The organism is Kitasatospora sp. NPDC048298, assembly GCF_043201465.1.
Classification (GTDB): domain Bacteria; phylum Actinomycetota; class Actinomycetes; order Streptomycetales; family Streptomycetaceae; genus Kitasatospora.
Genome location: NZ_JBICYZ010000028.1, coordinates 1 through 55238 on the forward strand (window position 1 = coordinate 1; position 55238 = coordinate 55238).

Below are 55238 nucleotides of genomic sequence, written 5' to 3' on the forward strand. Positions count from 1 at the left end.
ATCGGGAGGGTGATGTTCTCCAGGGCGGTCAGCGTGGGGAGCAGGTTGAAGGCCTGGAAGATGAAGCCGATGTGGTCCCGGCGCAGCTGGGTGAGCTGCTTGTCCTTGAGGCCGACGAGCTCGGTGTCGCCGATGGTGGAGGAGCCGGAGGTGACGGTGTCCAGGCCGGCCATGCAGTGCATGAGGGTGGACTTGCCGGAGCCGGACGGGCCCATGATCGCGGTGAACTCCCCCTGGGGGAAGACGACGCTGACGTTGTCGAGGGCGACGACGCGGGTCTCCCCCTCCCCGTAGACCTTGTTCAGGTTGGTGGCTCGGGCGGCCGCCAGGCCGGTGTGGACGGCGGTTGCGGGGAACGTCACGGGGGCTCCTGGAACGGGTTAACGGAACTTTTGACTCCGTAACATCATCCCAAGCTGTTCGAATGCGATGCGTAATGCCGCGCGGTGGTCGGCCCCCGCCTACCCGGCGGGGTGGCGGGGGCCCGTCTCCTCCTCAGGTATGACCCGGACCCTGAGGGCCGAGGGCGCTCGGGGTCCGGACCGGCGCGGCCCGCCTACTCGACCGCCACGCCGAAGGCCGCCGCCAGGCCGGCCAGGCCGTTCGTCACCGCCCGCCCCGACGGGCTGAACTCCCAGCCGCCGGCGCCCCGGCGGAACGCCCCGAGCAGCATCGCGCTGTCCGGCACCCCGCCGGTCGGGCCCGCCCAGGCGTCCGGACCGCCCGCGCCCGGCCCGTACGCGGCGGCGAGGGCCAGCCCGTGCACGTAGCCGAGCGGCAGCGCGGGATGCTCCTCCTCCTCGGTGGACACGGCGACCACCACCTCCTCGACGACCGCCGGCAGCCGGTGCAGGTCCAGCGCCAGCCGGGCCGCCCGGGTCGGCTCGCCCGGCACCGAGCGGGTCGGATGCAGCCGGACGGCGCCGTCCGGATCCTGCGGGCTGTTGAAGAACACGAAGTGCTCGTCGCTCAGCACCCGGCCCCCGGCGCACAGGAAGGCGGTGACGTCCAGCTCCACCGCGTCCCCGCCGGCCGTCCGGCTCTGCCAGCTCACCGTGAGCGCGGTCTCGACGGCCCCCTCGGGCTCGCGGCCGGCGTCGACGGTCGTGGCGGCGATGGCGGCGCCACCGAGCCGGCCGCGCAGGCCCTGCTCGGCGAGCAGCGCCACCAGCTCCGGGCCGCTCACCAGGGTCAGCGGCTTGCCCTCGATGTAGCTGTACGAGCCGCGGCCGAAGCCCGCGGTGGTGACCAGGATGCCCTTGTTCGCGCCGTGGTGGCGGACGGTGGACTCCAGGTCGCGCACCGCCGTCGGCGGGACGGTCTTCTTGTAGCGCTTGGCCTGGATCACGATCTTGCCGCCGGTCACCGGGGTCAGGTCCTCGGCCACCACGTCCACCCCGACGTCGCCGCTGCGGGCCGTGGTCATCACCTTGAAGCCGCGCAGCCGGAACAGCTCGGCGATCAGGTCCTCGAACTCCAGCGGGTCCATCTCGAACAGGTCCGGCTCGTCCTCGCCGCCGTGCCCCGCCAGGCTCCCGCCGACCGACTCCGGCCGGCGGTCCGGCCGAACCTCGTCCAGCCGCTCCGGGCGCGCCGACAGCCGGCCGCCCAGGCCCTGGAAGCACTCCACCGGGGCCACCCGGTCCAGCGCCAGGCCCGCGAAGCCGGCCCGGGTGGCGGTCAGGGTGGAGAGGAAACGCTCCGCCTCCCGGCCGGTCGCCGGGTCGATGCCCAGGACGAAACCGTTCACCACCACCGAGTCCAGCAGGCCGTCCCGGTCCGCCCGGAACAGCTCCGCCGCCACCCGCAGCGCCGACTGCGCCAGCACCTCCCGGTACAGCGCCTTGCGCTCCGTCGCCGGGCGGGCCACCTCGGCCTCGCGGTCGTCCGACTTCACGTACCGCACCCGGCCGGCGGCCGGCACCACGTCCGGCCCGGGCAGCTCCCAGTCCACCACCAGCTGGCGGCCCCCGGCGTCGAACGCCGCCACCAGCCGGTGCGGGAAGCCCTCCGGCCAGGCCGCCGAGGCGTACAGGCCGGCCGTGAAGTACTCCTGCACCGCCTCCGGCTCACCCGCCCGCAGCCGGCGCAGCAACTCCTCGGTCCGGGCGGCCAGTTCCTCCTGCTGCCGGCGGGACTGCTCGACCCAGGCCAGGTACTCCCGGTGGTACGCGGCCAGCCGGTGCTGCCGGTCGGTCTCCCGGGCCTGCGCGGCGTACCAGTCCTGCTCGAACCTGGTCCTGGCCTGGGCCACGTACTGCTCGTACTGCTGCCGCACACCGCGGTTGCGGGCCTGGACCGGGTCCGGCGGCGGCACGAAGTAGTGGGGCGAGGACTGGTCCGGCATCGGCACCGGCTCGCCCAGCGGCCCCGGGTCGAAGGCCGGCACCGCCCGCGGCGCCAGCACGGCCTGCGGGCCGAACGCCGGCGCGGCCAGGCCGGCGGCCAGCAGCCCCCTCAACTCCTCGACCCGGGCGTCCAGTTCCGCCGTCCGCCGGGCCACCTCCGCCTCCCGCGACTGCTGGTAGGCGCGTTGCGCCTCGCGCTCGTCGCGGGCCGCCGCCCGCTGCGTCTCGCGCTGCTCCCGCTCCCGGCGGCGCTGCTCCGCCGCCTCGGCGCGCCACCGGGCCTCCTCCCGGCGCTGCTGCTGTCGCTGCGCCTCCGCCCAGATCGCCAGCACCCCGCTGCTCCGCCGCCCCGACACCGTCCGTCCACCCCATTCGCCTCGCGCCCGGTCCGGCCGCTGCGGCGCCGCCTCCCGGCCACGCCGCCGACCGCGCCCGCAACAATAGAGCGTGAACGCCCCGCCGGGCCAAGCGCCCTTGACCAGCGGGCCTTTCCGGCGGGCGGGAGTGCGCGCGGGCCGTGGACCGGACGCTCCCGGCGGAGTCCCGCCGTGTCGGTGGCACCGGGTAGTCTCGACGGTCACCGACGGCAAGGAGCAACGTGACGATTCCCCCGCAGCACCCGGAGCACCGGGCCCGCCCCGAAGGCTGGGTCTCCACCGGCCTGAGCTGGCGGGACGGCCGTGCCGTGCTCGGGGCCGCGCGCGGCGGCCAGGTGCACGAGCGCGCCGTGGCGCCCGGGGCGGAGGTGGGCTGGCTGCTGGGCGGCCCGCGCCGCTGTGTCGGGGCCTGGCTGGCCGGGGCGACGGAGCGCACGCCCTGCCCGCACCACGCGCTGATCGATCCGGACGGCGGCGCCACGCAGTGCCCGGCCTGCCAGAGCGTGGACCGCGGCCTCGCCCTCGCCCGGGACCAGATCCTCGACGACGGCCGCACCTACCTGCTCTACCTCGCCTGGTTCGGCGAGGGCCTGCTCAAGGTCGGCCTGACCGCCGAGCAGCGAGGCGACAGCCGACTGCTCGAACAGGGCGCCCTGGCCTACGCGTTCACCGCCCGCGGCGCCCTGCCGTCGATCCGGCGCGCCGAACTCACCGTCGCCGCCTCGGGCCTGGCCCGCGAACGGTTCAAGTCCCGGCTCAAGACCGAGCACTGGTGGTCGCACGGCGACGCCCCGCACCGCCGCACGGTGCTCACCGAGGCCCGCGCCCAGGCGCACCGGCTGCTGGACGGCCACGCCCTGGAGCTGCTCGCCGACCGCCCGGTGGTCGACCACGTCGAGCGCTACGGCCTGGTCGGCGGCGCCCCGGAGGCGTACCGGGAGATCGCCGCTCTGGCCGACGGCGCGGTCGTCGCGGGCCGGCTGCGGCCGCCGGTGGGCCGGCACCTCTTCCTCGACCAGGCGGACGGCTCCGGCCCGCTGCTGCTGGACACCCGGCTGCTCACCGGCTGGACGCTCGGCCCCGTCACCGGCCGCGGCTCCGCCGGCCTGACCCTCCACGAGCGCCTGCGCCCGCCGGAGCCGGACACCCAGGAGGCGCTCTTCTGAGCGTGCTCGCGTCTGAGAGCGCTCGCGGAACCGCCCCGACCAGCGCGGTTGCGTAATAAAACCGCAAGGACCTAATCTCGGCCTTGCGGTTTTAATTTGCTACCACTTTGGAGCGGATCCAAGCCATGATCGCTGCCGATGAGACCTTCGACGGCACCTTCCCGTACCGGCCGCACTTCAGTACGGCGCCCGGCTTCCCCATGCACTACGTGGACGAGGGCGTGGGCCCCGTGGTGCTCTGCCTGCACGGTGAACCCACCTGGGGCTACCTCTTCCGGGACCTGATCCGCCGGCTGGCCCCGACCCACCGGGTGGTCGTCCCCGACCACATGGGCTTCGGCAAGAGCGCCACCCCGGCCGACCGCAGCTACTGGCTGCAGGACCACGTCGACAACCTGGAGGCGCTGGTCCTGGACCTCGGCCTGCGCGAGATCACCCTGGTCGGGCACGACTTCGGCGGGCCGGTCGGCATGGGCCTGGCCGCCCGCCACCCCGGGCTGATCTCCCGGGTGGTGAGCGTCAACGGCCCCACGCCGCTCGGCCAGCCCGGCCTCGGTGCGGCGCTCGCCGCCAACGCGGCCGAGTCCCCGTGGTTCGGCTGGATCGCCCGGGCGCACGCCGACGGCAGCCTGGGCACCGTCCTCGGCGAACTCGGCCACACCATCCTCGGCATCCTGCTGCTCAACGGCTTCCGGGAGAACGCCCCGACCGGCGACCCCCGGCCGGCCGTCTACGGCGCGGCCTTCCCCTCCCGGGCGGAGGCCGCGGGGGCGATCGGCTGGGCGGAGGGCTTCGCGACCGGGGCCCACACCTTCGAGGCCCCGAGCGCGGCGGTCCGCGCGGAGCTCGCCGCCCTGCCCGCGCTCGCCCTGTGGGGCGCGGACGACCGGACGCTCGCCGCCCGGCACTTCCTGCCGCTGTTCGCGGAGGCGTTCCCCCTCGGGCGGGCCGTCGAACTGCCCGGCGTCGGCCACTACAGCCCCGAGGACGCCCCGGAGGTCGTCGGCGAGCTGGTGCGGCGCTTCCTCGCCGAAACCGCCGCCGCCTGAGGCCGCCTGACGTCGCCTGACGTCGCCTGACGCCGGCGCCCGGTGCTGCCGGACGCCGGACGGACGGTCAGCCGTTGATCAGGGCGAGGAGCTGGTTCGCCAGGCCCAGCGCCGGCGCCGCGGCCTCGCCGAGGCTCTGGGCCAGGCCGGCCAGCAGCAGGAGGGTGTTGCGCCGGCGGCCCGGCTCCTCGGCGGCGGGGCTGTTCAGCACCGGCAGGGCCTCGGCGAGGCTCTGCCGGTCCGCCTCGCGGAGCCGGCCGTCGCGGGCCAGCTCGGTGACGGCGTCGGCGAGCCGGGAGAACAGCGCCATGACGTTCGGCGGCAGCGCCTGGTCGCCGACCGGCCCGTTGTTGTGCTGGATGCCGACGACGTTGGTTCCACCGTGGATGTTGACCTGGTCCCCGACGTGGACGTGCGAGCCGTTGCCGTTGTCGCTCACTTGCTGACTCCCGTGATGCCGTGGCCGCCGTAGATGTTGACGCTGTCGCCGGACTGGTAGTGCCGCCGGTCGATGTTGATGGTGTTGACGAACTGCTGGAACTCGATCTGCGGGTTCTCGATCGCTTGCGTGATGGTGGCCTGCAGCTGCTGCGCGGGCCCGGGTGACTCCCAGGCCAGCAGCGCGGTCGGCGTCCCTGCCGTGTCGACGGACAGCGCGTACAGGCGCGGCTGGACCAGCCGGGGCAGGGTGACGGTGAAGAAGTACACCACCACGATGATCACCGCCACCACCACGAACGGGCCCGCGTCGAAGCCGCTGGACCCGCCGTACGAGCGGTTGTTGTTGTCCAGGGAGGCGAGCAGGCTGACGATCAGCGTGGCCACGGTCATGACCCCGATCACCCGGAGGAGCCGCATGACCGCGCCCGTCTTCTCCGGCACCAGGACGGTGGTGCTGACCCGGGCGATCATCGCGAGCGGGTACGCCGCGGCGCCGACCCAGAGGATGCGCCTGGTCACGGCCACCCGGGTGACGGACTTCGAGGTGGAGACCGGCGGCGGTACCGTGGGCGCGGCCGGCGGCGGAGGTGCCGACGGCGGAAGTGGGCCGAGTGGGGTGAAGCCGGTCTGGCCGACTTGGCTCGGTTCGGGTGGATCGGTCGGCTGCATGGACGATTCCCCCAAGGCTCGTCATGTGCGGGACGACCATTAACCTGCACGCTCCGTGGCGGCACAAGTCATTTGTCACAAGCGGCACATGACGGACCGTCGACGAATGCGCCCGGCCTGCTGGAAGCCGCCCGTCAGCCCAGCTTGCCGCGCACCACGCCGGGGCCGGACCGGGCCCGGCGGGACAGCGGCGGCCGGGACGGGCGGACGTCGAAGCGGGCCGGCTGCTCGGCCGGCTCGGCGGCCCGCCCGGCCAGGACGGCCCGCGCGGCCGCCAGTGCGACCCGGGCGAGCAGCGGGTCCTCCCGGACGCCGGCCGCGCGCTTGGCGCTCTGGCAGTCGGCGCACCAGACCGGCGAGGCCGGCCCGTCCGGGTACACCATCTCCTCGGGCGGCAGGTAGTGCCCACCGCACTCGACGCACTCGAAGATGAACCTCATCCGACGATCACCGTCCCGGATCCGTGGCACCGACCGCAGGGCGACCAGAAGGTGTGGACGCTGGGCACCATGCTTCCTTCCTCGTCCAGTTCGACCGTTGCCTCGGTCTTCTGGGTCCCCCCGGACCCGCCGCAACCGGAACAGGACTGAACCTCGGGCATATGCCGTCCTTCCTTGGCGGAGGACTACCGTAGCGCGATTCCCCGCCGGGAAGCACAGTGCCGACGGTCCGCCACCCGTACGGGTAACGCCCGGCCCGGCGGGACGGGCCCCGGGAACAGGCGTCGGCCCCCCGCGACGAGCACCGAACGCGAGGGGCCGACCGTATCGGGGGAGCCGTCAGCCGCGGGCGGCCCGCAGGAACTCCCGGTTCATCGCCGCGATGCTGGGCAGCGGGATGCCCTTGGGGCAGGCGGTGGCGCACTCACCGGTGTTGGTGCAGCCGCCGAAGCCCTCGGCGTCCATGGCCGAGACCATGTTCCGCGCCCGGGCGGCCCGCTCCGGGGCGCCCTGCGGCAGCACGTTGAGGTGCACCACCTTGGCGGAGGTGAAGAGCATCGCCGAGCCGTTCGGGCAGGCCGCCACGCAGGCGCCGCAGCCGATGCACTCGGCGTGCTCGAAGGCCGTGTCGGCGACCTCCTTGGGGACGGGCGTGGCGTGCGCCTCGGGCGCGCTGCCGGTGGGGGCGGTGATGTACCCGCCGGAGCCGATGATCCGGTCGAAGGCCGAGCGGTCCACGACCAGGTCCTTGACCACCGGGAAGGCCGCCGCCCGCCACGGTTCGACGTCGATGGTGTCGCCGTCCTGGAAGTGCCGCATGTGCAGCTGGCAGGTGGTGGTGCGCTCGGGGCCGTGCGCCTGGCCGTTGATGACCATGCCGCAGGCGCCGCAGATGCCCTCGCGGCAGTCGTGGTCGAAGGCGACGGGCTGGTCGCCGCGGGTGATCAGCTCCTCGTTGAGGGTGTCCAGCATCTCCAGGAAGGACATGTCCGGGCTGATCCCGCTGACCTGGTAGGTGGTCATCGAGCCGGGTGCGTCCGGGCCCGCCTGGCGCCAGATGCGCAGGGTGAGGTTCATGCGTAGCTCCGCTGGGTGGGGTGGACGTGCTCGAAGTCGAGGTCCTCGCGGTGGAGGACGGGTGCCTCGCCGGTGCCGGTGAACTCCCAGGCGGCGGCGTAGGAGAACTCCTCGTCGCGGCGGGCGGCCTCGCCGTCGGGGGTCTGGCTCTCGGTGCGGAAGTGGCCGCCGCAGGACTCGGCTCGGTGCAGCGCGTCCAGGCACATCAGCTCGGCCAGCTCGAAGTAGTCGACCAGCCGGTTGGCCTTCTCCAGCGACTGGTTGAGCTCCTGCCCGGTGCCGGGCACCTTGATCCGGCGCCAGAACTCCTCGCGCAGCCGCGGGATCCGCTCCAGCGCCCGCCGCAGCCCGGCCTCGTCGCGGGCCATCCCGCACTCGTCCCAGAGCAGTTCGCCGAGTTCGCGGTGGAAGGAGTCCGGGGTACGGTCGCCGTCCACCGCGAGGATCAGGTTGAGCCGGTCCTCGACCTCGGCCTCCACCTCGGCGAGCACCGGGTGGTCGGCGGGCACGGCCGGCAGCGGGTGGCGGGCCAGGTAGTCGTTGATGGTGGGCGGCAGCACGAAGTAGCCGTCGGCCAGGCCCTGCATCAGGGCGCTGGCCCCGAGCCGGTTGGCGCCGTGGTCGGAGAAGTTGGCCTCCCCGATGGCGAACAGGCCCGGCACGGTGGTCTGCAGGTCGTAGTCGACCCAGAGGCCGCCCATCGTGTAGTGGATCGCCGGGTAGATCCGCATCGGCACCCGGTACGGGTCCTCGGCGGTGATCCGCTCGTACATCTCGAAGAGGTTGCCGTACCTGGCCTCGACGGCCTCCCGGCCCATCCGGCGGATCGCGTCGGCGAAGTCCAGGTAGACGCCCTGGCCGCCGGGGCCCACGCCGCGGCCCTCGTCGCAGACGTTCTTGGCGGCCCGGGAGGCGATGTCGCGCGGCACCAGGTTGCCGAAGGAGGGGTAGATCCGCTCCAGGTAGTAGTCCCGCTCCTCCTCCGGGATCTGCCCGGGCGGCCGGTCGTCGCCCTTCGCCTTGGGCACCCAGATCCGGCCGTCGTTGCGCAGCGACTCGCTCATCAGGGTGAGCTTGGACTGGTGGTCGCCCGAGCGCGGGATGCAGGTCGGGTGGATCTGGGTGAAGCACGGGTTGGCGAAGTACGCGCCGCGCCGGTGTGCCCGCCAGATCGCGGTGGCGTTGGAGTTCTTGGCGTTGGTGGAGAGGTAGAAGACGTTGCCGTAGCCGCCGCTGGCGAGCACCACGGCGTCCGCGGTGTGGGAGCGGATCTCGCCGGTGACGAGGTCGCGGGCGACGATGCCGCGGGCCCGGCCGTCGACCACCAGGAGGTCGAGCATCTCGGTGCGCGGGTGCAGCTCCACGTTCCCGGCGGCGATCTGCCGGGAGAGCGCCTGGTAGGCGCCGAGCAGCAGCTGCTGGCCGGTCTGGCCGCGGGCGTAGAAGGTGCGGGAGACCTGGACGCCGCCGAAGGAGCGGGTGTCCAGCAGGCCGCCGTACTCGCGGGCGAAGGGCACGCCCTGGGCCACGCACTGGTCGATGATCTCCACCGACACCTGGGCCAGCCGGTGCACGTTGGACTCGCGGGCGCGGAAGTCGCCGCCCTTGACGGTGTCGTAGAACAGCCGGCGGATCGAGTCGCCGTCGTTGCGGTAGTTCTTGGCCGCGTTGATGCCGCCCTGGGCGGCGATCGAGTGGGCCCGCCTGGGGGAGTCCTGGAAGCAGAACTGGACGACGTGGTAGCCCTGTTCGGCCAGGGTGGCTCCGGCCGCGCCGCCGGCCAGGCCGGTGCCGACCACGATCACGGTGTGCTTGCGCCGGTTGGCCGGGTTGACCAGCTTGGCGTCGAACCGCCGCTGGTCCCAGCGCTGTTCGATCGGCCCGGCGGGGGCCTTCGTGTCGGCGAGCGGCTCGCCGAGGGTGTACTCCGGGTAACTCATTTCACGACTCCGGTCATCACGGCCACGGGAACGGACAGGAAACCGGCCGTCAGCACCAGCGCCAGGCCGTTCGCGATCAGCTTGAGCGCCCGGTCGCGGCGGGCGTTGTTGGCACCGAGGGTCTGCACGGCGCTCCAGAACCCGTGCCGGATGTGCAGGCCGACGGCCAGCATCGCGACGACGTAGAACACGTCCACGTACCAGCGGCCGAAGGAGGCCACGATGTTCTGGTACGTCTGGCCGTGATCGGTACCCGGGTTCACGGTCAGGGTGGTGAGGTCGAGGATGTGCCAGACGATGAACAGCGCCAGGATCACCCCGCCCCAGCGCATGGTCCTCGTGGCGTAGCTCGCCCGGCGGCGCTGGTGCACGTACTTGCTCGGGCGGGCCGCGAGGTCGCGGCGGCTGAGCTGGTACGCGCAGACGCCGTGCAGCACCACGGCGGCGAGCAGGCCCGCCCGGGCCAGCCACAGGAACCACTCGTGGCCGAGGAAGGGCTGCCCGATGGTGCGCAGCCAGGCCGCGTAGCCGTTGATGTCGTCCGGGCCGAAGAACACCTTGAGGTTCCCCAGCATGTGCGCGACCAGGTACAGCAGCATCGCCAGTCCGGTGACGGCCATGACCGCCTTCTTGCCGACGGTCGACCGCCACAGGGTCGCCAGGGTGGACGGATGCCGGGCCGTCCGAGTCGCGGTTGTCATGGCTGCAACGGTAGGGACGGCGCTTCGGTGCGTCCAAGACATGATGCGGCTCGTGACGATAGGCATGGGCTATCGAAGCGGCCTATCCTGGCCCTGTGCAGCTCCAGCAACTCCGCTACTTCCTGGCCGTCGCCGAGACCCGGCACTTCACCCGGGCCGCCGAGGCGGCGCATGTCGCCCAGCCGTCACTCTCGCAACAGATCCGTTCGCTGGAGCGGGAGTTGGGGGCCGAGCTGTTCCACCGCACCCGGGGCAACATCGCGCTGACGGACGCCGGGGACGCCCTGCTGCCGCTGGCCAGGCGCATCCTCGCGGACACCGAGAGTGCCCGGCTGGCCGTGCAGGAGACGGTGCAGCTGCGCCGGGGCCGGGTCCGGCTGGGCGCGCCGCCGAGCCTGTGCACCAGCCTGGTGCCGGACGTGCTGAGGCTCTTCCGGGACCGCTACCCGGGGGTGACGCTGGTGGTGCGCGAGGGCGGCTCGCGGGACCTGGTCGGCTGGCTGGCGGCGGGGGAGCTGGACCTCGCGCTGATCATCACCCGGCCGAGCGGGGAGCAGGAGCCCGCACTGGCGGTCACCGAACTGCTGCACGAGGAGCTGGTGCTGGTCGCGGCCGAGCGGCGGGCCCGCGGGAAGGTCCGGGTGACGGAGCTGAGGGGCCGGCCGCTGGTGATGTTCCGGGAGGGCTACGACGTCCGCGAGGCGACCCTGGCGGCCTGCCGGGCGGCCGGGTTCGAGCCGGAGTTCGCGGTGGAGGGCGGCGAGATGGACGCGGTACTGGGCTTCGTCCGGGCCGGGATCGGGCCCGCCGTCGTCCCGGGGATGGTGGCCGCCCGCTCGGGCCTCGCGGTGACGGCGTTCGCCGGGCCGGGCCTGGGCCGCACCATCGCCGTGGCGCACGGCCACGAGGTGCCGCCGACCCGCGCGGCCGAGGCGCTGCGGGAGACCTTCCTGGCGCACCTGCGGGACGCCGCCAGGGACGGCGAACTGCCCCCGGGCACGCGGCTGTTGCTGTGACGGAGGCCCGGGGTGCGGGCCTCCGTCAGGGGCGGCCTCAGGCCGGCAGCACGGCCTCGATCGCGGCGGTCAGCTCCGCCGACTCCGGCTCCACGGGCGGGCGCAGCCGCGCCACCACGGTGCCGTCCGGGGAGATCAGGAACTTCTCGAAGTTCCAGGAGACATCCCCGGCCTGGCCCTCGGCGTCGGCGACCGCGGTCAGCCTGGCGTAGAGCGGGTGCCGCTCCTCCCCGTTGACGTCGATCTTCTCGAACAGCGGGAAGGTCACGCCGTAGGTGGTGGAGCAGAAGGCCTGGATCTCCTCGGCGCTGCCCGGCTCCTGCCCGGCGAACTGGTTGCAGGGGAAGCCCAGCACGGTGAACCCGCGCCCGGCGTAGCGCTTCTGGAGGTTCTCCAGGCCGGTGTACTGCGGGGTCAGGCCGCACCGGGAGGCGACGTTGACGATCAGCAGCGCCTTGCCCTTGTGGTCGGCCAGCGAGGTGGCCGCGCCGTCGAGGGTGCGCAGCGGGATGTCGTGCAGGCTCACGGGGGTGGTCCTTTCGGAGGGTCGTCGGGCCGGGCCTCTTCCGGGGTCACGGTAGCGGCCCGCGACCTGATCAACCGCGGTCGGCGTGCCGGTGTTCCGGGCGTGCGGGGGCGTGGGAGCGGACGAGCCGTTCCGCACGCCCCCGGGCGCCGGGCGCGCGACCGCCCGGAGTGCGCGCGTTCGAAGGGGGTTCAGCGCGCCAGGGGCTTGATCGCCGTCGGGGCGTGCTCCGGGAGGGTGGCCGGCTCCTCGAACTCGTGGACCTCGTCGATGTCGGTGGCGGCCATCGGGATGTCGGTGACCCGCTCCAGGATCGCCTCGACCACGACCGGGACGCGGAACTCGGCGGCCAGTTTCCCGGCCTCCCGGAAGGCGGGCAGCAGGCCCTCCGGCTCGGTGACCCGGATCGCCTTGCAGCCCAGGCCCTCGACGACCTTGACGTGGTCCACGCCGTAGCCGGCCGGCTCCGGCGCGTTGACGTTCTCGAACTCCAGACTGACCTGGAAGTCGATGCCGAAGGCCCGCTGCGCCTGGCGGATCAGCCCCAGGTAGGAGTTGTTCAGCAGCACGTGGACGTACGGGATGCGGTGCTGGGCGCCGACCGCCAACTCCTCGATCATGAACTGGAAGTCGTAGTCGCCGGAGAGCGCGACGACCTGCCCGTCGGGGTCGGCGGTGGCGACGCCCAGTGCGGCCGGTACGGTCCAGCCGAGCGGCCCGGCCTGGCCGCAGTTGATCCAGTGGCGAGGCCGGTGGACGTGCAGCAGCTGGGCGCCGGCGATCTGGGACAGGCCGATGGCGGTGACGTAGCGGGTCTCCGGGCCGAACGCCTGGTTCATCTCCTCGTACACGCGCTGCGGCTTGAGCGGCACGTCGTCGAAGTGGGTGCGCCGCTGGAGCCGGGCCCTGCGCTCCTGGGCGGAGGCGGCCCAGGAGCTGCGGTCCCTGAGGGTGCCGGCGTCCCGCAGCTCGCGCGCCACCTCGACGAACAGTTCCAGCGCGGCCCCGGCGTCGGAGGCGATCCCGAGGTCGGGGGCGAAGATCCGGCCGAGCTGGGTGGGCTCGACGTCGACGTGGACGAAGGTGCGGCCCGCGGTGTAGACGTCCAGGCCGCCGGTGTGGCGGTTGGCCCAGCGGTTGCCGATCCCGAGGACGAAGTCGGAGGCGAGGAAGGTCTCGTTGCCGTAGCGGTGGGAGGTCTGCAGGCCGACCATGCCGGCGTTCAGCTCGTGGTCGTCCGGGACGGTGCCCCAGCCCATCAGGGTCGGGACCACCGGGACGCCGGTGAGCTCGGCGAACTCCAGCAGCAGCCCGGCGGCGTCGGCGTTGACGACGCCGCCGCCGGCGACGATCAGCGGGCGCTCGGAGCGCTGGAGGAGGGCGACGGCCTTCTCGATCTGGGTGCGGTTGGCGGCCGGCCGGTAGACCGGCAGCGGCTGGTAGGCCTCCGGGTCGAAGTCGATCTCGGTCAGCTGGACGTCGACCGGCAGGTCGATCAGGACCGGGCCGGGGCGGCCGGAGCGCATCAGGTGGAAGGCCTGCTGGAACACGCCGGGGACCTGGGCGGCCTCCAGCACGGTGGTGGCGGCCTTGGTGACGGGCCGGGCGACGGAGGCGATGTCGACGGCCTGGAAGTCCTCCTTGTGCAGCCGGGCGACGGGCGCCTGGCCGGTGATGCAGAGGATCGGGACGGAGTCGGCGATCGCCGAGTACAGGCCGGTGATCATGTCGGTGCCGGCCGGGCCGGAGGTGCCGACGCAGACCCCGATGTTGCCGGCCCTGGCGCGGGTGTAGCCCTCGGCCATGTGGGAGGCGCCCTCGACGTGCCGGGCCAGCGTGTGTCCGATCCTGCCGGAGGCCTCGAGCGCGGCGTAGAACGGGTTGATGGCCGCGCCGGGCACACCGAACACGGCCCTGACGCCTTCGAGTTCGAGGATCTCCACGGCCGCGCGGGCGGCTGTCATACGGGGCATCGGATCTCTCCTGGGTCGGCCCGTAGTGGCTCGGAGGGCTCATCTCTCAAATTCCACCATACGGAAGAATGATTTCTGTATGTGGAAGCAAAGTAGGGCGGGGCCCGGCGGGGCGTCAAGGGGACTTCGACAGGACGTGGCAGCGTCGGACGGCTGCCCCGAGGGCGGGGATTCGTACGCCAGCACGGTGGTCGCGCAGGTGTACCCGAGGAACCGGACGCTCCGCGCCGGAAAGCGCAGCCGGTGTGCAGCGGTGGTGAAGAGGCGGTGCCGCCGGTGGGCCCGCCCCGCCGTGCTGGGTACCGTCGGTGGCACGCCGGGCCCGTGACGTCCAACTGAGGCCGCGGCAAGGGGGTTTGGGAGCGCCGCGGAGCGGGGGAACTCCGCCGGCGGCCCCGTCCAGGACCAGCGTGCCCGGTCCGCCGCACCCGAGCGAGGGACGCACCCCCTGGCCGCACCGACCCGACACCCGCCGCCGCGCTCTGGTCCCGCCCGGACCCGCGGCCGTACCGCTGTCGCCGCCCTCCGCGGTGCCCTTCCCCGCCATCCTGCTCCCCGCCCTTGCCACGGCGCGCCCGCTGCGTCGGGTGCGCGGAAGGAACACCCCCATGTGCTGCTGCACCCCTGCCCGGTCCCTGGCGGTGACCGGGTGAACCCGCCGCCCCACCGGAGCGACAGCCCGCCGGGCCGCCTCCGCAAGCACGGCCCGCCGGGCCGGCCCCGCACCCCGGCCGCCCTGCTGCGCGCCGTCCCCTGGCGCCATGACCTGCCCGCCTCGCTGGTGGTGTTCCTGGTCGCCCTCCCGCTCTGCGTCGGCGTGGCCGTCGCCTCCGGCGTCCCGGCCGAACTCGGGCTGGTCACCGGGATCGTCGGCGGCCTGGTGGCCGGTCTGCTGCCCGGCAGCAGCCTCCAGGTCAGCGGGCCCGCGGCCGGGCTGACCGTCCTGGTCGCCGACGCCGTCCAGCGCTTCGGCACCGGCGCGCTCGGCCTCCTGGTCCTCGGCACCGGCCTGCTCCAACTGGCGATGGGCGCCCTGCGGCTCGGCCGCTGGTTCCGCGCGATGTCCGCCTCGGTGGTGCACGGCATGCTGGCCGGCATCGGACTGACCCTGGTGTTCGGCCAGCTGTACGCGCTCGCCGACCGCCGCGCCCCCGCCACCGGGCCGGAGAAGATCGCCGGACTGCCCGCGCTGCTGGGCGACGTGCTGACCGCCACGGCCAACCCCTGCGCCGTCGCCCTGGGCCTCGGCACCCTGCTGGTCCTGGTCGGCTGGAAGTACCTGCCGGAACGCGCCGCCCGCGCCGTCCCCGCCCCGCTGGCCGCCGTCGGGCTGGCCGCCGCCGTCACCGCGGCCGCCGACCTGCCCGTGGCCCGGATCCGGGTGGCCGGACTGCTCGACGTGGTGCACCTGCCCGACCGCGACGCGCTGACCGCCCTGGCGGGCACCGCCGGGCTCGGCACGATCGTCGCCTTCACTCTGATCGCCTCCGCCGAGACGCTGTTCAGCGCCGCCGCCGTCGACCGGATGCACCACGGCCCGCGCACCGACTACGACCGCGAACTCACCGCCCAGGGCGTCGGCAACGCCGTCTGCGGGCTGCTCGGCGCGCTGCCGATGACCGCGGTGATCGTGCGCAGCGCGACCAACGTCCAGGCCGGCGCCCGGAGCAAGGCCTCCCGGGTGCTGCACGGCGGCTGGCTGCTGCTGTTCACCACGCTGCTGCCCGGCGCGCTCGGGCTCGTCCCGCTCACCGCGCTGGCCGCCGTCCTGGTGCACGCCGGTGCCAAGCTGGTGCCGCTGCGCCGGATCGTCGCGCTCTGCCGCGGCCACCTGGGCGAGGCGCTGGTGCTGGTGGTGACGGCGGCCGCGATCATCGTCACCGACCTGTTCGACGGGGTGCTGATCGGCGTCGGCCTGGCGGTGGCCAAGTCCGCCTGGCAGACCTCCCACCTGCAGATCACGGTGGAGGAGCAGGAGGGGGCGACCGGACAGCCGGTGCACCGGGTGCGGCTGAGCGGCAACGCCACCTTCCTGCGACTGCCCCGGCTGCTGGACACCCTGGAACGGCTGCCGGGGGACCGGCCGGTGGAGCTGGACTGGTCCGGGCTGCGCCACCTGGACCACGCCTGCACGGTGGCCCTGGTCTCCTGGGCGGCCCAGCACCGCGCCCGCTCCAGCGCGCCGCTGGCGGTCGAACCGCCGCTGCCTTCGGTGGCCTGACGTCTAGCCTGGTCGCGGGGCCCGGGCCCCCCCCCGCCCCCCCCCCGGGCCGCGGCCAAGCCAGGAGGGGCCAGGCCGGGTGCGCGCGGCTTTGGTGTGCCCGCGCGGGGGCGGGCGGCCGGGGCGGCCCGCCCGGGGGCGGCCCCCCCCCCCCCCCCCCCCCCCCCCCCCCCCCCCCCCCCCCCCCCCCCCCGACCCGGTGCCGTCGACATGCAAGGAGCGCAGAGCCGTGATCGCAGCCTTTTCGGTGACCCCGCTGGGGATCGGCGAGGACGTGGGGGAGGCGGTGGCCGCCGCCGTCCGGGTGGTCCGGGAGAGCGGACTCCCGAACCGCACGGACGCGATGTTCACCAGCATCGAGGGGGAGTGGGAGGAGGTGATGCCGGTGATCAAGGCGGCGATCGAGGCGGTGAAGGTCCACAGCAACCGGGTCAGCACGGTCATCAAGATCGACGACCGGGCCGGGGTCACCGACGGCCTCACCGCCAAGGTCGCCTCGGTGGAGCGCCACCTGGCCGCGGGCGACCCGTCGGACCGGTGACGTCGGACGGGCGGTCAGGCCGGCGTCAGCGGTCAGACCGTTGACGCCGGCCGGGCCGCCGGTTCGGCCGACGCGGCCGGGGTTCGGCGGGTGAGCAGGCGGTCCAGGGCGTACGGGCCGGAGCCGAGCACCGCGATGGCCAGGAAGGCCCAGCAGAACATCACCGCGAGCTCGCCCCCGTTCTGCAGGGGCACCAGGGCGTGCTCCTGGTGGACGGTGAAGTAGGCGTACGCCATCGAGCCGGAGCAGAGCAGGGCGGCCACCCTGGTGCCGGCGCCGAGCAGCACCAGGGCGCCGCCGACCAGCTGGATCAGCGCGGCCCACCAGCCGGGCCACTGGCCGAGCGGGATGGTGCCGCCGCCGCCCTTGGCGCCGCCGAGCACGCCGAACAGCGAGGACGCGCCGCGGCAGATGAACAGCAGGCCGACGACGATCCGGAACGCCGTCAGCACGACGGGTCTGGCGGCGTCGACGGCCTGCCGGGTGTGGGTGGGACGGTGTGCGGGCATGCGAAGCGCCTCCTGTGGGGGGAGGAGGTGGATGGGATCGGTAGGGTAGCTATGGTCTAGTCCACTTGGCAATGCTCCGTCAGAGATCAGGTATGGACCAATAGTTGGCCTTTCTTGACCGATCGATCCGGAAAGGGCTACCGTTCCCGGCATGGCGCGAACGAAGGAATTCGACCCGGACGCGGCGCTGCAGGCGGCCCTGGAGCTGTTCTGGCAGCGCGGCTACGAGGCGACCTCGATGGCCGATCTGGTCGAACGGCTCGGCATCGCCCGGGCCAGCGTCTACGCGACCTTCGGCAGCAAGCGCGAGCTGTACCTGCGGGCGCTGGAGCGCTACTGCGAGCAGAGCGACTCGGCGCGGATGCTCGAACTCTCCCAGCCCGGCCCGGCGCTGCCCGCCGTCAGGGCACTGGTCCGCCAGTACGCCGAGGTGGGCGAGGGGGAGGGCCGGCGCGGCTGCTTCGTCACCAACACGGCGGTCGAGCTGGCCCCGCACGACCCCGACGCGTCCCGCCGGGTGGAGGCGAGCCTGGACCGCCTGGAGACGCTGCTCACCGCGGCCCTGGTGCGGGCCGAGGCGCAGGGCGAACTGCCCGCCGGGCGGGAGCCCCGGGCGCTCGCCCGGATGCTGGTGGTGCTGCTCCAGGGCATCCGGGTGGTGGGCAAGACCGCCGAGGGCGGGGCCCGGGCGCGGGCCGCCGCCGAGCAGGCGCTGGCGCTGCTGGACTGACGGCCGGCCGGTGCGGGCCGGCGTCTTCTGCTGTGCTCATTCTGAACCGAATGGTCTATATAGGGGGGAGGGTTTTACATGGCCGCCATCACTACCGGCCGGTACGGCTTCGCGCTGCTCGGCGTCGTCCAGGCGGTACTGATCTTCACCATCACGATCCTGACCGTGCCACTGCCGCTGGTGGCGCGGGAGTTCGGGCTCGGCCCGTCCGGAGTGCTGCTGCTCAGCGCCGCCTACGGGCTCTCCTTCAGCTCCCTGTTGCTGCTCGGCGGAAGACTGGCGGACCGGCACGGCGGGCGTCCGGTGCTCCGCGCGGGCCTGGCACTGCTCGCCGCCGCCTCGATCGCCTGCGCCCTCGCGCCCGGTTACCCCGTCCTGCTGGCGAGCCGCTTCGTGCAGGGCGCGGGCGCCGCCCTCGCCGCCCCGGCCGCCGTCGCGGTGGTCCGGGTGCTGCATCCCGAACCGGCCGCCTACCGCCGGGCGATGGCCACCTGGGGAGGCCTGTCGGTGCTCGGCGCCACCGCCGGCAGCGTGGTCTCGGGCGCGGTCGCCGCCGCCGTCTCCTGGCGCTGGCTGTTCGCGGTGCCCGTACTCGTCGCCCTGGCCGGCCTCGCCCGCTCCGCCGCCCTGCCCGCCGCCGCCCCCGCCGGCACCCGCCCCGCACTGGACCTGCGTGGGGCGGCCCTCGCCACCGCCGGTGTCTGTGCGGCGAGTTACGCCCTGGTCGGCTCCACCGAGCACGGCTGGCACAGCCCCGGGACGTACGGCCCGCTGGCCGCCGGGCTCGCCCTGCTGATCGCCTTCGCCGCCGCCGAGCGCCGCACCGCCGACCCGCTGCTGCCGCCCGGCTTCCTCGCCGACCGGCGCCGCGCCACCGCACTCGCCGCCGTCATGGCCACCGCCGCCGGCACCGCGCTCACCTTCGTCCTGCTCTCGCTCTACCTCCAGCAGCTGCGCGGCTGGAGCGCCGCGGCCACCTCCGCCGCCTTCCTGCCGTACGCGGCGGTCCTGCTGCTCTCCGGCCGGCTGGCGGGCCCGCTGACCGTCCGGTACGGGCCGGTGGCGGTCACCGCCGGCGGCCTCGCCGTGGCGGCCGCCGGACTCGGCCTGCTGGCCGGGCTCGCCCCCGACAGCGGATACGCCCTCGGCCTGCTGCCCGGACTGCTCCTGTTGCCCGCCGGTGCCGCCGCGGCCTTCGCCGGTGCGGCCGTGCTCGCCACCGGCGGGGTGCCGCCCGAGCGCACCGGGCTGGCCGCGGGGGTGTTCAACACGGCCATGGAACTCGGCCCCACCGCCGGGTTGGCCGCCCTGATGGCGCTCGCCGCCACCCGCCCGAGCGTCGTCGGCGGCTACGCCGCGGCCTTCGCGGCGGCCGCGGTGGGGCTGGCGCTCACCGCCGTCGCGGTCGCCGCCCTGCCCCGGAGCACCAAGCCCAACGGGAGCACCGTCCCCGACCGGACCACCATGCCCAACGGGACCACCGTCCCCGACCCGACCACCATCCCCAGCGCAACCGAACACATTAACCACATCGAGGAGTTCACCCCATGACCACGCGTTTCGCCGACAAGTCCGTCCTGGTCACCGGCGCCGGCAGCGGCATCGGCCGGGCCATCGCGCTCGCCTTCGCCGAAGAGGGCGCCCGGGTGGCGGTCGCCGGCCGCACCGCCGGGCCGCTCACCGAGACCGTCGAGCTGATCGAGCGGGCCGGTGGCAAGGCGGTCGCGCTCACCGGCGACGTGACCATCGCCCAGGACGCCGCCCGGCTGGTCCGGGAGACCGTCGAGCTGTTCGGCGGCCTGGACGTCGCCGTCAACAACGCCGGAGTGTTCGGAGCGGCCGGCCCGGTCGCCGAGATCGACGAGGCCGAGTGGCAGCGGTTGATCGGCACCAATGTCACCGGCACCCTGCTCGCCATGCAGGCGCAGATCGCCCACCTGCGGGCCCACGGCGGCGGCGCGATCGTCAACGTCTCGTCCAACCTGGGCATCCACCGGCGGGTCGCGGGCGTCGGCGCCTACGCCGCCAGCAAGGCCGCGGTCACCGTGCTGACCCGGGCCGCCGCCCTCGACCACATCGCCGAGGGCGTGCGGATCAACACCGTCAGCCCCGGCGCGGTGGACACCCCGATGTCCTCCCGGCCGGGCGAGGACGCCGGGGCCAAGGCCGAGCGGATGAGGGCCGAGGTCCCGGTCGGCCGGGTCGGCGCGACTGAGGAGGTGGCCGCCGCGGTGCTGTACCTGGCCTCGCCGGAGGCGGGTTACACCGTCGGCAGCGACCTGGTGCTGGACGGCGGCTCCTCCGCCTGACCGGGCTCCTCCGCCGCGATCGCCGCCGGGCTCACTCGCCCAGCCACTCCCCGGGCACCGCCTCGTAGAGCGCCTCCAGCGCCTGCGGGGTGCGTGCCCGGGCCACCACCCAGGCCCCCTCGGCCACACCGATCAGCGCCTCCGGCCCCTGGTACCAGCGGTAGTTGCGGCCGAGCGCGGGCAACTCCAGCAGACCGACCGGCAGTTCGTCCTCCAGTTCGAGGAAGTCGGTCAGCTCGTGGTCCTCCAGCAGCTTCTCCATCAGCGCCATCGCCGCGGCCGCCGTCGAGAAGCTCTCCTCCCAGGGCTCCCACCGCTCCTGCGACTTGTCCGCCAGGTCGAGCCGGCCCACCGTCGGTGGGTCCTCCCGGTCGAGGTCGTCCAGCAGCACACCCCAGTGCGCGCAGCCCTGGTTCTCCGCCCGGTACACCAGCGCGCCGTCCAGCACGTACAGCTCCGCCGGGGTCAGCAGCACGTCCTGGCTGCTGGTCAGGTCCGCCCGGCGGCCGAACAGCCGGTACGCCTCGCGCAGCGCCACCGGCAGCCGCAGGCCGAGGCGCAGCTCGGCGGCGTCCAGCTCCGCGTCCGTGAAGCCGTCGCCCGGGCCCAGCGGCTCGCCCCAGTACGCGGCGAAGGCCCTGACGAGCGCCCAGGCGCCCGCGCGGGAGCGCACACTTTCGGCCATTGCAGCCGGGATGTCGAATTCCGTTTCGTCCACCCGCGCACCGTACGCCACCCCTCCGACAGCGCGGTGAACCGCCGGACTGCCCGCCCAACTGGCCCTCCGCCGCCCGTTCGCCACCCCTCCGCCGCCCGTCCGCTCACGACCGGCCGAATCTGACGCGAACGCGTAATCCCGGTGACACCCGTTGATCACCACGAGGTTTCCGGGCCGTCGATCGGGCAAGACACGGTTTCGGCCTGAACCGACATCACGAAAGGCGGACGCGCGAAAGATGCCGACCGCACCGCACACCGCGGCCCTCCAGGGCCGCCGCCCACGAGCGCACCGGGGAGGACGCTGGGGCGAACACGGGCTCGCCTGGGCCTTCCTGCTGCCGTCCCTGGTGGTCTTCGTCCTCTTCATCGGCTACCCGCTGGGGCGGACCATCTACCTCAGCGGGCACGCCAACGACCTCTTCGGCGCGCCCTCGCGCTACGTGGGGACGAAGCACTACACCGACCTGTTCGCCTCGGCCGACTTCGGCCGCACCCTGACGACCACGGCGCTGTTCACGCTGATCACCGTGGTTCCCGGGGTGCTCGGCGCGCTGGCGCTGGTTCTGCTCCTGGAGAACCGGATCCGCGGCGTGCGGCTGCTGCGCTCGGCCTTCGCACTGCCCTTCGCGTTCTCGGTGGCCAGCGCCTCGGTGGTGTTCGCGGTGTTCTTCAACCCCGCCAGCGGGGTGCTCAACGGCCTGCTCTCGCACGTCGGCCTCGGCCCGGTCGGGTGGTTGACCGACTCCCGCTACGCGCTGTTCTCGGTCGCCGTCACCACGGTGTGGATGAACCTCGGCTACAACGTGCTGGTGCTCTCCGCGGGCATCGGGTCGATCCCGGGCGAGGTCGTCGAGGCGGCCCGCATCGACGGCGCCTCCGGCCTGCGGCTGGCCCGTTCGATCACCATCCCGATGCTCGGTCCGAACCTGTTCTTCCTGACCGTGGTCTCCACCGTCCACGCGCTCCAGAGCTTCGGCCAGATCCACATCCTCACCAAGGGCGGGCCGGACGGCTCCACCCGGACCCTCGTCTACTCCGTCTACGAGAAGGCCTTCGCCTACGGCTCCAGCGACTTCGGCACCGCCAGTGCCCAGGCCGTGGTGCTGCTCGTGGTCGTCCTCGCCTGCACGGCCGTCCAGTTCGGCGTCCTGGAGCGGAAGGTGCACTACGCGTGACCACCCTGACCACCGAGGCCGAGAAGACGGCGGCCGGGGCGCCCCGCCCGCGCGCCCGCGCCCTCGCCGGGCGCTCCCCCCGCGACCTGCTCGGCCGCGCCGCCGTCTACCTGCTGCTCGCCGTCGCCGTCGTCACCGTGGCCTTCCCGGTCTACTACGCGATCGCCGGCGCCTTCATGGGCCCGTCCGAACTCTCCTCCTACCCGCCGGCCCTGGTGCCCCACTCGGTCACCGGCCGGAACTTCTCCGGCGCCGTGGAGGCCATCCCGCTGGCCCGCCAGTACGCCAACTCCGCGATCGTGGCGACGGTCATCACCCTCGCCCAGCTGTTCACCTCGATTCTCGCCGCGTACGCCTTCGTCTTCCTGCCGATGAAGGCGCGGGCCGTGGTGTTCGGGGTGTTCCTGGCCACGCTGATGGTCCCCTGGGAGGCCATCATCATCCCCAACTACCTGACGCTGTCCGGCTGGGGGCTCGGCAACACCTACTTCGGCCTGGTGCTGCCCTTCCTGGCCTCCGGCTTCGGCACCTTCATGCTGCGCCAGGCCTTCCGGCAGCTGCCCGGCGAACTGCGCGACGCCGCCCGGATCGACGGGGCCGGCCACTGGCGCTTCCTGTGGCGGATCGTCGTCCCGCTCAACAAGCCGGCCCTCGCGGCGCTGTCGATCTACGTCTTCCTGTCGGCCTGGAACCAGTACTTCTGGCCGCTGATCATCACGCGCACGGCGAACATGCAGACCCTCCAGATCGGTCTGACCTCGCTGCGCGACTCCGAGATGGCCGACCCCGGGCTGATCCTGGCCGGCGTCGTGCTCTCCCTGCTGCCCACCCTCGCCCTGGTGGTCTTCGGCCAGCGCTTCATCGTCCGCGGCCTGACCGCGGGCGCCGTCCGCTGACCCGCTTCCCGTCCACGACCCGCTTTCCCGGATAGAGAGAGAACCCTCGTGAAGAAGAGTGCGCGCGCGCTCGCGGCCCTGCTGGTGGCCGGCCTGTCCCTGACCGCCTGCAGCTCCAGCGGCTCCGGTTCCGGCTCCGGCGGCTCCTCCGACGCCGGCGCGCCCGGCGCCCAGGCCCTCGACCAGGCCTCCGGTGTCACCACCGTCGAGTTCTGGCACTCGATGACCGGCAAGAACGCCGACGTGCTGAACGGCCTGGTCAGCCAGTTCAACGCCGCCCACCAGGGCAAGATCGAGGTCAAGGCGGAGTTCCAGGGCAAGTACGACGAGCTGGTCACCAAGTACAAGGCCGCGGTGCAGCAGAAGGGCACCCCCGCCCTGGCGCAGGTCTACGACATCGGCACCCGGTTCATGATCGACTCTAAGCAGACCGTCCCGGCCCAGGCCTTCGCCGACAAGGACGGCTACTCGCTGGACGACCTGGACGCCAACATCCGCAACTACTACTCGGTCGGCGGCAAGCTCCAGTCGATGCCGTTCAACTCCTCGATGCCGCTGCTCTACCTGAACACGGACGCCTTCAAGGAGGCCGGCCTCGACCCGGCCCAGGCGCCCAAGAACCTCGACGAACTGGGCGAGCTGGCCAAGAAGCTCACCAAGAAGGACGCCGACGGCAAGACCGTCCGGTACGGCTTCGGCGCCGCCATCTACGGCTGGTTCGTCGAGCAGCTGCTCGCCGAGTCCGGCGCCATGTACTGCGACAACGACAACGGCCGCGGCAACAAGGCCGGCAAGGTCGTCTTCGACTCCGCCCAGGGCGCCCGGATCGTCCAGTGGTGGGCCGACCTGGTCAAGGGCGGCTACGCCGCCAACACCGGCCGCACCACCGACGACGCTCAGGCCGCGTTCAAGGCCGGCACGGTCGCGATGCACCTGGAGTCCACCGGCGTGCTGCGCGGCTACACCGAGGCCGCGAAGTTCGGCGTCGGCACCGCGGCCTTCCCGAAGGTCACCGCCGCCGACCAGGGTGGCCCGGTGATCGGCGGCGCCTCGCTGTGGATCAGCGGCCCCGGCCACTCGGACGCCGAGAAGCGCGCCGCCTGGGAGTTCGAGAAGTTCGTCTCCGCCCCCGAGCAGCAGGCCGTCTGGCACACCGGCACCGGCTACTTCCCGGTCAACACCAAGTCCCTGGACGACCCCAAGGACAAGGAGTGGGTGGCCAAGTACCCGCAGTTCCAGACCGCGATCGACCAGCTGAAGGCCACCAAGCCGACCCCGGCCACGGCCGGCTGCCTGCTCGGCGTGATGCCGCAGGCCCGCAAGGGCGTGGAGACCGCGATCGAGCAGACCATCGCGGGCACCAAGCCGGCCCAGCAGGCCCTGGCCGACGCCGCGAAGGAGCTGCAGCCGGCGATCGAGAGCTACAACAGCTCGGTCGGCTGAACCCGCCACGGCTGAACCCGCCACGGCTCAGCGCCGCCACCGGGCGCCGCCACGACGACGGCCCGCCCCGCGCACCGCGCGCGGGGCGGGCCGCCGCCGTTCAGGCGGAGAGCGCCTCGCCGCTCTCCGGGGGCGCGCACGCGGCCGCCAGTTCGTCCAGCGAGAGGTCGAGCGCGAAGGCCAGCGCGGCGATGGTGAAGAAGGACGGTGTCGGTGCCCGGCCCGTCTCGATCTTCCGCAGCGTCTCCGCCGAGACGCCCGCCACCGCCGCCACCTCGACCATGCTGCGCTCGCCTCGCGCCTCGCGCAGCAGCGCCCCGAAGCGCTCGCCGCGATCGCGCTCCCACGGGGTCAGCGGAGTCCTCACCATGCCGACGAGTCTAGGGCCTGTCCTTCCCGGGCCGACCCCTGCGGCACCGTCGGGCGGTGCCGACCACGTCATCGACCGTGATACAAATACCGGTATAAGAATTGGATCCAGGAGGGATGCGCCATGGTCGAACTCAAGTCGGACGCCGCGCTGGCCGCGATGCGCGAGGCCGGGCGGGTGGTGGCGGACGCACTGGCGGCCGTCCGGGAACAGGCCGCGGTCGGCGTCAGCCTGCTGGAGCTGGACGAGGTGGCGCGCGGCGTGCTCAAGGCCGCCGGAGCCTCCTCGCCGTTCCTCGGCTACCGCCCCGCCTTCGCGCCCGTCCCGTTCCCGGCCGTCATCTGCGCCTCGGTGAACGACGCCGTGGTGCACGGCATCCCGGACGGCTACCGGCTGCGCGACGGCGACCTGGTGAGCATCGACTGCGGCGCCGTCCTGGACGGCTGGGCCGGGGACTCGGCGGTCAGCTTCACCGTCGGAACCGCCCGCCCCGAGGACACCGCCCTGATCGAGACCACCCGGCGCGCCCTGGAGGCGGGCATCGCCGCCGCCGTCGTCGGCAACCGGACCGGGGACATCGCCCACGCCATCGGCACCGTCGCCCGCGCCGGCCGGTACGGCCTGCTGGACGGCTACGGCGGCCACGGCATCGGCCGCCAGATGCACGAGGACCCGCACGTGCCCAACGAGGGCCGCCCGGGCCGGGGCTACCCGCTGCGCCCCGGTCTGGTGCTGGCGATCGAGCCGATGCTGCTGGCCGGCGGCCGCGACGACCACCGCACCGATCCGGACGGCTGGACCCTGCGCACCGTCGACGGCCGCCGGGCCGCCCACATCGAGCACACCGTCGCCGTCACCGAGGACGGCCCGCGCGTCCTCACCCTGCCCTGATCCGATATGCCGGACGACGGGACGACCGGACAGCCGGACGGGGCCGGGGCTAGGCTCCCATCCATGATCAAAGCCGTGATGTTCGACTTCTCCGGCACCCTCCTCAGGGTCGTCTCCACCGCCGAGTGGCTGGCGGCCCACGCCGCCGCCACCGGTCTCGCCCTGCCTGCCGGGGAGGAGGCCGAACTGGTGGCCCGGCTGGAGGAGTTCGGCGCCCTGCCCGGCGGCGTGCCGCCGCGCCGCATCCCGCCGGAGGTCCAGCAGGCCTGGGACACCAGGGACTTGACCCCCGAGCTGCACCGCGCCGCCTACACCGCGTTGATCCGCGCCGCCGAGCCGCCCGCCGGCCTCGACGTGGACGCCCTGTACGACAGCCACATCGCGCCGGCGAGCTGGCGCCCGTACCCGGACGCCGTCCCGGTGCTGCGCGAGCTGCGCCGCCGGGGCGTGCCGGTCGCGGTGGTGAGCAACGTCGGCTGGGACCTGCGTCCGATTTTCCGCGCGCACGGCCTGGACGAGTCGGTCGACGTCTACGTGCTGTCCTGCGAGGTGGGCGCCCAGAAGCCCGCCCCGGTGATCTTCGAGACCGCCTGTGAGCAGCTGGGCTTCGCCCCCGGCGAGGTCCTGATGGTCGGCGACGACCTCATCTGCGACGGCGGCGCGACGGCGCTCGGCTGCGGCTTCCACCCGGTCGAGCACCTGCCCGTCGACGAACGCCCGGACGCCCTCACGGCGCTGCTGGCCGTCCTTCCCGGCTGATCCGCCCTGCCCGGTTGGAGGCCGTCCCTGTAGCGGTCTCCACCCCCTTCCGGGGGCTTTCCCCACTCCCGGCCGGCCCGCTGCCCGGATGGGCCCAAGTTCCCTGCCACGGCAGGCTCTTGGACATGTCGAAACCCATCCGCACCATCACCGCCGCGGTCACCGCGGCCGCCGCCCTCGCCGTCACCGCGCTGAGCGCCGCACCCGCCGGGGCGGCCGACGTCCCGAAGCCCGGGAACGACCGCCTCGCCTGGAGTTCCTGTCCGGGCGCCCCGGCCGACAGCCCTCAGCGCTGCGCCGAGGTCACCGTCCCGCTGGACTACGCCGACCCCAACGGCCCCCGCATCACCCTCGCCGTCTCCCGGATCGCCGCCGCCGAACCCCGAGTGCGCCGCGGCGTCCTGCTGGCCGTCCCCGGCGGGCCGGGCGGCTCCAGCCTCGACCTCGTCACGGGCATGGCCGGGCGTCTGCCGCAGTCCGTCCGCGACCGCTACGACGTGGTCGGCTTCGACCCGCGCGGCGTCGGCCGGTCCACCCCGGTCAGTTGCGGTCTGGACACCGCCGACCTGGCGATGGTCAGGGTGCATCCCTGGCCGGCCGTCGACGGCTCGATCGACGGGAACCTGGCCACCTCCCGCCGCGTCGCCGAGGCCTGTGCCCGCAACGGCGGCCCGGTACTGCGCAGCATCTCCACCGCCAACGAGGCGCGCGACATCGACAGCATCCGCCGCGCCCTCGGCGAGCACAGGCTGTCCGCCTGGGGCGTCTCGTACGGAACCTACGCGGGCGCGGCCTACGCCACGATGTTCCCCGAGCACACCGACCGGATCGTGCTGGACAGCAACGACGACCCGGATCCGACCCGGGTGGGGCGCGGCTGGCTGGACAACTACGGCCAGGGGGTGGAGGACCGCTTCCCCGACTTCGCCGCGTGGGCGTCGGACCCGGGCAACCAGTACCGGCTCGCGGACACCCCCGAGGAGGTCCGCCCGCTCTTCCTCGACCTCGCGGCCCGCCTCGACCGGGCCCCGCTGCCCTGGGAGGGCGCCAACCCGGCGGAGCTGAACGGCAACGTGCTGCGCGAGGCCCTGCTGTCGAGCCTGTACTCGAAGGCCAGGTTCCCCGATCTCGCCCGGCTGATGCTGGCCGGGCTCGGCCGTGGTGAGCTGCCCGCCCCGCCGAAGCCGAGCGAGCGGGACCTCCAGGCGCTGCAGAACACCCTTGCCGTCACGGTCGGCACCCTGTGCAACGACGTCCGGTGGCCCACCGATCCGGCCGGCTACGCGAAGGCCGTCGAGTCGGACCGCGCCGCCCGTCCGCTCACCGCCGGCCTGCCGGTGAACGTGATGCCCTGCGCCTTCTGGCCGTTCGCCCCCGCCGAGCCGCCGGTGCGGGTCACCGACCGCGGCCCGGCGAACGTGCTGCTGGCGCAGAACCTGCGCGACCCCGCCACCCCGTACTCCGGTGCGCTCAAGCTGCGGGCGGCGTTCGGGGAGCGCGCCCGGATGGTGGTGGCGGACGCGGGCGGTCACGGCATGTACCGGTTGAGCGGGAACGCGTGTGCCGACGGGGTGGTGACGGATTACCTGACCACCGGCCGCCGCCCGGCCGGGGACGTCCTCTGCCGGGCAAGCTGAGCGACCGGCAGGGGGAGCGGGGAGCGGCGCGCGGGGGCAACGGGCCGTGGACGAACGGCCCTTGCCCCGGCGTGCGCGCCCGTCCGACGCTCGGGAATGAGTCGAATCCGTCGCGATTTTGTGACAATCCTTCGCCAACACCCGTCCCCCAGGGCCTGTTCACGGCCGTAATGTTCGATCTATGTCACCGAAGAGCCGCATACCCGCCGCCTCGGACCCGGGCGACACCTGGGTGCCCCGCCCGAGGCGCCGCGAGACCCCGCTCGGCATCCTGGGCCACGCGGCCACCTTCCTCGGCGCCAGCGTGCTGGGCGGCATCCTGGTGGCGGGCCTGATCCTTCCGGCGGCCGGGGCGGTCGGACTCGGCGCGAAGAACGGCGTCGAGGGCTTCGAGAGCATCCCCGACGACTTCAAGACCCCGCCGCTGAGCCAGGCGACGCAGATCTTCGACGCCGGCGGCGGCCTGATCGCCAAGGTCTACGAGCGCGACCGCACCGTCATATCCGCCGACCAGATGTCCCCGCTGATCCGCACGGCGCAGGTGGACATCGAGGACGCCCGCTTCTACGAGCACGGCGCCGTCGACCTCAAGGGCGTCCTGCGCGCGATCACCAAGAACGCGGAGAGCGGAGCCGCCGTCCAGGGCGCCTCCACGCTCACCCAGCAGTACGTGAAGAACGTCAACGTGGAGAAGGCCGGCGACGACGCGGACGCGGTGCGCGAGGCGCAGCGCAAGACCCTCGGCCGCAAGATCCAGGAACTCCGGTACGCCATCAAGCTGGAGGAGGACCTGACCAAGGAGCAGATCCTCACCAACTACCTCAACATCACCTTCTACGGCCACCAGGCGTACGGCATCCAGGCCGCCTCCCAGCGCTACTTCGGCAAGGACGCCAAGGACCTCAGCCTGCCCGAGGCGGCCATGCTCGCCGGGCTGGTGCAGAACCCGTCCCAGTACGACCCGAAGCTGCACCCGGTGGCCGCCCAGAAGCGCCGCGACACCGTGATCGACAAGATGGTGGAGAACAAGCACATCACCGCCGACCAGGCGAAGGAGGCGAAAGCCGCCCCGCTCGGCCTCAACTACCAGGACCCGCGCAACGGCTGCATCACCGCGCAGGCCGGCATGGGCTTCTTCTGCGACTACGTCCGCCACGTCGTCAAGCAGGACCCGACCTTCGGCAAGAGCGCGGCCGAGCGCAAGCGACTCTGGGACACCGGCGGCCTGAACATCTACACCACCCTGGACCCGGAGAAGCAGGCCGCCGCCCAGAAGGCCGTCTCCACCAAGGTGTACGTCACCGACCCGGTCTCGGCCGCGATGACGATGGTCGAGCCCGGCAGCGGCAAGATCCTGGCGATGGCCCAGACCCGCCCGTACGGCCTGGCTAAGGAGAAGAACGAGACCGTCGTCAACTACAACGTGGACGCGGCGATGGGCGGCGGCATCGGCTTCCAGCCCGGCTCCAACTTCAAGCCGATCGTGGCCGCCGCCGCCCTGGAGGCCGGTCTGCAGCCCACCCAGCGGTACGACTCGCCCAACCGGATGGACTGGCCGACGATGCGGACCTGCGACGGCACCTGGAAGAACCTCAGCAAGGGCAAGAAGGAGGGGACCATCCCCAACGAGAGCGCCTCCGAGGTGGGCCCGTACGAGCTCAAGCAGGCCATGGCGCTCTCCGTGAACACCTACTTCGTGCAGATGGAGCAGGAGATCGGCCTCTGCGCGGTCAAGCAGATGGCCAACAAGCTGGGTGTGGCCGGAAAGGCCGACGGCTCGCCGCTGTCGGAGGTGCCCGGGCTCGGCCTCGGCACCGAGGAGGTCACCCCGCTCACCATGGCGAACGTGTACGCGACCTTCGCCGCCCGGGGCACCTACTGTGCGCCGCTGGCGATCAACCGGATCACCACGGTGGGCGGCACCGACGTCCCGGTGCCCCCGGCCCGGTGCACCCCGGCGATGTCCGAGGACACCGCGGACGTGATCAACAGCGTGCTGCTCGGGGTGACGGAGAAGGGCGGCACCGCACGGGACCTCGGCCTGGACGACCACCGCCAGATCGCCGGCAAGACCGGGACCACGGACGAGAAGAAGTCGGCCTGGTTCACCGGCTACACGGGCAACCTGGCCGGCTCGGTCTGGCTGGGCAGCCCGGGCACCAAGGTGCCCATGCGCAACATCCGGATCGGCGGCACCTACCAGGCGGAGGTATTCGGCGCCACCGGCCCCGGGCCGATCTGGCAGAAGGCGATGAGCGACGCGGTACGGAACATGCCGGAGAAGGACTTCACCACCGTCTACATCCCGGACCCGGTGCGACGGGACCCCAACTGCACCACCTCCAGCGGCTCGCCGGGCTCGGCCACCTGCACCGGCGCCCCCGCCACCGGGAGCCCGACGAACGGCGGCCGGCCGCGCGGCGTCAACCCGGCCCCGGGCCGCACCGGGTCGCCCGTCCCGCCCGGCGCCACCGACCCCGAGGACCAGTGAACCGCCGGCCCCGCGGCGGGGCCGGGGGGCCCGCGGGGGGGGGCGGGGGGGCGGCCCCCCGGGGCGGCCGGGGGGGGCGGGGGGCGCGCCGCCCCCCCCCCCCCCCCCCCCCCCCCCCCCCCCCCCCCCCCCCCCCCCCCCCCCGCCCGGCCCGCCCCCCCCCCCCCCCCCCCCGCGGCCCGAGCCGGCCCGATCCGGGCCGGTCGAGAGGACGGGCCCGGCCGGCCCACCACACCTCGCCCGTCGGCCTACCGCGCCTCGACCGGCTCGCCGCTGTCCTGGTCGAGGTTGAACACCCGCCGGTAGGAGTCCGTCACCACGGTGATCTGCGAGCGCCCGGTCCAGCTGGCCTCCACCAGCCGGGCGTCGCCCCGGCCCCGGCCGACGTCCGCCAGCGACCAGCGCCGGGCCGACCAGCCCTCACCGCTCTCCAGCAGCACCTGCCAGTGCTCGTCCTCCTCCGGCCCGGTGGCGTACGAGCGGTGCACCACCACCAGGGCGTTCTCGGCCCCGGCCGGGGCGTCCTCCCGGCTGCGGGTCTCGGCCGCCGACACCTTGTGCACGGCCAGCACGCCGAGCAGGAACACCACCCCGGCGGTCACCGTGACCGCCCGGGTGGCCGTCCGCACGGCGGTGCGCAGGTCGCTCAGCCAGGCGGCGGCGATCAGCGCCGCCAGTGCCCCGCCGAGCAGCAGCCCCGGCCGGTTGAGCAGGTCGGCCACCGCCATCCGCCCGCCCGACCGGCTCTCCCACTGCCCCTCGGTGTAGAGCAGCACGGCGGCCAGCCCGCCGAGCACCAGCATCCGGACCAGCACGCGCCTGGCCCGGGACGTCCGTCGGTCCGTCGTCCGTCGGTCCACCGTTCCCCCGTTTCCCCCGTCCGCCGTCGCGGCGGTCACAGCTCGGCGAGCAGTTTGCGGCCCTGAGGCCAGTCGCCCAGCCCGGAGTCGGAGTTGAGGTGCCCGTACGCGCCCGGCTCGACGTACCGGGCGCCCCAGGCGGCCGCGAAGGCGCGGGCCCGCTCCGCGGAGACCCACGGGTCGTCGGTCGAGGCGACCACGACGGCCGGGAACGGGAGCCGTTCCAGCGCCACCGGGCGGAAGTTCACCAGCTCCGGGACCTCGGCGGTGTCGACGTCCGCCGGGGCGACCAGCAGCGCGCCCCGGACGGCGGCGGTTCGCTCGGCGGAGGCGGTGGCCGCCCAGTGGGCCGCCGTGACGCAGCCCAGGCTGTGGGCGACCAGCACCACCGGGCCCTCGGCGGCGGCCGCGGCCACCGCCGCGTCCACCCGGGCCACCCAGTCCGTCCGCTCCGGGTGGTCCCAGTCCGCCTGCTCGACCCGGCGGAAGGACTCCGGCTCGGCCGCCTCCCAGCGGGTCTGCCAGTGCTCGGGGCCGGAATTCTGGTAACCGGGAAGGACGAGGTGGGTGGTGCGGTCCGGCATGGGCTCCTCCGGAGAAGGACGGTCGTGGGCAGCAGGAGTCTAGGACGCGGGCGTCAGGCCCCCGCATCCGGGCGGCCGACCCGGCGCGCACCCCCGGCAACAGGCGCGCGCACCTCCGCTGTGCGCCGTCGTACGCCCGGTGCGCCCCGTTGCCAACGGTGCCGCCGGTACGGGAGGTTGGACCGGGCCCGGACCGGCCGCCACCGCCCGGCGCCCGTACCCGACCTGAGGCTCGACCACATGGAGGGATGTCGGCGATGACATCGAAGATCCTGCTCGTCACCGGGGACGCCGCCGAGTCACTGGAGGTGTTCTACCCCTACCAGCGGCTGCGCGAGGAGGGCTACCAGGTCGACATCGCGGCCCCGACGAAGAAGCGCCTCCAGTTCGTGGTGCACGACTTCGTCGAGGGGTTCGACACCTACACCGAGAAGCCCGGCTACACCTGGCCCGCCGACCTGGCCTTCGCCGACGTCGACCCGGCCGACTACGTGGCCCTGGTCATCCCCGGCGGCCGCGCCCCCGAGTACCTGCGCAACGACCCGGAGGTGCAGCGGATCGCCCGGCACTTCTTCGACGCGGACAAGCCCGTCGCCCAGATCTGCCACGGCCCGCTGATCACCGCCGCCGCCGGCCTGCTGGACGGCCGTCGCACCTCGGCCTACCCGGCGCTGGCCCCGGACGTGAAAGCGTCGGGCGCCGAGTTCGTGGACGGCGAGGCGGTGGTGGACGGCGTGGTCGTCTCGGCCCGCGCCTGGCCCGACCACCCGGCGTGGCTGCGCGCCTTCATCGAGGTCCTGCGCACCAAGGCGCCGCTCGGCTGACCCGTACCGCCGGCGTCTGACCCGCACTGCCGCTCGCCGGAGCCGGAGCCGTACCGCCGGAGCCGGACCCCGAGACGCGTCGGGGTCCGGCTCCGGGGTTCCTCGGGGTCGGAGCCCGTCCCCAGACGGACGACCCGCTCCCGGTCGGCCCGGCATGGTGTCAAGTGAGCACCCACCAGTCGGAGTTGGCCACTCCTCCGACCCCGGACCAGGGAGGACGGCATGACCGCCGACCCGACCGCCACCGCCCCAGGTCGCCGCCGGAAGGCTCTGCGCGCCGCCGTCGCCGCCGCCGTGGGCGTCGGCCTGCTCACCGTCCTCGCCCCGGCCGCCGTCGCCGGACCCGTCGACTTCCTGCCGACCCCCGGCTGCCACGGCGCCGTGCACCTCGCCGTCCCCGGCGCCGAGGGCACCCCCACCGAGGGCACCACCGCCGAGCGCGCCGCCGCCGAGCGCCGGGGCGACTGGACGGCCGCCGACGCCGCCCTCGCCGGGATGACCGGCCCCGGCTACTCGACCTCCGCCCTCGCCGCCGTCCGCGAACGGGGCCGGCTGGTCTGGCGGAACGCCACCGGCGTCGCCGAACTCGCCACCGGCGAGCCCGCCGACCCCGAGGGCGCGTTCCGGATCGGCAGCGCCACCAAGACCTTCGTCGCCACCACCCTGCTCCAACTCGTCGGCGAGCACCGGCTGGACCTCGACGACCGCCTGGAGTGCCTGCTGCCCGGCATCGTCCCGAACAGCACCGCGATCACCGTGCGGCAACTGCTCGACCACACCAGCGGCGTCGCCGACTACACCCAGGACCCGGCCTTCCGATTCGACGACCCGGACTGGCTGAGCGACCGCCGCTACACGTCCTACCGGCTGCGGGACCTGGTGGACCTCGCCAACAGGTACCCGCCGGCCTTCGCCCCCGGCCGGGACTGGCAGTACTCCAACACCAACTACATCCTGGTCGGGATGATCATCGAGAAGCTCACCGGCCACAGCTGGAACGACGAGGTCACCCGCCGGATCATCCGCCCGCTCGGCCTCGTCGACACCTGGATGCCCGGCGACCTCCCGTTCATCCCGGGCCCGCACGCCCACGGCTACGTCAAGGCGGCCACCGGCCCGGTCGACGTCACCGTGCTCAACCCCTCCATGGCCGGCTCCGCCGGCGGCGGCATCTCCACCACCGCCGACCTGACCGCCTTCCTCGACGCCCTGCTCGGCGGCCGCCTGCTGCGCCCGGCCGAACTCGCCGCGATGAAGGAGACCACCGCCCACGGGGAGGGCCGGACGTACGGCCTCGGCCTCCAGCGCCTGGACACCCCCTGCGGCCCCTTCTGGGGCCACGCCGGCGGCATCCCCGGCTACAGCACGATGATGCTCGCCTCCCCGGACGGACGGCGCGCGTTCGCCGCGAACACCACCGTCTACGACATCCCGGACCCGGACGCCGCCAACGCGGCCTGGCACAGGGTGACCACGACCGCCCTCTGCGGCGCCCAGCCCACCGCCGCCGTACCCGACCTCGCCCGCATGGCACCGTGACCGACCCCCTACGCTGACCGGCGACCCAACGGCCCACACCGTCACCAGGAGGACGTGCCATGGCAGAGCCGCTGATCGCCGCAGTCGGGGGCAGGGAGCCCGCCGTCGACCCGGGCGCCTTCGTGGCCCCGAACGCCGTCGTGATCGGGGACGTGACCGTCGCCGCCGGCGCGAGCGTCTGGTACGGCGCGGTGCTGCGCGGCGACGCCGAGTCGATCACCGTCGGCGCGGGCAGCAACATCCAGGACAACTGCACCCTGCACGCCGACCCCGGCTTCCCGCTGGTGGTCGGCGAGCGGATCTCGGTCGGCCACAACGCCGTGCTGCACGGCTGCACGGTCGAGGACGACGTGCTGGTGGGCATGAGCGCCACCGTGCTCAACGGCGCCCGGATCGGCACCGGCTCGCTGGTCGCGGCCGGCGCGGTGGTGCCGCAGGGCATGGTCGTCCCGCCCGGCTCGCTGGTCGCCGGCGTCCCGGCCAAGGTCCGCCGCGAGCTGACCGAGGACGAGAAGTCGGGCATCAGGGACAACGGCGCCGGCTACCAGCTCCTCGCCGAGGCCCACCGGGAGATCTAGACCGTGGTCATCGCGGCCGCCGCCGGTTCCGTCGGAACGGGCGCCGGCCGGCGCCGGTCGATGGCCCAGGCGAGCACCGCGACCAGCGTTCCCGAGGCGGCCAGGACCGCGCCGACCAGCGTCGGCGCGGTCCAGCCGAGCCCGGCGTCCAGGGCGAGCCCGCCGAAGTACGCGCCCTGGGCGTTGGCCAGGTTGAAGGCGCCCTGCACCGTCGCCGAGGCCAGGGTCGGCGCGCTGCGCGCCTTCTGCAGCACCAGGGTCTGCACGGCCGGCACGATCGCGAAGCCGAACAGCCCGATCAGCACCACCGTGACGGCCGCCGACCAGCGGGCGTGCGCGGTCACCGCGAACAGCGCCAGGGTGGCGGAGAGCAGCACGAAGGCCGCGCAGACGGTCGGGCGCAGCGCCCGGTCGGCGGCGAACCCGCCCAGCACGTTGCCGATCGTCATGCCGACCCCGAACAGCGCCAGCACCAGCGTCACCGAGCCGGTGGCGTACCCGGAGACCTCGGTGAGCAGCGGCGTGATGTAGCTGTAGCAGGCGAAGAAGCCGCCGCAGCCGAACACCACGGTGGCCAGCGCCAGCCAGAGCTGCCCGCTGCGGAAGGCCCGCAGCTCGTGCCGGAGCCCGGACTGGCCGGGGGAGGGCAGCGCGGGCACCAGCCGGGCGATGGCGACCGTCCCGGCCGCCGCGATCAGCACGACCACCAGCATGGTCGCCCGCCAGCCCAGGTGCTGGCCGAGCAGGGTCGCGGCCGGGACGCCGACGATGTTGGCGACGGTCAGTCCGGAGAACATCACGGCCACCGCCCGGGCCCGCCGGTCCGGCGCGACCAGTTCGGCCGCCGCCACCGCGCCCGCGCCGAAGAACGCGCCGTGCGGCAGCCCGGTGACCAGCCGGGCGGCGGCCAGCGTCCAGAAGTCCGGGGCCACCGCGCAGAGCAGGTTGCCGATCGCGAACAGCCCGGCCAGCGCCACCAGCACCGCCTTGCGCGGCCGCCCGGCGGCGAGTGCGGTCAGCAGCGGCGCACCGACCACCACCCCCAGCGCGTACGCCGAGATCAGCCAGCCCGCCTGCGGGATGGAGACGTGGAGGCTGTCGGCGACCTGGGGGAGCAGCCCCATGGCGGCGAATTCGGTGGTTCCGATGGCGAACGCGGTGACGGCCAGCGCGAGCAGCGCGAGAGGCAAGGGGGTGACTCCGGGGTGACGCCGACGGACCGGGAGAGCGCGCGGCGGGACGAGAAAGGGGCGAAGGTGGGATGAATTCGTTCGTCCGGCATCCTAATCCGGCCGGATGACGGCGCCGTGAGGTGCGTGTGACGAAAGGGGGTCGCCGCCGCGGCCCCCGCGCGCGAGACTGGGAGCATGTGCCGCAACATCAAGACCCTGCGACCCCCCGTCACGTCCGACGCCGACGAGGAGGACTTCCACGCGGCGGCTCTCCAGTACGTCCGCAAGGTGTCCGGGTTCCGCGCCCCCGCGGCGCACAACCAGGAGGCCTTCGACCGGGCCGTGGAGGCGGTCGCCGAGGCCACCGCCCGGCTGCTCGCGGAACTGGAGGTCCGCGGCTCGCACATTCGGGCCGCCGTGCCGGCCGAGGCCGCCGGGTAGGCAGGAGCAGCCGTGATGAACCCCGCCGAGCGCTACGCACTCACCTTCCCGGGCACCCCGGGGACCCAGGCCCCGCAGGACGTCGTGGTGGTCGCCCGCACCGACGCGACCGGCCCGGGCGGTCACCCGGTGTACGAGGACGAGAGCGGGATCGTCCGGGCCGAGATCAGCGACGCGGGCGAGGTCCGGATGCTCGCCAGCGGCGGCCACCAGAGCCCGCACGTGCCGGTGCACGCCCACCCGCTGTCCTGACCGCCCCGGCCGCCCGGGCGGGTGCCGGGAACCTGCGGCGCAACGACCGCCCGTCGGGCACAATCGCGGTATGACCACAGCGAGTTGGCAGGGCGTCGTCATCGCCGAGAGCGACGACACCGTCGTCGTCGAGGGCAACCACTACTTCCCGGCCGGGGCGGTGCGCACCGAGTACCTGCGCCCCTCGGACACCACCACGGTGTGCGGCTGGAAGGGCACCGCCGGCTACTGGACCCTGGAGGTGGACGGGCTGACCAACCCGGACGCCGCCTGGTTCTACGCCGATCCGAAGCCCGAGGCCGAGCACGTGCGCGACCGGGTGGCCTTCTGGAACGGGGTGGAGATCGTCGAGTAGCCGGCCCGGGCCGGCCGTGCCGTCGCCGCCGCGAAAGGGGTACCGGATTCCCATGGCAGTCTTCCGCAGACCGGTCCGCTTCCCCGTGCCGGGCCGCCCCCGGCCGCCCGCCGGGCCCGACCGGGCCGAGGCCGAACTGACCGAGCAACTCGCCGAACTGGTCGAGGAGTCCGAGCAGCCCGTCGGCGAGGGCCAGGTCGTCGAGTACACGGCGAAGCAGCGCGGCCGCGGCCGGGCGCTGGTGCTGCAGACCGTCCGGCTGCTCGGTCGTGGCGGCCGGGCCGCCGCCCGGGGTGCCGCCAAGGGCGCCGCGTACGGGGGCAGGGCGCTGACCGAACAGCTGGTGCACACCGCGCCGCGGATCCCGGTGCGCGACCTCGCCACCCTGCGGGCGCAGCACCCGGAGGCGGCCTTCCCGGAGCAGCTGGCCGACCTGCTGGTCACCGGCGCCGTCCGGGCCTCCGGCACGCTCGGCGCGGGCGTCGGCGCGGCGGCGATGCTGCCGGTGCCGCCCGCGATGCCGGTGGAGATCGCGGCCGAGACGCTCGCGGTGGCGGCCGTGGAGATCAAGCTGATCGCCGAGCTGCACGAGGTCTACGGCACCCCGGCACAGGGCACCGCCGCCCAGCGGGCCGGTGCCTACCTCGGCGCCTGGGCCAACCGCCGCGGGATCGACGCGAGCCTGCTGGTGCGGCCCGCCGGCTTCGCCGCGCTGGCGATCAGCTCGGAGGTGCGCCAGAAGGTCCGCCGCCGGTTGACCCGCAGCTCGCTGCGGCACCTGCCGGCGGTGATCCCGATGCTGGTCGGCGCCGGCATCGGCGCCACCATGAACCGTCGCGACACCCGCCGGCTGGCCGACGAGGTGCGCAGGGACCTGCGCGGGCGCCGCCCGGCGGACCGTACCTACTGGACCGTGGCCGCGCCCGCCCTGAAGGGCGAGACGGTGGCGCGCGGCGGGGCGGGGGAGACGGGCGGGAGCGTGGAGGCGGACGGGACGGCCCCGTAGGGCGGGGGAGCAGCGGCACGGCGCGCCGCTGCTCCCTCCCGGAGGTTCCTAGGCCTTCGGCGGAGCCGGTGCGCCCGCGCCCCGGCCGGCCTTGACGCCGTTCACCATCGCCTGGTGGATCGCCCGTGCGGTGGTCTCGTCGGCCGCCGGAACCGGGCTCCCGACGATGGTGTACCAGTCCAGCGCGCCGGTGTACTGGACGGTCAGCCTCGCCTCGCCGTCCACCCAGGTGGTGTGCACGGTGAGGTCGCCGGAGATCGGACCGACCTCGGTGGTGGTCACCCCACCGGGGCCGCTGATGATCGATTGAGTGGTCCAGGTCGCCCACGACGTGCGCGGGTCCGCGGGCGGTCGGGCCTGGCGGTTGCCTTGGTCGTGTTCGGTCATGCGCCTATCCTCCCCCGCGGGTGACTCGCCGCCGGAGCGGCGACACCCGCGGTCGCGGCGACCGCCCGGTCCCACCGGGCGGTCGAGTCGGTACGGCGGACGGTCAGCCGGGCTGGCCGGGTTCGTCCAGCATGGGGGCGCCCTCCGCCTGGGAGGTGTCCTGCGCGTGCAGGTTCTGCATCGAGGGGATGCCCTCCTCGGGGTCCGCGGCGCGGACGTCCTCGTCTTCCTCGGTGCTCACCGTGGACCGGTCGCTCATGTCGGTCATCGCGGGCTCCGTCTCCTCGGCCGGTCCCGGCGCTCGGGGTCGCGCGCGGTGGGGCCGGTGGTGTCTCTTCGCCCTTCCAGCCTGCCTCCGCCCCGGCGCCGGGGCCAGCCGGGTGCCCGGCCGGCCCCCGCGGACGTCTGCGGAACCTCGCGGACCTCGCCCGGCCGTCAGCAGGGAGTCACCGGGCCGTCACCATGCGACGGGCAGCGAGTGCATGCCGTAGATGAACGAGTCGGTGCGGAACGACAGCTCCTCGCGCGGGACGGCCAGCCGCAGCCCGGGCAGTCGCCGGAACAGCGTGGCCAGCGCGATCTGCAGCTCGGCGCGGGCCAGCGGCTGGCCGAGGCACTGGTGCACGCCGAAGCCGAAGGCCAGGTGGCGCCGGGCGTCCCGGTCCAGGTCCAGCTCCTCCACCGGCCGCCGGTCGGCGCTGGCGAACAGCTCCTCGTCCCGGTTGGCGGTGGAGAGCATCGCCATCACGCCCTCACCGGCCCTGATCGTCGTGCCGCCCAGCTCCACGTCCTCCAACGCCACCCGGGCCACTCCGGTGTGGATGATCGTGAGGTGGCGCAGCAGCTCCTCCACCGCTCCGGGCAGTGTGGCCGGGTCGGCCAGCCTGCCGATCTGCTCCGGCTGCTCCAGCAGCAGGGCGGTGGAGAGCGAGATCATGTTCGCGGTCGTCTCGTGCCCGCCGACCAGCAGCAGGAAGCCGGTGCCGGCGATCTGGCGCGCGGTGAGGTCGTCCCGGACGGCGAGCCGGCTGAGGATGTCGTCCTGCGGCTGCGCCCGCTTGCGGGCCGTCAGCTCCGTCAGGTACTCCAGCATCTCGTCCCGGGCGTCCAGGAGCTGCTGCGGCGAGCTGCTCTGGGTGAGCAGCGCCCGGCTGACGCGCTGGAAGAACTCGTGGTCCTCGTACGGGACGCCGAGCAGCAGGCAGATCACCAGCGACGGGATGGGCAGTGCGAAGTCGGCGACCAGGTCGGCCTCGGTGCGGCCGCCGGTCATCGCGTCCAGCGCCTCGTCCGTGATCCGCTGGATGTCCGGGCGCATCGCCTGGATCCGCTTGACCAGGAAGTCCCCGGTGACCATGCGGCGCAGCCGGGCGTGCTCGGGGTCGTCGAGGTTCAGGAAGCTCGGGTGCTCGGTGATCCGCTCCCGGCTGCCGGCGACCAGCAGCGGGAAGGACGGGTGGCGGATGTCCGAGCTGAACCGGCGGTCGGACAGGATGGCGCGGACGTCGGTGTAGCCGGTGGCGAGCCAACAGGGCTCGCCACCGGGCATGGTGGCCCGGGTCAGCCGGGCGGTGGCGGCTGCCTCGACGTACGCGGGCGGCGGGCCGAACGGGCAGCCGGCCGAGTGCCTGGCCGGGAGGGAGATGGCGGGAGCGGTGGACGAGTTCGTCAAGGCGGGGTCTCCTTGTCTCGCGATGGTTCTCCGGTGGGGGACTGGTGGCCGAGGATGCGTCAGTCGCGTTGTGGCCGAGAGCTGTTGCCCGCTTCCGGCCGAGGATTGCCTAGGCCTGCGCCGGCTCGTCCTCGACCACGGTGATCGCGCCGCCCGGGCAGAGCTGGGAGGCCAGTCTGATGTCACCGAACTGGTCGGGTCGGAAGGAGGTCTGACGAAGCATCACCAGACTGTCGTCTTCGTCCTGGTCGAAGACCTCGGGAACGTTCAGGACGCACATTCCGGAGCTGCAGCAGCGGTCCCGGTCGACACTCACCCGCATGGTCGGGCACCTCTCGCCAGTGCGCCGCCGGCTGCCCGGCGGCCGCCTCTCGTTGTCATTGCCAACCTAACCGCCGTTGATCCGTCCACGGCGGGTGCGGCGGCGGGATCGTCGAGAATGGCCGATTAGGTTCCCGCCGGAGCCGCCGGGCGGCGAGACAGGTTTGAACTGACGTACCCCTGACAAGAGTTGGCGTCCCGGCCCGGGCTCCGGCCGGCAGCCCAGGGAGTTCACAGCCCCTCGGCGGCGGCGATCTCCCGTACGGTCGCTACGGTGTCGGCCTCGGCGGCGGCCTTGTCCGGCCGGTAGCGCACCACCCGGGCGAACCGCAGGGCGAGGCCGGCCGGATAGCGGGGGCTGCGCTGCACCCCGTCGAAGGCGATCTCGACGACCAGTTCCGGCCGGACCCGCACCGTCCAGGCGTCCCGCCCGGTCTCCCGGGCCAGCAGCTCGGCGGTCTGCCAGGCGAGCGTCTCGTCGGTCAGGCCCTTGAAGGTCTTGCCGAGCATCACCCACGGGCCCAGCCCCGGCTCGCCCGCCGCCCGGGCGCCCAGGTGCAGGTTGCTGAGGAAGCCGTGGCGCCGCCCGCTGCCCCACTCGGCGGCCAGCACCACCAGGTCCAGGGTGTGCCGGGGCTTCACCTTGATCCAGCCCGCGCCGCGCCGCCCGGCCGCGTACGGGGCCGCCGGGTCCTTCACCAGCACGCCCTCGTGGCCGAGCGCCAGCGTCTCGCGGAAGAAGGCCAGCGCCCGGTCGCGGTCCCCGGTCTCGACCCGGGCCGGCCGCAGGACGTCCGGCACCGCCCCGGCCAGCGCCGCCCAGCGCTCCCGCCCGGGACGGTCCACCAGGTCCTCGCCGTCCCGGTGCAGCAGGTCGAAGAAGCAGGCGTCGAGCGGAGCCCCGGCGCGCAGCCGGGCCGGGTCCTGCCGGGAGGCGATGCGAGCGGCGGTCTCCTGGAACGGGCGCGGCCGGCCGGCCGGACCGAGCGTGATCGCCTCGCCGTCCAGCACCGCCGAGCGCACCGGCAGGGCCAGCACGGCCTCGACCACCTCGGGGACGCGGGCGGTGATGTCCTCCAGGCCGCGGGTGAACACCGCGACCTCCCCGCCCTCCCGGTGCACCTGCACCCGGACGCCGTCCAGCTTCCACTCCACCGCGGCCGGACCGGTGCGCTCCAGCGCCGTGGCCACGTCCGGCGCGGAGGCGGCGAGCATCGGCCGCACCGCCCGCCCCACCTCCAGCCGGAAGGCCGCCAGCGCCGCCTCCCCACCGGTCAGCGCCGCCTGCGCCACCGCGCGGGCCGACCCCCGGAACATCAACGCCCGCCGCACCGCCGCCGCCGGCACCCCGGCCGCCTGCGCCACGGCGTCCCCGACCACCGCGTCCAGCGCCCCCTGCCGCAGGTCCCCGACCAGTACCGCCCGCAGGAACCCCTGCTCCACGGCGGTCGCGCGCGCGAACAACCCGTGCAGCAGCCGCCGTCGCTCCGCCTGCGCCCCCGCGCCGTGCACCCCGGCGATCCGCTCCAGCTCCCGCTCCACCTCCGGCACCCCGAGCGAGGCCTCCACCGCCGGCTCCGGCAGTCCCCGCAGCGCCGCCGGACCGATCCCGGTCCGCAGCCGCTGCGACTCCCCGGACAGCAGCGCCACCGCCACCGCCCCCTCCAGCGGCCCCGACTCCCGCAGACAGGCGGCCAGCAACCCCGTCTTCGCCCGCCGCCCCGGCTCCGCCGCCACCTCCCGCGACACCAAAGCCAACCGCGTCAACCCCGTCACGCCACCACCACCTCCACGTCCCTCAGCATCCGCCCGCACTCCCACCCCCGCACGACGGCCCCGGCTCCGGCCCGGGCTCTTCCCGGCCCGAGGGCCTGTCTTCAAACTCCCGTCGTCCGCCCGGAGGGCGGGCGGGGCGGCGTTGGGGTGCGTGCGTCGCAAGGCGGAGGTGGGGGCACCTCCCGGCCGGAGGCTGGGGGAGCGTCGCCCCGCAGACGCGAGTTCGAAGACAGGCCCTGGGCCGCAAGGCTCCGCAGTGGCGCGCGGGGGGCACGGTCTTGGCCGGGACGGTGATCACCGGCCGGGCGACGGGGCGTCATGCTGGGGGCTCCCGCCACCCCCTGAGTGATGGAGACCGAGATGAGCGACACCCCCACGACCCGTTGGAGCATCGGTGCGCCCGAGGCCGGTGACTACGCCGCCTGGCGCGAGCTCTTCCGTGGGTACTGCGAGTTCTACCGGGTGCCGATCCCGGAGGAGAAGGCCGAGCTGGTCTGGTCCTGGCTGATGGATCCGGCGCACGAGCTGGCCGGGCTGCTGGCGCGGGACGGGGAGGGCCGGCCGGTCGGGCTCGCGCACTACCGCCCGTTCTCGCGGCCGCTGCACGGGGCCGTCGGCTGCTTCCTGGACGATCTGTTCGTGGCACCGGAGGTCCGGGGCGGCGGGGCGGTGGACGCGCTGTTGGGCCGGCTGCGGGAAATCGCGGCGGAACGCGGGTGGGTCACCGTCCGCTGGATCACCTCCGAGGACAATTACCGGGCCCGTGGCAAGTACGACCAGGTCGCCACCCGGACCAGGTTCGTCACCTACGACATGGCTCCGGAGGAGCCGGCCGGCTGAGGCCGCGGCCCGGCCGCCGGACATTCGTTCGGAATTTCTGTTATCGACGTCCCGCGGGGAGGTCTCCCAAGTGTCGACACCCGACCAGTCGACCCGGAACAGAAAGCGTGGCCACCGTGAACAGCGACGACAGGACGACCATCCTCCCGGCGAGCGGGGGAGGCGCCGGCAGCGACAGCGGGGGCGCGGCCCGTGGCCGCTCCGGCGGCCGGGCGGCGCGGCGCGCTGCCGAGCGGCACGCCGGCCGGGGACGCCGGTCGCGGCGGCGCGGCGGGATCGTGCCGGTCACCGCGGTCGTCGCCGCCGTGGCCGGGACCGGGCTGTTCGCCGCCCTGGCCGGCGCCGGCTACGCGGCGTACGGCGGCAAGCAGGCCGACCGTGACCTGGCGGGCCAGTCGCTGACCGCCGACTCGCTGATCTCCGCGGAGCTGGGCACCCGCGAGGGCATCCAGGTGCCCGGCGCCGGGGGGACGAACCCGGACGTCCCGTCGCCCGCCACCCCCACCGCCGCCGACCCGGCGGCCACCCCGAGTGCCGCGGCCACGTCGACGGCCGCGACCGCTCCGGCCTCGCCGACGGCTTCGGTCGCCGCCACGCCGAGCGGCGTCCCCACTCCCACGGCCGCCGCGGCCAAGGCGACCCCGAGCGCGACCCGCACCGCAGCCGCCGGTCAGACCGCCGCCGGTCAGACCGGCGCCGCCCGGGCCGCCGCGGCTCGGCCGGCGGGCGGGGGCGCGTCCCCGTCGTACGCCCAGCAGGTCGTGGACCTGGTCAACGTCGAGCGCGGCAAGGCTGGCTGCGGGCCGGTCAGCAACGAGCCCAGGCTGGCGAGCGCGGCCCAGTCGCACAGCGACGACATGGCCGACCGCAGCTACTTCGACCACGCCAGCCCCGAGGGCAACCACGCGGACCACCGGATCGAGGCGGCCGGCTACAGCTGGAGCACCTGGGGCGAGAACATCGCCCGCGGCCAGAAGGACCCGGCCGCGGTGATGGAGTCCTGGATGAACAGCCCCGGCCACCGGGCCAACATCCTCAACTGCTCGTTCAAGCAGCTCGGCGTGGGGGTGCGGACCGGTGCCAACGGCCCGTGGTGGACCCAGGTGTTCGCCGCCCCGGCGTGAACCGGCCCTCGTTCGACCCGGTCTGACCGTCGGACCGGGCCGAACGATCCGGTCCGTACGCCCCCGGTCCGCCTGGTCCGGCCGGTCCGATTTTCCGATTCCGTGCACATTGTTGTTATCTGATCACTCCCCACGGGTCTCCGAGGAGGCAGCGGCGGACGGATAGACGGCAAGACGGAGTGCGGACCATGAACGCTGATGTGCAGAACAGGAGCGGGACCACCCTGGTACTCGCGGCGCAGGCAGGCGACCGGCAGGCCCGGGAGGCGCTGGTCGCCGCCTGGCTGCCGCTCGTCTACAACGTGGCCGGCCGCGCCCTCGGCGGCCACGCCGACGTGGACGACGTCGCGCAGGAGACCATGATCCGGGCCCTGGACGGCCTGGACGGGCTCCGCGACCCGGAGGCCTTCCGTTCCTGGCTGGTCGCCATCACCATGAACCAGGTGCGCCGTCGGCACACCGTCGGCCAGCAGCAGCCGACCGTCGGCGGCCTGGACGAGACCTGGGAGGTCGCCGACCCCCGGGCCGACTTCACCGACCTGACCATCCTGCGCCTCGGCCTCTCCGGCCAGCGCCGCGAGGTGGCCGAGGCCACCCGCTGGCTGGACCCGGACGACCGCGAACTGCTCGCCCTCTGGTGGCTGGAGGCCGCCGGCGAACTGACCCGCGCCGAACTCGCCGAGGCCCTCGACCTGAGCCCGCAGCACACCGCGGTGCGGGTGCAGCGGATGAAGAAGCAGCTCGAAGCGGGCCGCATCGTCGTCCGCGCGCTCTGCGCCTACCCCCGCTGCCCCGCGCTGACCGAGCTCACCGCGGGCTTCGACGGCACCCCGAACTCGGTCTGGCGCAAGCGCATCGCCCGTCACATCCGGGACTGCGCCGACTGCGGCGGGCTCGGCCGGGACCTGTTCCCGGCCGAAGGGCTGCTGGCCGGCCTCGCCCTGGTGCCGATCCCGCTCGACGCGCCCGTACTGCTGCACTTCCAGCACACCGCCGCCACCGTCGCCTCCGCGACGGCTGCCACCGGTGCGGGCGCCGGCGCGGGCACGGGCGCCGGCGCGCACGCCGGAGCGGGAGGGCACGGCGGTTGGGCCGGTACCGCGGCCCGCAAGGCCGTGCTGGTGAGCGGTGCGGCCGCGGCCGTCGCCGTGACCACCCTCGCCCTGGTCTGGCCGCAGGCCGGTGAGCCGCCGCGGCCGACGCCACCGGAGCCCACCGCCCCGGCCGCGGCCCAGGACGCCCCCACGGCCGCCGCCGCACCCGCCGCCGCCACGCCGGTGCCGACCCCGGTACCCGCGGAGAGCCCGTCACCGACGGCGACGCCCGCACCGACGCCGACCGCGACTCGTACCGCCTCCGCGACACCGCTGCCCAACCCGGAGCGCCAGCTGGTGGACCTGGTCAACGCCGAACGCGTCAAGGCCGGTTGCGCCCCACTGCGGATCGACCCCAGGCTGCACGGCTCGGCCCAGAAGCACGCGGACGACATGGCCACGCGCGGCTTCTTCGACCACGTCACCCCGGACGGCGTCCGGACCGAGGCCCGGATCACCGCCGCCGGTTACCGTTGGTCGCAGTGGGGCGAGAACCTCGACCGGGGTCCGACCACCCCGGCCGCCGTCCTCACCCGCTGGATGGACGGCGGAATCCACCAGTCCAACATGCTCGACTGCGGATTCAAGGACGTCGGCGTCGGCTTCGCCGTGAACTCCGCCGGCACGCCCTACTGGACCCAGGACCTCGGAGCCCCGATGTCCTGAGCCCCACGCGGGGCTACACGTGGGGGCTACGCGTGGGGCGCGACCGCCACCAGGCCGTCCGCCGACCCGGTCACGTAGCCCGTGGCCTCCCCGAGGACACCACCCGCGTCACCGACCTGCCCGGGCACCACGTCCGGGGCACTGCTCAGCGGGCCGGGCAGCCCTTCCTGCCCGCCCAGGGCACTGGCGTGCGCACTCGGCGCGGTGAGGGAGGCGACGACACCCACGGCGATCGAGGCCACGGCAAGCATGCTGCGCTTCTTCATGGCCGGTCCAACGACGCTGCGCCGGAAGGGTTACGGCTGGTCCGTGCGCGCCCGCTCACGGGCGGGCGCGCACGGGAACGATTGGACGGCCCGCGAGCCGACCGGGACTCTGCCGGGCGGCGGGCGGGCCGTGGGAACCACCATGGCCCCACCCGCCCCTGCCGGTCAGGGGCGTGCGACGCGCGACCGGACGCACGGCGGCGCGCCGGGCGTGCACCAGCAGCCCCAGCCGCGCCGTCAGAGCGTTCCGGAGCCCCGCGCCCCCACGGGCCCGCCCGCCCCTGCGGCCCCACCCTCCGGAGCCGGCGCCCCGGAGACGGGCGCTCCGGGGACGGGCGCTCCGGGGACGGGCGCTCCGGGGACGGATGCCGCGGGCACCTGGCCCCCCGGAGCCGCCCCCGCCTGCCCCGCCTGCCCCACCGGGCCCACCACCCAGTCCGGATGCCCGGGCATCGGCGGCGTCCGCAGCCCGTACAGCCAGTCGTCGAGGAAGCCCCGCAGGTCCTGCCCGGAGACCGCCGAGGCCGTCCGCACATAGTCCTCGGTGGTCGCGTTGCCGTACCGGTGGGTGTCCAGGAAGACGCGCTCGATCCGCTCGAAGGCCGCCGCCCCGACCTTCTCCCGCAGCGCGAACAGCACCAGCGCGCCGCCCTTGTACCGCTGGCCACCGAAGAGGTCGGCGGCGGTGGGGGAGGCGACCGGCCCGGAGTCGTGCCGCCACTGGTCGCCCAGCCCGTAGAGCAGGCGCATCCGGTCGGTCAGCGTGGTGCTGCCGTCGGCCTCCGGCCACCCGTGCTCGTAGCGGTACACCAGTTCGTAGAACTCGGCGTGGCCCTCGCTCAGCCAGAGGTCGGACCAGCGGGCGGGGGAGACGCTGTTGCCGAACCAGGAGTGGACCACCTCGTGCATCATGTGCGAGCCGATCGCCGGCTCCGCCTGCCGCAGGAAGTTCGGCTTGTAGAGGGTGAGCGTCTGGGTCTCCAGTCCGGTGAAGGCGAACGCGGCCGGATCGTCCGTGTCGGCCGGCAGGAGCCCGTACGTCTCGAACGGGAACGGCCCCAGGTGGGCCTCCGCCCAGGCGAGTTGGCCGGGGGTGAGGGCGAGCGCGGGTTCCAGCTCGGCGGCGCGGGCGGTCGGCACGACGTCGCGCAGCGGCAGGCCGTGCGGGCCGGTGCGCTCGCGCACGGTGTAGTCGCCCACGGAGACCTGGACCAGCTCGGTGGCCATCGGCTCGCGGGAGACGTACCGGCGGGTGGTGCGGCCGTCGCCGAGTCGCTCGGTGGCCGTCAACTCCCCGTTGGCGACGCCCAGGAGGGCATCGGGGGCGGTCACCGCGATGGTGAACCGGGCCTTGTCGCTCGGGTGGTCGTCGCACGGGAAGACGGTGTGCGCGCTCTTCGGCTGGCCGGCCACCGCGAAGCCGTCCGGGGTGGGGACCCAGCCGGTGTGCGGCAGCCGGGCCCGCGGGTCGGCGGTGTACTCGACGGTCAGCCGGGTGACGGAGCCCGGGAGGAACGGCCTGGCCGGGGTGACCGTCAGCTTCTCGTCGTGGGTCGCGAAGCCCGCCGCCCGCCCGTCGACCCGGACGGCGCGCACGGTCAGCCCGAGCGCGTCCAGCTCCAGCCGGGCGAGGACGCGGTCCGGCCGTACGGTGAGCACGGCCGTGCCGTCCACCGTCCGGGTGTCGGCCCGGTAGTCGAAGGCCAGGTCGTACCGGAGCGCCCGGTACCCGGTGTTCCCGAGTGAGGGGAAGACCGGATCGCCCAGCCCGCCGGTGGCGCCGGCCGTCGGCGCGCTCGCGGACAGCAGCACCGCACCGAGCACGAGCGACAGCGCGAGACCTGCGCGAGGTCGGAGCGAACGGACCCTGAACAGAAGGGACTTGGACAAGGGTGATCACCGCGCTTCACGGGCGGGAGCGGAGGCGGGGAGCCGCCGGGACGGGAGAGCCTGGCCACGGATGCTAGTGGACCGCCGGGCCGCCCCGGGCGTGATCGGGGCGATTCCGGCGACACACCGTGCTCCCCCGGACGGCGTACGGTGATGGCGGCGCCCCCGCCCGCGGTCTAAGGTCAGTAGTGCATCGTCCCCTGACGGACGAGCCACGGCCGTCGGAAAACCTGGCCAGGTCCGGCGGCCGTACTTCTCTGCCCTGACGCCCTTCCCTCCCTGACGCAGCCCGTAGGCTGGCTGTCCGAGGATGCCCGCGCACCGGATGTCAGGAGCCGCCGTGACCAGCCCCGCTTCGCCCGTTCTGGTGATCGGCGAGTGCGTCGCCGACATCGTCCGATCGGGTGCGGCCCCGGACCGGGTGCACCCCGGCGGCAGCCCCGCGAACGTCGCCTACGGCCTGGTCCGGCTCGGCCGACCGGCCACGCTGCTCACCGAGCTGGGGCCGGACGCCAACGGCCGGCTGATCCGGCGGCACTTGGAGTCGGCGGGCGTGCGGGTGCGGGCGGCCGAGGTCGACCGGACGCCCTCGGCGGTGGTGGAACTGGATGGGCAGGGGCGGGCCCGCTACACCTTCGACATCCGCTGGACGCTCCCGCCCACCGAACCCGCCGAGCCGCCCTCCGCGATCCACCTCGGCTCGATCGCGGCCGTCACCGAGCCCGGCGCCGCTTCGGTGCGGGCGCTGGTGGAGCGCTGGCGCGGGCGGGCGCAGATCAGTTACGACCCGAACGTGCGCCCGGCGCTGATGGGCGACCGGGCGGTGGCCGTCCGCCGGGTCGAGCGCTGGGTGGCGCTGAGCGACCTGGTCAAGGCCGGCGACGAGGACCTGGCCTGGCTCTACCCGGGTGAGCGGCCCGAGGCGGTCGCCGAGCGCTGGCTGGCGCTCGGCCCCGCCACCGTCGCGGTGACCCTGGGCGCCGAGGGCGCGTTCGTCCGCACCGCCGACGGGGGCCGCGCCGAGGCCGCGGCCCGCCCGGTGCCGGTCGCGGACACCGTCGGCGCCGGCGACTCCTTCATGGCCGCCTTCCTGCACGCCCGCGCGGCCGGCGTCGGCCTGGCGACCTGTCTCACCCACGCGGTGACGGCGGCCGCGCTGACCGTCGCCCGCCCGGGCGCCAACCCGCCCTCGGCGGCCGAACTCGCGGCCGCGCTGACGGCCGGGCCGCGGCCCCAGCCCGAGGCGGGTGCCGACTAGTCGGGCTCAACCTCCCTGCGGGGCAAGGGCGGTGAGATCCTTCCCGTACCAGACCTGGGCGTACGGCCCGCTGCTGTAGGCGGGGATCTCCCGGTACCCGTTGCGCAGGTAGAGCGCGCGGGCCTCGACCAGGTCGAGGCGGGTGTCGAGGACGATCCGGTCCGCGCCCAGGGAGCGGGCGGCCCGGTCGACGGCGGTCAGCAGTGCGGTGCCGCCGCCGGTGCCGCGCAGGCCGGGGCGGACGAAGACCCGGGTGAGTTCGGAGGTGGTGGCGTCGAGTCGCCGCAGGCCGGCGCAGGAGTGGGCGACGCCGTCGTGGCGGCCGATCAGGAAGAGGCCGCTCGGGGCGGCGAGGTCGTCGCTGGGGGAGCCGGCGAGGCCGGACTCCAGCTCCTCGGGGGTGCCCTCCCGGTCGAAGTGCAGGCGGTAGTAGCGGTTGGCCACGTCGTAGTAGTACTCGCGCAGCAGGTCCAGGGCCTCGGGAGTGGTCACGTCGGCCGTTGCGACGGTCCAGGAGCCTGAGCGGTGCTGCGCGCTGTTCGTCATGCGCGCATGATCCACTTCACGGCGCCGTCGTCGCAATCGGTTTTCCCGGCGGCCCCGTCCGTTCGTCCGCCCCGTCCGCACGCCCTGCCGCCCGCCACCCGATCGCCCGCCGCTCGGGCAAAGGAACGGCAAGGCCCCCGGTGCGTCGTTGCCCCGCGCGGGTGACGAGGGGGTTGGCGGTGGTGCACGGCGGGGGAGCAGTGCAGCCATGAACAGACCATCAGTTTGTCGTACTAGAGGGGATTTGAGGGGACGTCAGCGGGGGTGGGCCGGCGCACGGACCGGCCTGCTGGCCGCCGTCTGCCTCTCCGCCGTCCTCGCCGGCTGCGCCGCTCCGGCCGGACCGAAGCCGGCCCCGGCCGTCGACGGGAACGCGAACGCGGCGCCCGTCGCCGAGATCGCCGGCCAGGGCCCCGACCACGCGGGCGCCCCGCCCGTGGCGCCGCCCCGGCTGCCCGGCGTGGCCGGCAAGGAGGAGGAGAACGGCGGCGAGGCCACGGCCCATCAGGAGGAGGCCGCCCGGCGCTGGGGCCTGGAGCGCCCGCCGCTGAAGGCCCCGCCCCGTCCGACGACCAGGGTCGAGCTCACCCAGGGGCAGGGCGTCAAGCTCGCGGACGGCCGCCCGCCCGTCGTCTACCGGGTCCCGACCGAGGACAAGGTGGTCTTCCTGACCGTCGACGACGGGGACGAGAAGGACCCCGAGTTCTCCCGGATGGCCCAGGAGCTGGGCATCCCGCTCAGCACCTACGTCTCCGACTACCTCGTCCGCGAGAACTACGGCTACTTCCGCGACCTGCACGCCCAGGGCGTGGAGATCAACAACCACACGATCAACCACCGCAACCTGAAGGTCCTGGACTACGAGACCCAGCACGAGGAGATCTGCAACCAGCAGGACCAGCTGGAGCAGCAGATCGGCGTCCGCCCCCGGCTGTTCCGGCCGCCGTACGGCGAGTACAACGACGACACCCTGCGCGCGGCGGCCTCCTGCGGGGTGCAGGCGGTGCCGCTGTGGAACGAGGAGGCCTTCCCGGACCACATGGAGTGGCGCTACGACGACCAGAAGTTCCACCCGGGCGACATCATCCTGACCCACTTCCGGGGCGTCGACATCTGGAATGCCTCCATGCCGGACCTGCTGCGCAAGGTCGTCGACGACGCCACCGCGCAGGGGTTCGCGCTGGCGCGGCTGGACGACTACCTGTAGCGGCCGCCGGTCGTGGGCGGCTCAGCCGAGCGAGAGGGCGTCGAGGTACACCCAGGCGCCCTCGTGCCGCACGAAGCGGCTGTTCTCGGTGAGCACGCCCTGCTCCCCGCCCTCGGTCCAGTGCGCCCGGAAGGCGACCGTGCCCTCCGCGTGGAACGCGCCGCCCTCGGTGGTGGCGACCACCTCCAGCCCGGTCCAGCGCAGCCCCGGGTCGAAGTCGACCTCGGCGGGCCGGGTGTCCGGGTGCCAGGTGCGCAGCAGGTACGCCTCGTCCTGTGCGGCGAAGGCGCTGAACCGGGAGCGCATCAGGGACTCGGCGGTGGTGGCCGCCGTCTGGCCCCGGTGCAGTCGGCCGCAGCAGTCGCCGTAGGCGGCGGGCAGGCCGCACGGGCAGGGGGAGGAGGGCAGCAGCCGGGGCGCGGCGGTGCGGGGCGCGGAACGACGTCGGGACATGCCGCCCATTGTCCCCCACGCGTCGGTCGGCTCCCCGGCCGCCCCGTGCACGACGGGAACGGGCCTGCTCCTCGGTGCGCCGAGGAGCAGGCCCGTCCGCGCTCGGCGGCGAGGAGCCCGTGCTCAGGAGCCGGCGGCGCCGAACCAGGTGCGCAGCGCCCGGTCCATCCCCTCCCGGTCCGCCCGGTCGGGCTCGGTCGCCCAGGCGACGTAGCCGTCGGGGCGCAGCAGCAGTGCGCCGGTCGGCGGTCGGGGGCAGTCGGCCGTGACGAGGTCCACCCGGTCCTTCCAGCCCGCCGCCGGGCCGGCGAGGTCGAGCTTCCCGCCGGTGAGGTCGATGAGCAACGGGCGCCCGGTGCGGGCGAGTTCGGCGATCCGCACCTCCCCGTCCGACGTGGTCGCCGAGATCTCCGGCACGAACCGTCCGGCCAGCGGGTGCGGGCAGTCGACGTCGTAGCGGATGTCGCTGCCGGCCAGCAGCGCGGCGATCCGGCCGAGGTTGTCGGGGTGTGCCAGCAGTTCGCCGAAGAGGGCGCGCACCGCGGTGGTCCCGGGGCCGGGGGCCATCAGCGCGGTCTGGGCCTGGGAGTGCATGAACACCCGCTGTCCGACCGGGTGGCGCTCGCGCTGGTAGCTGTCGAGCAGGCCGGCCGGGGCCCAGCCGCGCAGTTCGGCGGCGAGTTTCCAGCCGAGGTTGGCGGCGTCCTGGAGGCCGAGGTTGAGGCCCGGGCCGCCGGTCGCGGCGTGCACGTGGGCGGCGTCGCCGACCAGCAGCACGCGGCCGTCGCGGTAGCGCTCGGCGAGCCGGGTGTTGTGGCCGACGGTGCGGCGCGGGGTGAACGGCCCGGCGGTGCGGGCCGGTGCGAGCGGCAGGTCGGCGCCGGTCACCCGGCGGATGCTGGCGCGCAGCTCGTCCAGGGTGAGCGGGGTGTCCTGGTCCGCCGGCGGACCGCCCCACTCCATGGTGGCGATCATGACGGCGCCCGGGTCGAACGGGGAGATGACGAACACGCCGTGGTCGGTGCGGGTGTGGGTGTACGTGCGGAACGGGGTCGGGCAGCCCGGCAGCAGCACCTCGCCGCTGTCGGTGGTGCGCAGCCCTTCGGGCGGCCGCACGTGCGCGACGCGGGAGACCGGGTCGGTCGCGGTGATGCCGGGGAAGCCGATTCCGGCGAGCTTGCGGACGGTGCTGCGGCCGCCGTCCGCGCCGACCAGGTAGCGGGCGCGCAGCCGCTCGGCGCCGTCGGGGCCGTGGACGTGGACGGTCACCCCGGTCCGGTCCTGGTCGAAGCCGGTGACCTCGTGGTCGCGGCGCACGGTGACGCCCAGCGCGCGGACGTGTTCCTCCAGTACCTCCTCGATCCGGTGCTGGGGCACGGGCGCGGCGTGCAGCGGGTTCCGGTCGAGCCGGTCCAGCTCCAGCGGGAAGGCGCCGAACACGAAGCGCGGTATGGGCCGCGGCGCGCCCGGGAGGCCGCTGAGCGGCTGGTGCAGGCCGCGGTGGTCGAGCAGCCGGAGCACCTGGCCGACCAGGCCGTTGGCCTTCTGCTCGCCCGAGCGAGCGGGGAGCCGGTCCAGCACCACCGGCCGGACTCCGGCCAGTGCCAGCTCGCCGGCCAGGAACAGCCCGACCGGTCCCGCGCCGACGATGACGACGTCGTTGGTCATATCGAGATCCCCCTCGGATGTGGCGGGTTCACGCCTGTGACGGGTCCGGCAGTCCGGCCGCCAGCTGCCGCAGCGCTTCGGTGAACAGCGGCTGGAACGGCACCACCGGGTCGGCGGTCAGGTAGTGCTCGTTGGCGACCTGCAGCGCGGAGAGCGCGGCCGAGGCGACCAGCTTCGGGTAGAGGTCCCGGCCGGCGTCGGTCCCGGTCCGGGCGGCCACCGCCGCCGCCAGCTCGGTCCGGACGGCCGCGCCGCCGCGGATCAGTTCGGCCTGGAGCGCGGGCTCGCGCAGCAGCAGCCGTACGGCGGCGGTCCACCGCGGGTCGGGCCCCTCCGGCGCGCCGACGTACGGTGCGACGAGCGAGTGGGTGAGCGCCTCCCACAGCGGTTCCTCCGCCGGGCGGCCCCGGAGCGCCTCGGCGGCCCGCAGGATCCGGTCGCGGTGCCGGGAGACGATCGCCTCGGCCTTGCTGGAGAAGTAGTTGTTGTAGGTGCGCGGGGACACCCCGGCCGCCGCCGCGATGTCCTCCACCCGGACGTTCTCCAGCCCCCGCTCCACCGCCAGGCGCAGGGCCGCCCAGCCGAGTGCCTCCCGCGTCGCGGCCTTCTTCCGTTCCCGTAGCCCGGGCTGACCGTTCGTCACGGCACCACTGTTCCGCAGAAGGTGCGCGCTGCGCAATAGTGCGCGGCGCGCAAGTTTTTCCCGGCCGTACGGCCTGTGGCGAGCCGCCCGCCACCTGCGGTTTGTCGCTGGTAGTAGTTGCGTGGTCGCGGAGCGATCCCCGTCGGGAGCCCGACCCCGCAGGCTTTCCGGCGGGACGACTCGACAGGACTGGAGGAGCGGTCATGGGTGGCAGACAGCGTCCGCCGAGAGCGCGGACCCCTCGTCAGGGCAGGCCCGCAGGGGCCGGTGCCCGGGCGAACTCCCGGGCGGCGTTCGCCCGCATCGAGGGGTTCCTGGCCTGGGAGGCGGAGGTCGCGGCGGCCGAGCGGGACGCCCGTGCGTTCGCCGCGCAGTTCCCCTGGCTGCCGGCGGCGGAGCGGGAGAGCCTCGAACAGGCTTACACCGCCGACCGGTTGCGCTACGCCGAGGAGGTCGTCGACCGCGCGGTCGAGCGCTGCCGCCGGTTGGCCGCCCGGTACCGCGTCGAGTGCCGCCGGATCTGCGCCCGCTGGGCGGCGCTCTGCCTCTCCGTCACCGTGGCGGCGGCGCTGTTCGCCGTGGTCCCGGCCGTGTTGCGGGGCTGAGCGGGCCCACAGGCCGAGGGGGACGACGAGGGCCCGCTGTGCCGTTGCCGGCGCAGCGGGCCCTTTCCGGTGTCCGGGGGAGGGGTCAGTGGTGGCCGTGGCCGCTGCTGATCTCCTCGCGCTCCTCGACGGTGGGCTTGTCGATCTGGCTGTACTTGCCGTAGAAGCCGCGGGAGAGCTTGACCCGGGCGCGGGTCCACAGTCCGGCCTTGCGGGCCACCCCGTTCTCGTCCACCTCGGGCGGCAGCTCGGAGGGCTGCGGCTGGTCGTGCGAGGTGAGGGTGTAGAGCCGGCCCGGCGGCAGCGGGGCGTGCACCTCGACGAACTCGCCGTGCTGGAGCCGGTTGATGACACCGGTCTCCCGGCCGTGCAGCACCTTCTCCTTGTCCCGCCGCTGCAGGCCCAGGCACCACCGCTTGGTGATCACGAAGACGACCACCGGCACGGTGAAGAAGCCGATCCGCACCGCGTAGGTGATCGCGTTGATCGAGAGCTGGAAGTGGGTGGCCAGCAGGTCGTTGCCGCCGCCGGCCAGCAGGAGCAGATAGAGGCCGATCCAGGCCGCGCCGAAGGCGGTGCGGACCGGGGCGTTGCGCGGCCGGTCGGCGATGTGGTGCTCGCCCCGGTCCCCGGTGATCCAGGCCTCCAGGAACGGGTAGCCCCAGATGACCAGCAGTACGAGCGGGAAGACCATCAGCGGGATGAACACCCCGAGGTTGAGGGTGTGGCCGCCCCAGACGCTGATCTCCCAGCCGGGCATCACACGGATCAGGCCCTCGGAGAAGCCCATGTACCA

Annotated in this window: 56 protein-coding genes (1 of these 56 running past the window's edge); 28 read left to right on the plus strand and 28 right to left on the minus strand. The window is 74.2% G+C overall.

What is annotated here, in order from left to right:
• Together ACGF0D_RS21115 and ACGF0D_RS21120 are read right to left on the minus strand one after the other, a co-directional pair.
• The coding region (locus ACGF0D_RS21115; protein WP_392918358.1) for an ABC transporter ATP-binding protein at window positions 1-362 on the minus strand (362 nt) is incomplete at its 3' end.
• A 194-nt stretch (window positions 363-556) separates the two neighbouring features.
• Window positions 557-2680: a restriction endonuclease gene (locus ACGF0D_RS21120; RefSeq protein WP_392918361.1), complete on the minus strand. Its 2124-nt coding sequence runs from the start codon at window positions 2678-2680 to the stop codon at window positions 557-559.
• 266 nt (window positions 2681-2946) lie between these two features.
• Between ACGF0D_RS21120 and ACGF0D_RS21125 the strand changes: the two genes are divergently transcribed.
• Complete coding sequence (locus ACGF0D_RS21125) at window positions 2947-3891, plus strand: DUF2797 domain-containing protein (RefSeq protein ID WP_392918363.1); 945 nt, start codon at window positions 2947-2949, stop codon at window positions 3889-3891.
• A 125-nt stretch (window positions 3892-4016) separates the two neighbouring features.
• On the plus strand, window positions 4017-4940 hold the full coding sequence (locus ACGF0D_RS21130) for an alpha/beta fold hydrolase (RefSeq protein ID WP_392918366.1): 924 nt from the start codon (window positions 4017-4019) through the stop codon (window positions 4938-4940).
• A 67-nt stretch (window positions 4941-5007) separates the two neighbouring features.
• Here ACGF0D_RS21130 and ACGF0D_RS21135 read toward each other — a convergent pair whose 3' ends face one another.
• The 6 genes from ACGF0D_RS21135 to ACGF0D_RS21160 form a co-directional block, all read right to left on the minus strand.
• Window positions 5008-5379, minus strand: a complete 372-nt coding sequence (locus ACGF0D_RS21135; RefSeq protein ID WP_392918369.1) for a hypothetical protein — start codon at window positions 5377-5379, stop codon at window positions 5008-5010.
• Window positions 5376-5900, minus strand: coding sequence for a DUF6232 family protein (locus tag ACGF0D_RS21140; protein ID WP_392918372.1), 525 nt, complete (start codon window positions 5898-5900; stop codon window positions 5376-5378). Before ACGF0D_RS21140 ends, ACGF0D_RS21135 begins: the two co-directional genes overlap by 4 nt.
• Window positions 5901-6184: 284 nt before the next feature.
• Window positions 6185-6490 carry a hypothetical protein gene (locus ACGF0D_RS21145; RefSeq protein ID WP_392871607.1) on the minus strand — a complete coding sequence of 102 codons (306 nt, stop codon included), beginning with the start codon at window positions 6488-6490 and terminating at the stop codon, window positions 6185-6187.
• Window positions 6491-6829: 339 nt separating this feature from the next.
• A complete protein-coding gene (locus tag ACGF0D_RS21150; protein WP_392918375.1) occupies window positions 6830-7567 on the minus strand; it encodes a succinate dehydrogenase/fumarate reductase iron-sulfur subunit in 738 nt (245 codons plus the stop codon).
• Window positions 7564-9507: a fumarate reductase/succinate dehydrogenase flavoprotein subunit gene (locus ACGF0D_RS21155; protein WP_392871612.1), complete on the minus strand. Its 1944-nt coding sequence runs from the start codon at window positions 9505-9507 to the stop codon at window positions 7564-7566. Before ACGF0D_RS21155 ends, ACGF0D_RS21150 begins: the two co-directional genes overlap by 4 nt.
• Window positions 9504-10208, minus strand: a complete 705-nt coding sequence (locus tag ACGF0D_RS21160) for a succinate dehydrogenase cytochrome b subunit (RefSeq protein WP_392871615.1) — start codon at window positions 10206-10208, stop codon at window positions 9504-9506. Before ACGF0D_RS21160 ends, ACGF0D_RS21155 begins: the two co-directional genes overlap by 4 nt.
• Window positions 10209-10303: 95 nt before the next feature.
• Between ACGF0D_RS21160 and ACGF0D_RS21165 the strand changes: the two genes are divergently transcribed.
• Window positions 10304-11224 (plus strand): LysR family transcriptional regulator, encoded by a 921-nt coding sequence (locus ACGF0D_RS21165; RefSeq protein ID WP_392871618.1) that lies wholly within the window; start codon window positions 10304-10306, stop codon window positions 11222-11224.
• Window positions 11225-11261: 37 nt separating this feature from the next.
• Here ACGF0D_RS21165 and ACGF0D_RS21170 read toward each other — a convergent pair whose 3' ends face one another.
• The gene (locus tag ACGF0D_RS21170; RefSeq protein WP_392918377.1) at window positions 11262-11750 is read right to left on the minus strand and encodes a glutathione peroxidase; all 489 of its coding nucleotides are present in this window, start codon (window positions 11748-11750) and stop codon (window positions 11262-11264) included.
• Between the two features lie 191 nt (window positions 11751-11941).
• Entirely contained in the window at window positions 11942-13723 is a 1782-nt protein-coding gene (gene gcl / locus ACGF0D_RS21175) for a glyoxylate carboligase (protein ID WP_392918380.1), read from the minus strand.
• Window positions 13724-14459: 736 nt separating this feature from the next.
• Here gcl and ACGF0D_RS21180 point away from each other — a divergent pair.
• Complete coding sequence (locus ACGF0D_RS21180; RefSeq protein WP_392918520.1) at window positions 14460-15944, plus strand: SulP family inorganic anion transporter; 1485 nt, start codon at window positions 14460-14462, stop codon at window positions 15942-15944.
• Between the two features lie 229 nt (window positions 15945-16173).
• Window positions 16174-16485 carry an MTH1187 family thiamine-binding protein gene (locus tag ACGF0D_RS21185; RefSeq protein ID WP_392918381.1) on the plus strand — a complete coding sequence of 104 codons (312 nt, stop codon included), beginning with the start codon at window positions 16174-16176 and terminating at the stop codon, window positions 16483-16485.
• A gap of 32 nt (window positions 16486-16517) precedes the next feature.
• On the opposite strand, the gene ACGF0D_RS21190 is transcribed toward ACGF0D_RS21185, so the two are convergent.
• Complete coding sequence (locus tag ACGF0D_RS21190; protein WP_392918384.1) at window positions 16518-16994, minus strand: DoxX family protein; 477 nt, start codon at window positions 16992-16994, stop codon at window positions 16518-16520.
• A gap of 151 nt (window positions 16995-17145) precedes the next feature.
• On the opposite strand from ACGF0D_RS21190, the gene ACGF0D_RS21195 reads away from it, so the two are divergent.
• From ACGF0D_RS21195 to ACGF0D_RS21205, 3 genes are all read left to right on the plus strand, one after another.
• A complete protein-coding gene (locus ACGF0D_RS21195; protein ID WP_392918386.1) occupies window positions 17146-17724 on the plus strand; it encodes a TetR/AcrR family transcriptional regulator in 579 nt (192 codons plus the stop codon).
• 78 nt (window positions 17725-17802) lie between these two features.
• A complete protein-coding gene (locus ACGF0D_RS21200) occupies window positions 17803-19275 on the plus strand; it encodes an MFS transporter (protein ID WP_392918388.1) in 1473 nt (490 codons plus the stop codon).
• The gene (locus ACGF0D_RS21205) at window positions 19272-20033 is read left to right on the plus strand and encodes an SDR family NAD(P)-dependent oxidoreductase (protein WP_392883581.1); all 762 of its coding nucleotides are present in this window, start codon (window positions 19272-19274) and stop codon (window positions 20031-20033) included. The genes ACGF0D_RS21200 and ACGF0D_RS21205 overlap by 4 nt, the downstream gene beginning before the upstream one ends.
• A gap of 31 nt (window positions 20034-20064) precedes the next feature.
• Here ACGF0D_RS21205 and ACGF0D_RS21210 read toward each other — a convergent pair whose 3' ends face one another.
• The gene (locus ACGF0D_RS21210; RefSeq protein WP_392918390.1) at window positions 20065-20751 is read right to left on the minus strand and encodes an SMI1/KNR4 family protein; all 687 of its coding nucleotides are present in this window, start codon (window positions 20749-20751) and stop codon (window positions 20065-20067) included.
• A gap of 238 nt (window positions 20752-20989) precedes the next feature.
• Between ACGF0D_RS21210 and ACGF0D_RS21215 the strand changes: the two genes are divergently transcribed.
• Genes ACGF0D_RS21215 through ACGF0D_RS21225 form a run of 3 tightly spaced genes read left to right on the plus strand, consistent with a single transcriptional unit; the run spans window position 20990 to window position 24267 of the window.
• Complete coding sequence (locus ACGF0D_RS21215; protein ID WP_392883577.1) at window positions 20990-21928, plus strand: carbohydrate ABC transporter permease; 939 nt, start codon at window positions 20990-20992, stop codon at window positions 21926-21928.
• Entirely contained in the window at window positions 21925-22824 is a 900-nt protein-coding gene (locus ACGF0D_RS21220) for a carbohydrate ABC transporter permease (RefSeq protein ID WP_392883576.1), read from the plus strand. Before ACGF0D_RS21215 ends, ACGF0D_RS21220 begins: the two co-directional genes overlap by 4 nt.
• A 48-nt stretch (window positions 22825-22872) precedes the next feature.
• Entirely contained in the window at window positions 22873-24267 is a 1395-nt protein-coding gene (locus ACGF0D_RS21225; RefSeq protein ID WP_392883575.1) for an ABC transporter substrate-binding protein, read from the plus strand.
• A gap of 100 nt (window positions 24268-24367) precedes the next feature.
• Here the strand turns inward: ACGF0D_RS21225 and ACGF0D_RS21230 are convergent, their stop codons facing one another.
• The gene (locus ACGF0D_RS21230) at window positions 24368-24637 is read right to left on the minus strand and encodes a helix-turn-helix domain-containing protein (RefSeq protein WP_392883574.1); all 270 of its coding nucleotides are present in this window, start codon (window positions 24635-24637) and stop codon (window positions 24368-24370) included.
• A gap of 123 nt (window positions 24638-24760) precedes the next feature.
• Between ACGF0D_RS21230 and map the strand changes: the two genes are divergently transcribed.
• The 4 genes from map to ACGF0D_RS21250 all read left to right on the plus strand — a co-directional run bounded on the left by map (window position 24761) and on the right by ACGF0D_RS21250 (window position 30415).
• Complete coding sequence (gene map / locus ACGF0D_RS21235; RefSeq protein WP_392918393.1) at window positions 24761-25528, plus strand: type I methionyl aminopeptidase; 768 nt, start codon at window positions 24761-24763, stop codon at window positions 25526-25528.
• Between the two features lie 63 nt (window positions 25529-25591).
• Window positions 25592-26287 carry an HAD family hydrolase gene (locus ACGF0D_RS21240; RefSeq protein WP_392918394.1) on the plus strand — a complete coding sequence of 232 codons (696 nt, stop codon included), beginning with the start codon at window positions 25592-25594 and terminating at the stop codon, window positions 26285-26287.
• A 125-nt stretch (window positions 26288-26412) separates the two neighbouring features.
• Window positions 26413-27924 (plus strand): alpha/beta hydrolase, encoded by a 1512-nt coding sequence (locus ACGF0D_RS21245; RefSeq protein WP_392918397.1) that lies wholly within the window; start codon window positions 26413-26415, stop codon window positions 27922-27924.
• 181 nt (window positions 27925-28105) lie between these two features.
• Window positions 28106-30415 (plus strand): transglycosylase domain-containing protein, encoded by a 2310-nt coding sequence (locus ACGF0D_RS21250; protein WP_392918399.1) that lies wholly within the window; start codon window positions 28106-28108, stop codon window positions 30413-30415.
• 248 nt (window positions 30416-30663) lie between these two features.
• Here the strand turns inward: ACGF0D_RS21250 and ACGF0D_RS21255 are convergent, their stop codons facing one another.
• Together ACGF0D_RS21255 and ACGF0D_RS21260 are read right to left on the minus strand one after the other, a co-directional pair.
• Window positions 30664-31275, minus strand: a complete 612-nt coding sequence (locus ACGF0D_RS21255) for a hypothetical protein (RefSeq protein WP_392918402.1) — start codon at window positions 31273-31275, stop codon at window positions 30664-30666.
• Between the two features lie 35 nt (window positions 31276-31310).
• Complete coding sequence (locus tag ACGF0D_RS21260; protein WP_392883566.1) at window positions 31311-31859, minus strand: RBBP9/YdeN family alpha/beta hydrolase; 549 nt, start codon at window positions 31857-31859, stop codon at window positions 31311-31313.
• A 257-nt stretch (window positions 31860-32116) separates the two neighbouring features.
• On the opposite strand from ACGF0D_RS21260, the gene ACGF0D_RS21265 reads away from it, so the two are divergent.
• The 3 genes from ACGF0D_RS21265 (at window position 32117) to ACGF0D_RS21275 (ending at window position 34800) form a co-directional block, all read left to right on the plus strand.
• Window positions 32117-32683 (plus strand): DJ-1/PfpI family protein, encoded by a 567-nt coding sequence (locus tag ACGF0D_RS21265; RefSeq protein ID WP_392883564.1) that lies wholly within the window; start codon window positions 32117-32119, stop codon window positions 32681-32683.
• 222 nt (window positions 32684-32905) lie between these two features.
• Complete coding sequence (locus tag ACGF0D_RS21270; protein ID WP_392918404.1) at window positions 32906-34222, plus strand: serine hydrolase domain-containing protein; 1317 nt, start codon at window positions 32906-32908, stop codon at window positions 34220-34222.
• A 59-nt stretch (window positions 34223-34281) separates the two neighbouring features.
• A complete protein-coding gene (locus ACGF0D_RS21275) occupies window positions 34282-34800 on the plus strand; it encodes a gamma carbonic anhydrase family protein (RefSeq protein ID WP_392883561.1) in 519 nt (172 codons plus the stop codon).
• Here the strand turns inward: ACGF0D_RS21275 and ACGF0D_RS21280 are convergent.
• On the minus strand, window positions 34797-35990 hold the full coding sequence (locus ACGF0D_RS21280) for an MFS transporter (RefSeq protein ID WP_392883559.1): 1194 nt from the start codon (window positions 35988-35990) through the stop codon (window positions 34797-34799). The two genes, ACGF0D_RS21275 and ACGF0D_RS21280, sit on opposite strands and share 4 nt — an antisense overlap.
• A gap of 177 nt (window positions 35991-36167) precedes the next feature.
• Here ACGF0D_RS21280 and ACGF0D_RS21285 point away from each other — a divergent pair, with 177 nt between their 5' ends.
• The 4 genes from ACGF0D_RS21285 to ACGF0D_RS21300 all read left to right on the plus strand — a co-directional run bounded on the left by ACGF0D_RS21285 (window position 36168) and on the right by ACGF0D_RS21300 (window position 38026).
• Entirely contained in the window at window positions 36168-36413 is a 246-nt protein-coding gene (locus ACGF0D_RS21285; protein WP_392918407.1) for a DUF2277 domain-containing protein, read from the plus strand.
• A gap of 15 nt (window positions 36414-36428) precedes the next feature.
• A complete protein-coding gene (locus ACGF0D_RS21290) occupies window positions 36429-36665 on the plus strand; it encodes a DUF6296 family protein (RefSeq protein WP_392883556.1) in 237 nt (78 codons plus the stop codon).
• A gap of 70 nt (window positions 36666-36735) precedes the next feature.
• The gene (locus ACGF0D_RS21295) at window positions 36736-37020 is read left to right on the plus strand and encodes a DUF427 domain-containing protein (RefSeq protein WP_392883554.1); all 285 of its coding nucleotides are present in this window, start codon (window positions 36736-36738) and stop codon (window positions 37018-37020) included.
• 52 nt (window positions 37021-37072) lie between these two features.
• On the plus strand, window positions 37073-38026 hold the full coding sequence (locus ACGF0D_RS21300; protein WP_392883553.1) for a hypothetical protein: 954 nt from the start codon (window positions 37073-37075) through the stop codon (window positions 38024-38026).
• Window positions 38027-38074: 48 nt separating this feature from the next.
• Here the strand turns inward: ACGF0D_RS21300 and ACGF0D_RS21305 are convergent, their stop codons facing one another.
• The 5 genes from ACGF0D_RS21305 to ACGF0D_RS21325 form a co-directional block, all read right to left on the minus strand.
• Window positions 38075-38413 carry a hypothetical protein gene (locus tag ACGF0D_RS21305; protein WP_392883551.1) on the minus strand — a complete coding sequence of 113 codons (339 nt, stop codon included), beginning with the start codon at window positions 38411-38413 and terminating at the stop codon, window positions 38075-38077.
• 103 nt (window positions 38414-38516) lie between these two features.
• Complete coding sequence (locus tag ACGF0D_RS21310) at window positions 38517-38681, minus strand: hypothetical protein (protein ID WP_392883550.1); 165 nt, start codon at window positions 38679-38681, stop codon at window positions 38517-38519.
• A gap of 189 nt (window positions 38682-38870) precedes the next feature.
• Window positions 38871-40085, minus strand: a complete 1215-nt coding sequence (locus tag ACGF0D_RS21315; protein WP_392918410.1) for a cytochrome P450 — start codon at window positions 40083-40085, stop codon at window positions 38871-38873.
• Window positions 40086-40194: 109 nt separating this feature from the next.
• Window positions 40195-40407 (minus strand): ferredoxin, encoded by a 213-nt coding sequence (locus ACGF0D_RS21320; RefSeq protein ID WP_392918413.1) that lies wholly within the window; start codon window positions 40405-40407, stop codon window positions 40195-40197.
• 230 nt (window positions 40408-40637) lie between these two features.
• Window positions 40638-42182, minus strand: a complete 1545-nt coding sequence (locus tag ACGF0D_RS21325; RefSeq protein ID WP_392918415.1) for an ATP-dependent DNA ligase — start codon at window positions 42180-42182, stop codon at window positions 40638-40640.
• A 360-nt stretch (window positions 42183-42542) separates the two neighbouring features.
• On the opposite strand from ACGF0D_RS21325, the gene ACGF0D_RS21330 reads away from it, so the two are divergent.
• The 3 genes from ACGF0D_RS21330 to ACGF0D_RS21340 all read left to right on the plus strand — a co-directional run bounded on the left by ACGF0D_RS21330 (window position 42543) and on the right by ACGF0D_RS21340 (window position 45906).
• Complete coding sequence (locus ACGF0D_RS21330; protein ID WP_392883544.1) at window positions 42543-43022, plus strand: GNAT family N-acetyltransferase; 480 nt, start codon at window positions 42543-42545, stop codon at window positions 43020-43022.
• 116 nt (window positions 43023-43138) lie between these two features.
• Window positions 43139-44146 (plus strand): CAP domain-containing protein, encoded by a 1008-nt coding sequence (locus ACGF0D_RS21335; RefSeq protein ID WP_392918418.1) that lies wholly within the window; start codon window positions 43139-43141, stop codon window positions 44144-44146.
• A gap of 188 nt (window positions 44147-44334) precedes the next feature.
• Window positions 44335-45906, plus strand: coding sequence for a sigma-70 family RNA polymerase sigma factor (locus ACGF0D_RS21340; protein WP_392918420.1), 1572 nt, complete (start codon window positions 44335-44337; stop codon window positions 45904-45906).
• A gap of 26 nt (window positions 45907-45932) precedes the next feature.
• On the opposite strand, the gene ACGF0D_RS21345 is transcribed toward ACGF0D_RS21340, so the two are convergent.
• Both ACGF0D_RS21345 and ACGF0D_RS21350 read right to left on the minus strand, forming a co-directional pair.
• Window positions 45933-46172: a hypothetical protein gene (locus ACGF0D_RS21345; protein ID WP_392883540.1), complete on the minus strand. Its 240-nt coding sequence runs from the start codon at window positions 46170-46172 to the stop codon at window positions 45933-45935.
• A 237-nt stretch (window positions 46173-46409) separates the two neighbouring features.
• Window positions 46410-48062: a M1 family metallopeptidase gene (locus ACGF0D_RS21350; RefSeq protein ID WP_392918423.1), complete on the minus strand. Its 1653-nt coding sequence runs from the start codon at window positions 48060-48062 to the stop codon at window positions 46410-46412.
• Window positions 48063-48402: 340 nt separating this feature from the next.
• Here ACGF0D_RS21350 and ACGF0D_RS21355 point away from each other — a divergent pair, with 340 nt between their 5' ends.
• Window positions 48403-49320, plus strand: coding sequence for a carbohydrate kinase (locus ACGF0D_RS21355; RefSeq protein WP_392918426.1), 918 nt, complete (start codon window positions 48403-48405; stop codon window positions 49318-49320).
• Window positions 49321-49326: 6 nt separating this feature from the next.
• Here ACGF0D_RS21355 and ACGF0D_RS21360 read toward each other — a convergent pair whose 3' ends face one another.
• Complete coding sequence (locus ACGF0D_RS21360; protein ID WP_392918429.1) at window positions 49327-49866, minus strand: GNAT family N-acetyltransferase; 540 nt, start codon at window positions 49864-49866, stop codon at window positions 49327-49329.
• A gap of 244 nt (window positions 49867-50110) precedes the next feature.
• Here ACGF0D_RS21360 and ACGF0D_RS21365 point away from each other — a divergent pair, with 244 nt between their 5' ends.
• Window positions 50111-51073 carry a polysaccharide deacetylase family protein gene (locus tag ACGF0D_RS21365; RefSeq protein WP_392918432.1) on the plus strand — a complete coding sequence of 321 codons (963 nt, stop codon included), beginning with the start codon at window positions 50111-50113 and terminating at the stop codon, window positions 51071-51073.
• A 21-nt stretch (window positions 51074-51094) separates the two neighbouring features.
• On the opposite strand, the gene ACGF0D_RS21370 is transcribed toward ACGF0D_RS21365, so the two are convergent.
• The 3 genes from ACGF0D_RS21370 to ACGF0D_RS21380 form a co-directional block, all read right to left on the minus strand.
• The gene (locus ACGF0D_RS21370; protein WP_392918435.1) at window positions 51095-51526 is read right to left on the minus strand and encodes a YchJ family protein; all 432 of its coding nucleotides are present in this window, start codon (window positions 51524-51526) and stop codon (window positions 51095-51097) included.
• Window positions 51527-51649: 123 nt separating this feature from the next.
• Window positions 51650-53194 carry an FAD-dependent monooxygenase gene (locus tag ACGF0D_RS21375; RefSeq protein WP_392918437.1) on the minus strand — a complete coding sequence of 515 codons (1545 nt, stop codon included), beginning with the start codon at window positions 53192-53194 and terminating at the stop codon, window positions 51650-51652.
• Between the two features lie 28 nt (window positions 53195-53222).
• On the minus strand, window positions 53223-53837 hold the full coding sequence (locus ACGF0D_RS21380; protein ID WP_392918440.1) for a TetR family transcriptional regulator: 615 nt from the start codon (window positions 53835-53837) through the stop codon (window positions 53223-53225).
• 203 nt (window positions 53838-54040) lie between these two features.
• Here ACGF0D_RS21380 and ACGF0D_RS21385 point away from each other — a divergent pair, with 203 nt between their 5' ends.
• Window positions 54041-54442 carry a cytochrome C oxidase subunit I gene (locus ACGF0D_RS21385; protein WP_392883530.1) on the plus strand — a complete coding sequence of 134 codons (402 nt, stop codon included), beginning with the start codon at window positions 54041-54043 and terminating at the stop codon, window positions 54440-54442.
• A gap of 85 nt (window positions 54443-54527) precedes the next feature.
• Here ACGF0D_RS21385 and ACGF0D_RS21390 read toward each other — a convergent pair whose 3' ends face one another.
• Window positions 54528-55238, minus strand: partial view of a cytochrome bc complex cytochrome b subunit gene (locus ACGF0D_RS21390; RefSeq protein ID WP_392918443.1) — the 3' end only. 945 nt of this gene lie beyond the right edge of the window; 711 of the gene's 1656 nt are visible here — the last part of the coding sequence; its start codon lies off the right edge, out of view; the stop codon is at window positions 54528-54530.

Bases quoted from the DNA above. Each gene is read 5' to 3' on its own strand.
- ACGF0D_RS21215 (WP_392883577.1), top strand. From the start codon at position 20,990: ATGCCGACCGCACCGCACACCGCGGCCCTCCAGGGCCGCCGCCCACGA.
- ACGF0D_RS21230 (WP_392883574.1), bottom strand. From the start codon at position 24,637: ATGGTGAGGACTCCGCTGACCCCGTGGGAGCGCGATCGCGGCGAGCGC.
- ACGF0D_RS21385 (WP_392883530.1), top strand. From the start codon at position 54,041: ATGGGTGGCAGACAGCGTCCGCCGAGAGCGCGGACCCCTCGTCAGGGC.
- map (WP_392918393.1), top strand. From the start codon at position 24,761: ATGGTCGAACTCAAGTCGGACGCCGCGCTGGCCGCGATGCGCGAGGCC.
- ACGF0D_RS21190 (WP_392918384.1), bottom strand. From the start codon at position 16,994: ATGCCCGCACACCGTCCCACCCACACCCGGCAGGCCGTCGACGCCGCC.
- ACGF0D_RS21260 (WP_392883566.1), bottom strand. From the start codon at position 31,859: ATGCCGGACCGCACCACCCACCTCGTCCTTCCCGGTTACCAGAATTCC.
- ACGF0D_RS21160 (WP_392871615.1), bottom strand. From the start codon at position 10,208: ATGACAACCGCGACTCGGACGGCCCGGCATCCGTCCACCCTGGCGACC.
- ACGF0D_RS21290 (WP_392883556.1), top strand. From the start codon at position 36,429: ATGAACCCCGCCGAGCGCTACGCACTCACCTTCCCGGGCACCCCGGGG.
- ACGF0D_RS21130 (WP_392918366.1), top strand. From the start codon at position 4,017: ATGATCGCTGCCGATGAGACCTTCGACGGCACCTTCCCGTACCGGCCG.
- ACGF0D_RS21320 (WP_392918413.1), bottom strand. From the start codon at position 40,407: ATGCGGGTGAGTGTCGACCGGGACCGCTGCTGCAGCTCCGGAATGTGC.
- ACGF0D_RS21345 (WP_392883540.1), bottom strand. From the start codon at position 46,172: ATGAAGAAGCGCAGCATGCTTGCCGTGGCCTCGATCGCCGTGGGTGTC.
- ACGF0D_RS21285 (WP_392918407.1), top strand. From the start codon at position 36,168: ATGTGCCGCAACATCAAGACCCTGCGACCCCCCGTCACGTCCGACGCC.
- ACGF0D_RS21250 (WP_392918399.1), top strand. From the start codon at position 28,106: ATGTCACCGAAGAGCCGCATACCCGCCGCCTCGGACCCGGGCGACACC.
- ACGF0D_RS21150 (WP_392918375.1), bottom strand. From the start codon at position 7,567: ATGAACCTCACCCTGCGCATCTGGCGCCAGGCGGGCCCGGACGCACCC.
- ACGF0D_RS21245 (WP_392918397.1), top strand. From the start codon at position 26,413: ATGTCGAAACCCATCCGCACCATCACCGCCGCGGTCACCGCGGCCGCC.
- gcl (WP_392918380.1), bottom strand. From the start codon at position 13,723: ATGCCCCGTATGACAGCCGCCCGCGCGGCCGTGGAGATCCTCGAACTC.
- ACGF0D_RS21360 (WP_392918429.1), bottom strand. From the start codon at position 49,866: ATGACGAACAGCGCGCAGCACCGCTCAGGCTCCTGGACCGTCGCAACG.
- ACGF0D_RS21155 (WP_392871612.1), bottom strand. From the start codon at position 9,507: ATGAGTTACCCGGAGTACACCCTCGGCGAGCCGCTCGCCGACACGAAG.
- ACGF0D_RS21340 (WP_392918420.1), top strand. From the start codon at position 44,335: ATGAACGCTGATGTGCAGAACAGGAGCGGGACCACCCTGGTACTCGCG.
- ACGF0D_RS21330 (WP_392883544.1), top strand. From the start codon at position 42,543: ATGAGCGACACCCCCACGACCCGTTGGAGCATCGGTGCGCCCGAGGCC.
- ACGF0D_RS21145 (WP_392871607.1), bottom strand. From the start codon at position 6,490: ATGAGGTTCATCTTCGAGTGCGTCGAGTGCGGTGGGCACTACCTGCCG.
- ACGF0D_RS21275 (WP_392883561.1), top strand. From the start codon at position 34,282: ATGGCAGAGCCGCTGATCGCCGCAGTCGGGGGCAGGGAGCCCGCCGTC.
- ACGF0D_RS21310 (WP_392883550.1), bottom strand. From the start codon at position 38,681: ATGACCGACATGAGCGACCGGTCCACGGTGAGCACCGAGGAAGACGAG.
- ACGF0D_RS21370 (WP_392918435.1), bottom strand. From the start codon at position 51,526: ATGTCCCGACGTCGTTCCGCGCCCCGCACCGCCGCGCCCCGGCTGCTG.
- ACGF0D_RS21300 (WP_392883553.1), top strand. From the start codon at position 37,073: ATGGCAGTCTTCCGCAGACCGGTCCGCTTCCCCGTGCCGGGCCGCCCC.
- ACGF0D_RS21240 (WP_392918394.1), top strand. From the start codon at position 25,592: ATGATCAAAGCCGTGATGTTCGACTTCTCCGGCACCCTCCTCAGGGTC.
- ACGF0D_RS21305 (WP_392883551.1), bottom strand. From the start codon at position 38,413: ATGACCGAACACGACCAAGGCAACCGCCAGGCCCGACCGCCCGCGGAC.
- ACGF0D_RS21200 (WP_392918388.1), top strand. From the start codon at position 17,803: ATGGCCGCCATCACTACCGGCCGGTACGGCTTCGCGCTGCTCGGCGTC.
- ACGF0D_RS21195 (WP_392918386.1), top strand. From the start codon at position 17,146: ATGGCGCGAACGAAGGAATTCGACCCGGACGCGGCGCTGCAGGCGGCC.
- ACGF0D_RS21205 (WP_392883581.1), top strand. From the start codon at position 19,272: ATGACCACGCGTTTCGCCGACAAGTCCGTCCTGGTCACCGGCGCCGGC.
- ACGF0D_RS21270 (WP_392918404.1), top strand. From the start codon at position 32,906: ATGACCGCCGACCCGACCGCCACCGCCCCAGGTCGCCGCCGGAAGGCT.
- ACGF0D_RS21265 (WP_392883564.1), top strand. From the start codon at position 32,117: ATGACATCGAAGATCCTGCTCGTCACCGGGGACGCCGCCGAGTCACTG.
- ACGF0D_RS21375 (WP_392918437.1), bottom strand. From the start codon at position 53,194: ATGACCAACGACGTCGTCATCGTCGGCGCGGGACCGGTCGGGCTGTTC.
- ACGF0D_RS21295 (WP_392883554.1), top strand. From the start codon at position 36,736: ATGACCACAGCGAGTTGGCAGGGCGTCGTCATCGCCGAGAGCGACGAC.